The 57671-nt window shown below is 56.7% G+C and carries 48 protein-coding genes and 7 pseudogenes (2 of these 55 running past the window's edge); 21 read left to right on the top strand and 34 right to left on the bottom strand.

Annotated elements, in window-relative coordinates; all coding sequences use genetic code 11:
- The 11 genes from QMK54_RS11445 to QMK54_RS11395 all read right to left on the bottom strand — a co-directional run.
- Positions 1 to 87: the start of an acetaldehyde dehydrogenase (acetylating) gene (locus QMK54_RS11445; protein WP_320402509.1), read on the bottom strand. It extends 855 nt beyond the left edge of the window; only the first 87 of its 942 coding nucleotides appear in the window; it begins with the start codon at positions 85 to 87; the stop codon falls past the left edge of the window.
- A complete protein-coding gene (locus QMK54_RS11440) occupies positions 84 to 1898 on the bottom strand; it encodes a feruloyl-CoA synthase (RefSeq protein WP_320402908.1) in 1815 nt (604 codons plus the stop codon). Before QMK54_RS11440 ends, QMK54_RS11445 begins: the two co-directional genes overlap by 4 nt.
- Positions 1899 to 2062: 164 nt before the next feature.
- The gene (locus QMK54_RS11435) at positions 2063 to 2794 is read right to left on the bottom strand and encodes a 2-keto-4-pentenoate hydratase (protein ID WP_223503283.1); all 732 of its coding nucleotides are present in this window, start codon (positions 2792 to 2794) and stop codon (positions 2063 to 2065) included.
- An 83-nt stretch (positions 2795 to 2877) separates the two neighbouring features.
- A complete protein-coding gene (locus tag QMK54_RS11430; RefSeq protein ID WP_223503019.1) occupies positions 2878 to 3855 on the bottom strand; it encodes an NAD(P)H-dependent flavin oxidoreductase in 978 nt (325 codons plus the stop codon).
- Positions 3856 to 3895: 40 nt separating this feature from the next.
- Complete coding sequence (gene hcaB, locus QMK54_RS11425; protein ID WP_223503021.1) at positions 3896 to 4708, bottom strand: 3-(cis-5,6-dihydroxycyclohexa-1,3-dien-1-yl)propanoate dehydrogenase; 813 nt, start codon at positions 4706 to 4708, stop codon at positions 3896 to 3898.
- Between the two features lie 10 nt (positions 4709 to 4718).
- A complete protein-coding gene (locus tag QMK54_RS11420) occupies positions 4719 to 5249 on the bottom strand; it encodes a 3-phenylpropionate/cinnamic acid dioxygenase subunit beta (protein ID WP_223503023.1) in 531 nt (176 codons plus the stop codon).
- Between the two features lie 11 nt (positions 5250 to 5260).
- A complete protein-coding gene (locus QMK54_RS11415; RefSeq protein ID WP_320402508.1) occupies positions 5261 to 6532 on the bottom strand; it encodes an aromatic ring-hydroxylating dioxygenase subunit alpha in 1272 nt (423 codons plus the stop codon).
- A gap of 131 nt (positions 6533 to 6663) precedes the next feature.
- Positions 6664 to 7005: a non-heme iron oxygenase ferredoxin subunit gene (locus QMK54_RS11410; protein WP_223503027.1), complete on the bottom strand. Its 342-nt coding sequence runs from the start codon at positions 7003 to 7005 to the stop codon at positions 6664 to 6666.
- The gene (locus tag QMK54_RS11405; protein WP_223503029.1) at positions 7002 to 7856 is read right to left on the bottom strand and encodes a protocatechuate 3,4-dioxygenase; all 855 of its coding nucleotides are present in this window, start codon (positions 7854 to 7856) and stop codon (positions 7002 to 7004) included. The genes QMK54_RS11410 and QMK54_RS11405 overlap by 4 nt, the downstream gene beginning before the upstream one ends.
- Positions 7857 to 7860: 4 nt before the next feature.
- Entirely contained in the window at positions 7861 to 8157 is a 297-nt protein-coding gene (locus tag QMK54_RS11400) for an extradiol ring-cleavage dioxygenase (RefSeq protein ID WP_223503030.1), read from the bottom strand.
- Between the two features lie 6 nt (positions 8158 to 8163).
- Entirely contained in the window at positions 8164 to 8979 is an 816-nt protein-coding gene (locus QMK54_RS11395; protein ID WP_223503032.1) for an alpha/beta fold hydrolase, read from the bottom strand.
- Between the two features lie 329 nt (positions 8980 to 9308).
- Here QMK54_RS11395 and QMK54_RS11390 point away from each other — a divergent pair, with 329 nt between their 5' ends.
- Positions 9309 to 9884 (top strand): TetR/AcrR family transcriptional regulator, encoded by a 576-nt coding sequence (locus QMK54_RS11390; RefSeq protein ID WP_223503034.1) that lies wholly within the window; start codon positions 9309 to 9311, stop codon positions 9882 to 9884.
- Positions 9885 to 10145: 261 nt separating this feature from the next.
- On the opposite strand, the gene QMK54_RS11385 is transcribed toward QMK54_RS11390, so the two are convergent.
- Positions 10146 to 10922 carry a DNA-binding transcriptional regulator gene (locus tag QMK54_RS11385; RefSeq protein WP_223503036.1) on the bottom strand — a complete coding sequence of 259 codons (777 nt, stop codon included), beginning with the start codon at positions 10920 to 10922 and terminating at the stop codon, positions 10146 to 10148.
- 134 nt (positions 10923 to 11056) lie between these two features.
- Between QMK54_RS11385 and QMK54_RS11380 the strand changes: the two genes are divergently transcribed.
- From QMK54_RS11380 to QMK54_RS11340, 9 genes and pseudogenes are all read left to right on the top strand, one after another.
- Positions 11057 to 12715 (top strand): bifunctional 3-(3-hydroxy-phenyl)propionate/3-hydroxycinnamic acid hydroxylase, encoded by a 1659-nt coding sequence (locus QMK54_RS11380; RefSeq protein WP_223503038.1) that lies wholly within the window; start codon positions 11057 to 11059, stop codon positions 12713 to 12715.
- A gap of 1 nt (position 12716) precedes the next feature.
- Entirely contained in the window at positions 12717 to 13670 is a 954-nt protein-coding gene (gene mhpB / locus QMK54_RS11375) for a 3-carboxyethylcatechol 2,3-dioxygenase (protein ID WP_223503040.1), read from the top strand.
- Between the two features lie 17 nt (positions 13671 to 13687).
- Entirely contained in the window at positions 13688 to 14557 is an 870-nt protein-coding gene (locus QMK54_RS11370; protein WP_223503043.1) for an alpha/beta fold hydrolase, read from the top strand.
- A 14-nt stretch (positions 14558 to 14571) separates the two neighbouring features.
- Positions 14572 to 15366 (top strand): 2-keto-4-pentenoate hydratase, encoded by a 795-nt coding sequence (gene mhpD, locus QMK54_RS11365; RefSeq protein ID WP_320402507.1) that lies wholly within the window; start codon positions 14572 to 14574, stop codon positions 15364 to 15366.
- Between the two features lie 32 nt (positions 15367 to 15398).
- Positions 15399 to 16334, top strand: coding sequence for an acetaldehyde dehydrogenase (acetylating) (locus QMK54_RS11360; RefSeq protein WP_320402506.1), 936 nt, complete (start codon positions 15399 to 15401; stop codon positions 16332 to 16334).
- A gap of 10 nt (positions 16335 to 16344) precedes the next feature.
- The gene (dmpG, locus tag QMK54_RS11355) at positions 16345 to 17364 is read left to right on the top strand and encodes a 4-hydroxy-2-oxovalerate aldolase (protein ID WP_320402505.1); all 1020 of its coding nucleotides are present in this window, start codon (positions 16345 to 16347) and stop codon (positions 17362 to 17364) included.
- Positions 17365 to 17446: 82 nt separating this feature from the next.
- The gene (mhpT, locus tag QMK54_RS11350; protein WP_320402504.1) at positions 17447 to 18652 is read left to right on the top strand and encodes a 3-(3-hydroxy-phenyl)propionate transporter MhpT; all 1206 of its coding nucleotides are present in this window, start codon (positions 17447 to 17449) and stop codon (positions 18650 to 18652) included.
- A gap of 73 nt (positions 18653 to 18725) precedes the next feature.
- The gene (locus tag QMK54_RS11345) at positions 18726 to 19997 is read left to right on the top strand and encodes an OprD family porin (protein WP_320402503.1); all 1272 of its coding nucleotides are present in this window, start codon (positions 18726 to 18728) and stop codon (positions 19995 to 19997) included.
- Between the two features lie 333 nt (positions 19998 to 20330).
- Positions 20331 to 20889: pseudogene (locus QMK54_RS11340) on the top strand (integrase arm-type DNA-binding domain-containing protein); the annotation flags it as partial.
- A 102-nt stretch (positions 20890 to 20991) separates the two neighbouring features.
- Here the strand turns inward: QMK54_RS11340 and QMK54_RS11335 are convergent.
- On the bottom strand, positions 20992 to 21909 hold the full coding sequence (locus QMK54_RS11335) for a LysR family transcriptional regulator (RefSeq protein ID WP_320402502.1): 918 nt from the start codon (positions 21907 to 21909) through the stop codon (positions 20992 to 20994).
- A 237-nt stretch (positions 21910 to 22146) separates the two neighbouring features.
- On the opposite strand from QMK54_RS11335, the gene QMK54_RS11330 reads away from it, so the two are divergent.
- From QMK54_RS11330 to QMK54_RS11315, 4 genes and pseudogenes are all read left to right on the top strand, one after another.
- Positions 22147 to 22986, top strand: a complete 840-nt coding sequence (locus tag QMK54_RS11330) for a pirin family protein (RefSeq protein ID WP_320402501.1) — start codon at positions 22147 to 22149, stop codon at positions 22984 to 22986.
- Between the two features lie 72 nt (positions 22987 to 23058).
- Positions 23059 to 24138 (top strand): annotated as a pseudogene (locus tag QMK54_RS11325) (alkene reductase).
- A 245-nt stretch (positions 24139 to 24383) separates the two neighbouring features.
- On the top strand, positions 24384 to 25172 hold the full coding sequence (locus QMK54_RS11320; RefSeq protein WP_320402500.1) for an SDR family oxidoreductase: 789 nt from the start codon (positions 24384 to 24386) through the stop codon (positions 25170 to 25172).
- A 198-nt stretch (positions 25173 to 25370) separates the two neighbouring features.
- On the top strand, positions 25371 to 26063 hold the full coding sequence (locus tag QMK54_RS11315; protein ID WP_224789881.1) for a GntR family transcriptional regulator: 693 nt from the start codon (positions 25371 to 25373) through the stop codon (positions 26061 to 26063).
- Positions 26064 to 26124: 61 nt separating this feature from the next.
- Here QMK54_RS11315 and QMK54_RS11310 read toward each other — a convergent pair whose 3' ends face one another.
- The 5 genes and pseudogenes from QMK54_RS11310 to QMK54_RS11290 form a co-directional block, all read right to left on the bottom strand.
- On the bottom strand, positions 26125 to 27651 hold the full coding sequence (locus tag QMK54_RS11310) for a UxaA family hydrolase (RefSeq protein ID WP_122597426.1): 1527 nt from the start codon (positions 27649 to 27651) through the stop codon (positions 26125 to 26127).
- Positions 27648 to 29018 carry an MFS transporter gene (locus QMK54_RS11305; protein ID WP_320402499.1) on the bottom strand — a complete coding sequence of 457 codons (1371 nt, stop codon included), beginning with the start codon at positions 29016 to 29018 and terminating at the stop codon, positions 27648 to 27650. The genes QMK54_RS11310 and QMK54_RS11305 overlap by 4 nt, the downstream gene beginning before the upstream one ends.
- Positions 29019 to 29129: 111 nt before the next feature.
- Complete coding sequence (locus QMK54_RS11300; protein WP_007913166.1) at positions 29130 to 30056, bottom strand: 3-keto-5-aminohexanoate cleavage protein; 927 nt, start codon at positions 30054 to 30056, stop codon at positions 29130 to 29132.
- Between the two features lie 50 nt (positions 30057 to 30106).
- A complete protein-coding gene (locus QMK54_RS11295) occupies positions 30107 to 30556 on the bottom strand; it encodes a 3-hydroxyacyl-CoA dehydrogenase family protein (RefSeq protein ID WP_320402498.1) in 450 nt (149 codons plus the stop codon).
- Positions 30557 to 30628 (bottom strand): annotated as a pseudogene (locus tag QMK54_RS11290) (hypothetical protein); the annotation flags it as partial.
- A 54-nt stretch (positions 30629 to 30682) separates the two neighbouring features.
- Here QMK54_RS11290 and QMK54_RS11285 point away from each other — a divergent pair.
- A pseudogene (locus QMK54_RS11285) lies at positions 30683 to 30913 on the top strand (TraI domain-containing protein); the annotation flags it as partial.
- 166 nt (positions 30914 to 31079) lie between these two features.
- Here the strand turns inward: QMK54_RS11285 and QMK54_RS11280 are convergent.
- The 5 genes and pseudogenes from QMK54_RS11280 to QMK54_RS11260 all read right to left on the bottom strand — a co-directional run.
- Positions 31080 to 31373: pseudogene (locus QMK54_RS11280) on the bottom strand (acetyl-CoA C-acyltransferase); the annotation flags it as partial.
- Complete coding sequence (locus QMK54_RS11275; protein WP_320402497.1) at positions 31370 to 31834, bottom strand: thioesterase family protein; 465 nt, start codon at positions 31832 to 31834, stop codon at positions 31370 to 31372. The gene QMK54_RS11275 and the pseudogene QMK54_RS11280, both read right to left, overlap by 4 nt.
- Positions 31831 to 32997, bottom strand: a complete 1167-nt coding sequence (locus QMK54_RS11270) for an iron-containing alcohol dehydrogenase (RefSeq protein ID WP_320402496.1) — start codon at positions 32995 to 32997, stop codon at positions 31831 to 31833. Before QMK54_RS11270 ends, QMK54_RS11275 begins: the two co-directional genes overlap by 4 nt.
- 35 nt (positions 32998 to 33032) lie before the next feature.
- Complete coding sequence (locus QMK54_RS11265) at positions 33033 to 34808, bottom strand: acyl-CoA dehydrogenase C-terminal domain-containing protein (protein WP_320402495.1); 1776 nt, start codon at positions 34806 to 34808, stop codon at positions 33033 to 33035.
- Entirely contained in the window at positions 34805 to 36043 is a 1239-nt protein-coding gene (locus tag QMK54_RS11260) for a 3-hydroxyacyl-CoA dehydrogenase (RefSeq protein ID WP_320402494.1), read from the bottom strand. The genes QMK54_RS11265 and QMK54_RS11260 overlap by 4 nt, the downstream gene beginning before the upstream one ends.
- 80 nt (positions 36044 to 36123) lie before the next feature.
- On the opposite strand from QMK54_RS11260, the gene QMK54_RS11255 reads away from it, so the two are divergent.
- A complete protein-coding gene (locus tag QMK54_RS11255) occupies positions 36124 to 37041 on the top strand; it encodes a LysR family transcriptional regulator (protein ID WP_320402493.1) in 918 nt (305 codons plus the stop codon).
- A gap of 175 nt (positions 37042 to 37216) precedes the next feature.
- On the opposite strand, the gene QMK54_RS11250 is transcribed toward QMK54_RS11255, so the two are convergent.
- The 8 genes from QMK54_RS11250 to QMK54_RS11215 all read right to left on the bottom strand — a co-directional run bounded on the left by QMK54_RS11250 (position 37217) and on the right by QMK54_RS11215 (position 50152).
- A complete protein-coding gene (locus QMK54_RS11250) occupies positions 37217 to 38107 on the bottom strand; it encodes a D-hexose-6-phosphate mutarotase (protein WP_413787368.1) in 891 nt (296 codons plus the stop codon).
- Positions 38108 to 38496: 389 nt separating this feature from the next.
- A complete protein-coding gene (locus QMK54_RS11245) occupies positions 38497 to 39861 on the bottom strand; it encodes a DUF1329 domain-containing protein (RefSeq protein WP_320402492.1) in 1365 nt (454 codons plus the stop codon).
- 298 nt (positions 39862 to 40159) lie between these two features.
- A complete protein-coding gene (locus QMK54_RS11240) occupies positions 40160 to 41833 on the bottom strand; it encodes a sulfatase (protein WP_320402491.1) in 1674 nt (557 codons plus the stop codon).
- A 116-nt stretch (positions 41834 to 41949) separates the two neighbouring features.
- A complete protein-coding gene (locus QMK54_RS11235) occupies positions 41950 to 44166 on the bottom strand; it encodes a beta-glucosidase (RefSeq protein ID WP_320402490.1) in 2217 nt (738 codons plus the stop codon).
- Positions 44167 to 44308: 142 nt separating this feature from the next.
- Entirely contained in the window at positions 44309 to 45259 is a 951-nt protein-coding gene (locus tag QMK54_RS11230; protein ID WP_320402489.1) for a formylglycine-generating enzyme family protein, read from the bottom strand.
- 154 nt (positions 45260 to 45413) lie between these two features.
- The gene (locus tag QMK54_RS11225; RefSeq protein WP_320402488.1) at positions 45414 to 46769 is read right to left on the bottom strand and encodes a DUF1329 domain-containing protein; all 1356 of its coding nucleotides are present in this window, start codon (positions 46767 to 46769) and stop codon (positions 45414 to 45416) included.
- Positions 46770 to 46778: 9 nt separating this feature from the next.
- Positions 46779 to 48476 carry a DUF1302 domain-containing protein gene (locus QMK54_RS11220; RefSeq protein WP_320402487.1) on the bottom strand — a complete coding sequence of 566 codons (1698 nt, stop codon included), beginning with the start codon at positions 48474 to 48476 and terminating at the stop codon, positions 46779 to 46781.
- Between the two features lie 104 nt (positions 48477 to 48580).
- Positions 48581 to 50152 carry a sulfatase-like hydrolase/transferase gene (locus QMK54_RS11215; RefSeq protein ID WP_320402486.1) on the bottom strand — a complete coding sequence of 524 codons (1572 nt, stop codon included), beginning with the start codon at positions 50150 to 50152 and terminating at the stop codon, positions 48581 to 48583.
- Positions 50153 to 50452: 300 nt separating this feature from the next.
- On the opposite strand from QMK54_RS11215, the gene QMK54_RS11210 reads away from it, so the two are divergent.
- The 3 genes from QMK54_RS11210 (at position 50453) to estP (ending at position 54054) form a co-directional block, all read left to right on the top strand.
- Positions 50453 to 51073 carry a TetR/AcrR family transcriptional regulator gene (locus tag QMK54_RS11210; protein WP_320402485.1) on the top strand — a complete coding sequence of 207 codons (621 nt, stop codon included), beginning with the start codon at positions 50453 to 50455 and terminating at the stop codon, positions 51071 to 51073.
- 253 nt (positions 51074 to 51326) lie between these two features.
- Positions 51327 to 51623 carry a hypothetical protein gene (locus QMK54_RS11205; protein WP_320402484.1) on the top strand — a complete coding sequence of 99 codons (297 nt, stop codon included), beginning with the start codon at positions 51327 to 51329 and terminating at the stop codon, positions 51621 to 51623.
- 520 nt (positions 51624 to 52143) lie between these two features.
- Positions 52144 to 54054, top strand: a complete 1911-nt coding sequence (gene estP / locus QMK54_RS11200; RefSeq protein ID WP_320402483.1) for an esterase EstP — start codon at positions 52144 to 52146, stop codon at positions 54052 to 54054.
- Positions 54055 to 54379: 325 nt separating this feature from the next.
- Here estP and QMK54_RS11195 read toward each other — a convergent pair.
- A pseudogene (locus tag QMK54_RS11195) lies at positions 54380 to 54697 on the bottom strand (transposase); the annotation flags it as partial.
- Here QMK54_RS11195 and QMK54_RS11190 point away from each other — a divergent pair.
- The gene (locus QMK54_RS11190; protein ID WP_413787360.1) at positions 54633 to 55205 is read left to right on the top strand and encodes a conjugal transfer nickase/helicase domain-containing protein; all 573 of its coding nucleotides are present in this window, start codon (positions 54633 to 54635) and stop codon (positions 55203 to 55205) included. The pseudogene QMK54_RS11195 and the gene QMK54_RS11190 sit on opposite strands and share 65 nt — an antisense overlap.
- Positions 55206 to 55270: 65 nt before the next feature.
- Here QMK54_RS11190 and QMK54_RS11185 read toward each other — a convergent pair.
- Positions 55271 to 55636 (bottom strand): annotated as a pseudogene (locus tag QMK54_RS11185) (transposase); the annotation flags it as partial.
- A 165-nt stretch (positions 55637 to 55801) separates the two neighbouring features.
- Entirely contained in the window at positions 55802 to 56470 is a 669-nt protein-coding gene (locus QMK54_RS11180) for a hypothetical protein (RefSeq protein WP_218497791.1), read from the bottom strand.
- A gap of 251 nt (positions 56471 to 56721) precedes the next feature.
- Here QMK54_RS11180 and QMK54_RS11175 point away from each other — a divergent pair, with 251 nt between their 5' ends.
- A protein-coding gene (locus QMK54_RS11175) for a DEAD/DEAH box helicase (protein WP_320402481.1) crosses the window boundary here: on the top strand, positions 56722 to 57671 show its 5' portion. It continues 2809 nt past the right edge of the window; the window shows 950 of its 3759 coding nt (coding positions 1-950); the start codon lies at positions 56722 to 56724; its stop codon lies beyond the right edge, outside the window.

Here is a 57671-nt window from a genome sequence, read left to right as displayed (position 1 = left end):
CTCGGCGTTACGCAGGACCTTGATCATCAGGTCGGTGCCGATGTTGCCGGAGCCGATGATGGCGACTTTCAGTTTTCTGGAACTCATTTACTTTCTCCATAAGCTTCGTCGAGAAGGATCACGGCCGGGTCCAGCGTTTCGGCATACAGACGCTTGACCGCATCAGCACGCAGACCAAGTGCTGCACGTTGATTGATGTAACCTTTGTCAGTAATTTCCCCATCATCGAGGCTCGGCGGTGAGTCGAGGATGACCAGGCGCACCGCGTGCTGCGAGGACGCAGGAAACTGTTTGGCCAGTGCTTGCAAGCCCGTACTCAGGGCTTGGCGAACAGCAGGTTGCATAGCCAGTTGCTCAACGGTCATTCGCTTGCCAGCGGCATCGGCCAAGGCGCGCAACGACGGCGTTGGATAGATCAAAGCGCCAATAAAGTCTTGATCGTGACCGCAAATCACACAGTCAGAAGCGTAAGGCGCCAAGGCACTCACCAGCCGTGGGCGCAGCGTGCCGACGGAGACCCACGTGCCGGTGGTCAATTTGAAGTCTTCGGTGACCCGCCCATCAAATACGATGCCCCTCTGCGGGCACTCGGGATCGAGTAGTCGACCAGCATCACCAATCTGATAGAAGCCATCTTCATCGAACGCCTGACGGCTGCCTTGTGGGTCATTGAGGTACTGCTGAAACACCGAGGGTCCGCGTACGCGCATCTCCAGCTTGTCGCCGCTGGGCACGAACTTGATTTCGACGCCTGGTACCGGGAGGCCGATGTTGCCTGGTTTGTCCAAGCGGTAATGAACACTGGTGAGCACTGGAGAGGTTTCGGTCGCGCCCCATTCGCTGGTAAAGAACAGGGGATTGTCACGCACCGTTCCCGCACAGGCCATCAACCGATCCCAGGTGTTCTGTGGCAAAGCCGCAGCGGCATAGAACAACATGTCAAGGCGGCCGAAAAGTGCTTGCGCCAACTCCTCGTCGCGTTCCAGATAAGGTAATAGCGCTTCATACCCACGAGGGACGTTGAAGAACACAGTCGGCTGAACGGATTTGATATTTTCCACCGTCCGCTCGATACGCCCGGGAACTGGCAAACCATCATCGATATAAAGCGTGCCGCCATTGCGCAGCACCATGTTGAAGTTATGGTTAGCGGCGAAGGTATGACTCCATGGCAGCCAATCCACCACGACCATTTCACTGCCTTCGAGGAATCGCCAGCATTGGGCGATTGCTTGCTGGTTGGCGCACAACATGCGATGGGTATTGATGACCACCTTGGGTGTGCCAGTGGAGCCGGAGGTCAGCATGTAACGGGCCGGGACATCGCCATCGAGGCGCAGAAAGGCCTCCATGACTTGCGCACTTTCGACCCGGTAAAGCAAGGGTAGCGGTAGCGCACCAGGAATGGCCTGGGCGTTGCGTGCAACCACCACGGGACAGTCCGGTTGAATCAGTTCGATTGTGCGGCGATAAGTGTCGCCATCATTGACAAAGATCAATGCGGGTTGCAGCTGCGCTACGATAGACTTCAGCTTGCTGCAGCCGCTCTGTGTATTGCGCGAATAAGCGACCGACACGGTGGCCACCGCAATCCCGACATGCATGGCCGCCAGCGTAATCAAGGCCTGGTCGATGTCATTTTCCGATAACACCAGTACCGGACGACCGGGCGTCGTATCGAGTTCTAGCAAACCCTGGGCCAGGGCGCCGACGCGTTGGCGAACCTCGCTGTAGTTGAGAGTGAACCAGACGCCGTTGCGGCGCTCGGCCAGATAAGGACGCTGCGGGGCTTCACTCGCCCAACGCTCCAACCACTGGCCGATGCAACGGGCATAGGGTTGCAGAGGTTCCGGGGATCGCAATATAAAACTGCCCGCCTCACCTGGCTCGACAGTCACTCGAGCAGGTGCCAGCTTGGCAGGATCGTCGAAAAAGTCGTACACGGCACGCCCTCACGAGATCAACAGACATGTCTGTTGTTCATCATTATTATTTTTGTTGTTACAGGTGCAGGTTCAAAAAACCGGCGCCCTTTCCAATGACACGGGTCATTGACCAGCACTCATACGAATCGGCAGTTCACTTCACCCAGACGGGTCAGTTTCAAGCGCAGGCTGTCACCGGGTGTCACCGGCACCATGGGGCCCAGAGCACCGGACAAGAGCACGTCGCCGGCCCTCAATGGACGACCAAATTCGGCCATGGTCCGCGCCAGCCACAGGCAGGCGTCCAGCGGGTTGCCGAGGCAGGCAGCGCCCACACCGATCGAGGCCTGAGCACCATTTTTCTCCAACAGCATGCCTTCCAGCGCGAGGTCCAGATTGGCCAGGCGCACGGGAGTCTTGCCAAGCACGTAGAGCCCCGATGAAGCATTGTCAGCGACCGTATCGACCAGCGTGATTTTCCAGTTCTCGATCGCCGAATCGACAATTTCCAGCGCCGGAACCAGGTACTCCACCGCGCTCATCAGCTCGCCCAGCGTGGTGTCAGGGTTGGGCAAGTCACGCCCCAACACGAAAGCGATCTCCCCCTCGGCCTTGGGCTGGATCAGGCGGGAGCTGTCAATGGCATCGCCATCGCCGTACTCCATGTCGGCAAACAACATGCCGAAGTCTGGCTGATCGACGCCCAGCTGCGCTTGCACCGCCAGAGAGGTCAAGCCGATTTTACGCCCGCTGAGACGGCGCCCCGCGGCTAGCGCAGCCTGGGTATTGAGCTCCTGTACGGCATAAGCATCAGCCAGGGTGGAAATTTCAAAGCGTTCGGAAATGCGGCCGCATGGGGTTCGCATCATGCGCGCTTGTGCCAGAAGCGAAGCGGCGGCCTGGATGGAATCTTGCTTCACGGAATAACTCCTCAACAGGTGATGGTGGGCGCTCAATGTGCGCGTTGCAGGCTGGCCCGATAACCCAAATGCAGCTCTTCAATTAACTCGGCGACGCTGTAGCGGCGCTTGATCTGCCCTACGCCCTGCCCCGCTGACCAAACGTGTTTCCAAGCCTTGTTGGCGGAGGCAATGTCACCGGAAAAATCGATGGCGGTGCGGTTGTCGGCGGCAGGGTCGATACCGGCCTTTTCCAGCGAGGGTTTCATCCAGGTGGCCAATACGCCACTGACCGCTGTGGTTGTAGCCACGTCATCCATGGAACAGTCCACCAGCATGTCGCGGTAGGCGTTTTCGACCAGGCTCTCGTGGGCCGCAACCAAACGGGTGCCCACCAGGGCGAAATCGCAGCCCAGGACTTTTGCCGCATGGATGTCGCGCCCGTTCGAAACTGCACCGGCCAAACCGAGCGGCCCGTCCCAAAACTCACGGACTTCCGCTACGAAGGCAAAAGGGTTGTAGCTCCCCGTATGGCCGCCGGCACCGTTACAGACCAATACCAGACCATCGACACCCGCATCGACAGCCTTGCGTGCCAAGGCTGGGGTGATGACGTCGGCGATCACTACGCCGCCGTAACCATGAACAGTTTCCAGCACGCGCTTAGGGCTACCCAAGGCCGTGGAAACGATCGGCGGCTGGTAGCGTTTGACCAGCTCCAACTCAGACTCGAATCGATCGTAGGTGCTGTGCACGATCATGTTCAGCATCCAGGGTGCCCAGACCTGGCCTAGTGTTTTAGCCGCCTCACGCTCGACAACAATCTGCGCCAGCCACTTGTCCAGTTGCTCGACGGTACGTGCATTGGGCGCTGGCATGCTGCCGACTACACCAGCCTGACAACAAGCATTGAGCAGCTGCGGCCCGGAAACCAGGAACATCGGGGCAGCCAGAACCGGCAGGGGTAAACCGGCAAACAGATCCAGCAACTTCTGCTGGGGGGCACTCAAGGAACGGCTGTTGACGCTCATGGTCATTTCTCTTGTTATGGGTGCACGTGCAGGTCTGGCTTCAGACCTTTCTGTGGCTGGCTGCGCCTGGGCTGCGGACTTCCCAGCCACCGTCGCTATGGATGATGTTGGCGGTGGTCAACCCGGCGTTTTCACGCGAGGCCAACAGCACGTAGTGGCCCGTGTGATCCTCCGGTTCAGCGATACGCTGAAGCGGCACGGCCTGCGCGGCACCTTGCTCGAAACCCGGAATCTGGTTGAGCGGAACACTTCGCGTATTGAGCCCGTCCAGGCTCTTCATAGGCGTATTGGTCGCTCCGGGGGCCACGCCGTTCACGCGGATATCCGGCGCCAACTCGTAGGCCAACTGACGGATCATCCCGACCAATGCATGCTTGGCGGAGACATAGAGAATGCCGCCACCGCCGGCATAGAATGCGCTATTGGACAGGGTGAAGATCATGCTTCCGCGACTGGCGCGCAAAGCATCGGTGCTGCATCGCGCGCCAAGCATGTAGCCTTGGACATTGATGGCGAACAGACGCTGAAATGCACTTTCAAAATCTTCCGGAGCGATGCGGTCCAGACGCGTGAAGTAATCAAAGACCGCCGCGTTACCGACAAATGTATCGAGCTTGCCGAACACGTCCAGCGTGGCGGCCACTGCACGCTGATTATCCTGGTAACTGGAAACATCGCCCTGCACCGTGATGATGGCGTCGCCCAGTTCATCACGCAGCGCACTCAACTGTTCGCCGTCACGAGCCATCACGCAAACACGCGCGCCTTCGTTCACATAGCGCCGAACGATGGCGCTACCGATACCGCCAGTTCCGCCAGTGACCAGTGCTGCTTGTCCTTCGAGCCAACCCATGTGCGTATCCTCAGAGGAAAGTGTTGATGTTCTTGCACAACAACATCGCGTTAGGAATGAGGATCTTTCGCTTGAGCAGCTTCAACCCGTCGGCCTCACGGCGCAGCACGTCCTCACGACGACCGACCAGTTGGTGAGATTCGTCCAGGCCGCGGCTGCGGATGTTCATGAAGCAGGAGAACGCAATGAGCTCGCCTTCCTGCTCACCGGCAAACACCTCGATGTTGCTGATCAGGTGAACGTTGCGCGTAGGCGGGTTCTCGGCCCAGGCAGAGGGCTGTTTAAACCGCGCCACACGGCGCTGAAGATCGCGCATGCCGTCATCGAAGAACGCCATGTGTTCCAGCCTGTAGGGGCCAGATTTGTCTTCGCGCCGACGGTTTTCGATACCGGGCATCCAGTAATGGATGGTCTCGCTCAGCGACTGCAGCCACTCATCCCAGCATTCGTTGTCGAGCAGGCGAGCCTCACGCAACAAGAAGGCCTCGACGGCGCGCGTGTCTTCAAATGCAGCGGGTTGTTCGATTGGCAAAGCATTCATTTTCGATCCCCTCAACGCATCTTGCCGTTACGATCCGGTACATCCGCCCAGGTGGGCGATTGCAACAGGTCTTTCCAGCGCTGATAGAACGCACGGGAGTTGCATTCGTTGAGTTGCCCCTTGAACACATTACCGGGCAGTTCACTGTTTTCGATGCGTGTATTCATGCCAAGGCCGACGTACAAATCCTGATATCGCGTGACCATGCCGCGGCTGGTCTTGGTGCAGTACTCCCAGTTCTCGCCATCGTCCATTTCGAATACGCCGGTCGGAGAGAAGGTCATCATCGCGCCACGGCGCCATTTATCCTTGATGTCCTGCGGTGCATTTTTGTTGACGATGACCCAGGTAAACAGCTCGATCTTGTGTGGCCCACGCGGTTGCCAAATGCGCACCGTGTTCTGCCCCGGCAAGAAGGAAAAATTGGGGAACACGGTGAACGATGAGATCGAACCGATCAGCTTGGAGCGGAACTCGCCCAGGCGCTCTGCCACTTGCGGGCGCAACACGTGCAAGTACTTGTTGATGTCTTTCTCGCCAAGTGTCGCGGCATTACCAACAACATCAGTGGCGAACTCATAGCCGTGGCCATTCCAGTTCACCGAGTAGGACTCGGGAAGATCGCCAACATTGGCCACCGGCCCACCCAGCATGGCCTTGGCGGCGGAGTCGTGCGTCCAGCCACCATGGAGGATGTCACCGACGAAGTTTTCCGCCGCGACTTTCCAGTTGCATTCGATGGTGGAGCGGATGCAACCACCCAGGAACTCACTGCCGCCCTCGTCCATGTCGAGCATGACATCCAGGTACCAGGTCATCGGACCCAGGTACTCTTCAAGTGTCGGTGCATCGGCGGCAAAAGTGGCAAACACCAGGCCCTTGTAAGTCGCAACACGCGCTTCGCGCAGTCCGTGCTTGGACTTGTCGAAATTGCTTTCCTCGTAGCACTTGGACTCGTGCATACCCAGCAAGCGACCGCCATCGGCGCCAAACGACCAACCGTGGTAATTGCAGATAAAACCCCGTGCATTACCTGCTTCGGCGAAACAGATCTTGTTGCCGCGGTGCGGGCAGGCATTGAGGAACACCTTGAGCGATGCGTCCTTCTGACGTACCACCAGCACCTCGTCCTCGCCCATGCTGGTGGCCAGATAATCACCTGACTTGGGCAATTGCGATTCATGGGCTACGAACAACCAGCAACGCGCGAAAATCTTCTCGAGTTCTTGCTCGTAAATGGCCTGATCCCAGAACACCTTGCCAGACAAACGGCCTTCTTCCATGTCGCAAACGCGATCAAGGTTCGGCAGGCTGGGTGTGGACTCAATGGTTCTGAGTGGTATGTGTTTACAGTTATCCATTGCTCTAGACTCACAAGGAATACGGGTAGAAAGACGCGCCTTCATGTCGGACGTCAGGCGTCGGCCAAGGCTGCATCGCTGGCATGTTCGATGTCGGCGTAGACCTCTTTGTCGGTGACGATGATCCGGTACGTGCGAAGATGCTTTTCACAGGGAAAAGTCACTGCCTCGCCAGTCCGGATATCAAACTGCCCCCAATGCACCGGACAGGTGATCAGGTGGTCTTCCAGATCGCCTTCTGCCAGAGAAGCCGTGGCGTGTGTGCACATGTCCGAAGTGGCATAGAACGTGCCGCCCAGGTTGTACACGCAGATATCTTCGGCAGCGCCATGGCTGACTTTTTTCAACTCGCCCGACGACAGCTCATCGCGCTGGCACAGCAATACACGGCTCATGACTTTTCCTCTCCAGCAAACAGTTGCAAGAAACCCAACCCGGTAACCCAGGCCGGCACCGCCTCATAGGCGACTACTTCACCTGTCGGATTGGCGACGGCTGCCATGGCACAGGCGAAATTGCGAATCTCCATGGCGCCATTGCCGGCACGGCGCAAAATCTCTTCATCCGAATAGGCGCACAACGCTTGCAGATCGCCATTGACGCCATGGGTGAGGATCTCCTGGTCGAAGTCCTCGGCAACCCGGCCCATTTCCGCCGTTCCTACCCAGTGGCTGATGCCGCCGCTGCCGATGATGACCACCCGCTCGTCGGCATCGAACGACTCCACCGCCGCACGGATCTGGCGACCGAGGTCGGCCGCTCGTTGAAGCGAGATGTAAGGATCGACACCACAAGACAGATACACAGGGATACTCGGCAGTTCGCAACCGAGAATGCTTTGTGCCGGCTTGACCACCAGTTGATGGGGTATCGAGAAGGAATGATCGACGGTGAAGCTGCGTGCCACCGTCCAGTCGATACCCATCGTCTCGCCATGCTCGTCGATGTGACCGGCCAGCTTCTCCTGATTGAGCACTGTTCCCCGCTCCAACCCTGGCAGACGATCGATGGGGCCATCGACATCGCCGATACCAATCACGTAGCGTGGCAGGCACTGGGTACCGAACAGGATGTAGTGATCGCAGCCGACGATAATCACCGAGGTTGGCGCCAGCTGCGCCAGACGCTGGGCGCACTGTTCGAAAGCACCCCAAACCGCATTCCGCTGAGACTGCGGCGGCGCATTAGGGGCGACAAACATGACCGGGTCGTGCGGCATCCAGAAGCCGCCTACTATCTTGCCCATCGGTTCACCCCTTGAGCGCGGCGGAAAAGCCTGCGCATTGTTCGTCGGTAGCGCCCAGGCGCTGCTTGTACAGCAACATACTGCGTTCCGGCGCCAGCTCCTGCCAGAAACCCATGGTCAGCATCGGATTGACCCCTAACGCTTGCAGCGCCGCGACGTCGAAACTCACGACCATTTCAACTTCTTCACTGCTCAATGCGAAACGATCGAGAAAGCCTTTGGGGTCTTCGCGAAAACGCTCTTTAGCGGCGCGATCAACCGAGAGTTGCCACAGCGCTCGCTCCAGTAGATTTCGGCTCATGTCGGATCACTCGCTCAGGAAGTCGCGAACCAGCGCCACGAAGCGCCGCGGTTGTTCGCTCTGAACCCAGTGACCGCAACGGCCGAACAGATGCAGATCCGCATTCGGTACGCTGTTGGCGATGAGCAGCCCGCACGCCGGCGGCACCACACGATCTTCACGACCATGCACGACCAGTGTCGGCGCGACGATCTTGGCCAGCGCTGCTGCAGGGAAACCCTTGACCAGTGTTTCGCCTTCGGCGGCCGGCCTAGGGATGAGCTTGCGCAAAGCTTCCTGCGAACCAGCACGGGCACTAGCTTCGTACCGGCCCTTGACCAACTCGGGAGTGATCAATGTCTTGTCGTAGGGAAACAGCTCCATCAGTTGCTGCATGCTCTCCAGCGATGGTTCGTATTCCCAGGCACCACGCAGGCCTGGGGTCTGGACGAACTCACCGGCAGGTGTGCCGAGCAACACCAACTTGTCGACCCGCTCAGGGGCGAACACCGCCAGGCCAATGGCGACCGCACCACCAAAGGAATTGCCGACGAAAGAGGCCTTGGCAATATCCAGCGCATCCATGATGCCGACCAGGTGGTTGACCCACAATTTGATGTCGTACTTGGCCTCTTCCTGGAACTCGGTGAAACCGAAACCGGCAATGTCCGGCACGATGACCCGCCATTTGTCAGAGAAGGCCGACATGCTCCGGGACCAGTTGGTCCAGCCCGAAACGCCAGGACCGGAGCCATGGAGCAGAAACAGAGCATCGCCCTGACCTGCTTCGTGATAGTTGGTCTTGTGTCCTGCTGCCAGCAGGGTTTTTCCAATACCGTCCATAAGGCCTCCGGTTGTTTTTATTTATTAAGATACAGATGTGTATCTGTATGCTAGAGAGGAAACCGGGGCACGTCAACACGCAAAATACATACATGAATGTCAGTATTGGGCGCAGAATCAGGTGCTAGAGCGGAAAAATGATTTTTCTGTTAGGATACATATATGTATCTTTATGATGAACGGTCAGCCGGATACAAAAAGAACTGTTCAATACACCTGCGAATTGCGGCTGCCTGGAAAGCCGCCAGGCGTTAGAATGTTTTTCCTTGCCCGAGGCGCCCTACCCGCCCCCGGCACTCATCCAGTTGGTTGGACAAGGCCCTAGCACAATGTCAACACGCACCAGTCTCACTCGAGAAGATTGGATTCATGCCGCACAGCATGTCCTGGTTACCAGCGGCGTAGACGCCGTTCGGGTCGACACTTTGGCCAAGGAGTTGAAGATCACCCGTGGCAGCTTTTACTACCACTTCAAAAGCCGCGGTGAATTACTCGAAGGCATTTTGGGCAACTGGCGGTCCCGTGCGACCGAGGATGTCATCCTTCAACTGCGTACAGCGCACACTTCACCGCTCCAGCAATTGCAACGCTTGCTAGAGCTGCCCTCCCACGGCCAGACCGCTCGAGAAGCCGCCGCCATTGAATTGGGGATACGCGCCTGGGCACGCCGGGACGATAAAGCCCGGCAAGCCATCGACGAAGTCGACCGCTATCGCCTGAACTATATCGAGGGTCTGCTGATACAAGCTGACGTGACGCAGAGCGAAGCCTGCGATCGCGCTTATCTGATCTATGCCTATCAAATCAGCTTGTCATTGCTACACAGCGAAGACACTGCGCAAGACCGCAAGGATCGCAGCGCTCGCATGGCACGCATTCTGATTCCTGAATTACTACCTGCGTGACATGGACAGCGATGGCCCCACACACATTCAGGCACTAATAGGCGCTCCCCCCTGAAACCCTGGGAAGAATGACTGCAAATACCTCTCGCGCGCCGTACAGAACAGACGTTGCGGCCGGACTACCAAGTCAGCACCGGCGAACATGTGATGAGGAATTATCGACAGGCAGGCAAGGCCCCGGATAGGCGCTGGTGGCGAACGGGCTTTTCAGCAAAACCGTAAAACAGAACCCTGTGAGTTGACTGTCAGACGCAGGCGACATCAACCCAATTGAACCTGAATCTGTTTCACTACGCCCTGCATCGCGGGCAGATAACGGCGCGCAGCTTCCTCAATGGGCATCGCCTTGGCGATGTAGACCAGATTCAGGCAGCCCATCACCCGCTCCTCGTGCATGACCGGGATCGCAATGGCGGCGATCTTGCGCTCCTTGCCCCAGTGTGAATTGTTTTCGCCATACCCCTTGGCCAAAGTGTGTTCCACCAGTCGCTCGACAAAACGACGGTCGGCGGCCAGAGGTGATTGTTCATCTTCGCGGCCGATCATCAATTCGATCAGCTCTTCCCGCTCGGCGGGTGGGCAGAACGCAAAGTATGCACGTCCGGTCGCGGTCATCAGCAACGGCAGGCGCCGGCCAACCATGGATCGGTGAAACGACAGGCGGCTGAAGCGATGGGTGGTCTCGCGAATGACCATGGCATCGCCGTCCAGCGTGCACAGGTCGGTGGGCCAGATGACTTCCTGCAACAACTCGCCGAGCAAGGGGGCGGCGATGGAGGAAATCCATTGCTCATCGCGAAAACCTTCACTGAGTTCGCGAACTTTCAACGTCAATCGATAGCTGTCATCCGACTCGCTACGCCGTACATAACCTTCAGCCTGCAAGGTCTCCAACAGCCTGCGCACGGTGGTGCGGTGCAGCCCGCTCTGCTCCGCCAGTTGCGCGGTGCTGGCGCCGCCGTCGAAGCGGTTCAAGCCGTTGATCAGTGCCAGACCTCGCATCAGACCACGCACGGCTTTGTATTCGGTCTCGCTCATGGCTGGATCCTTTGTTGTTGTAAATCAATCATGTGCACTCAGTGCACACTAACAAGGGTTGTCGTTGTCGACCAGCCTTGTGATTTCCATACTGCGCCCAACAAGAAATCCAAAAGCGCTGTACGGAGATGACCATGAGTTCTGCACCCACTCCTTCCACATTGGACCTGACCACCGACGTCGCCATCGTTGGTGCCGGACCTGTCGGCTTGATGATCGCCAATTACCTGGGCCAATGTGGTGTGAACGTCACCTTGGTGGAAAAGCTCGACAGCCTGATCGACTACCCCCGCGCCATCGGTCTGGACGACGAAAGCCTGCGTACTTTCCAGGCCGTCGGTCTGGCCGACAACGTGCTCCCGCACACCACTCCCTGGCACGCCATGCGTTTCCTGACCCCAAGGGGTCGCTGCTTTGCCGATATACAGCCCAAGACCGATGAGTTCGGCTGGTCGCGCCGCAACGCCTTCATCCAGCCCTTGGCCGACCGCGTACTGTTCGAAGGCCTGCAGCGTTTTGACAACGTCAAGGTGCTGTTCGGCCGTGAGCTCGAAGGCTTCGAACACAGTGACAGCGGCGTAGTGCTGAACCTCAAGGATCACAACGGTCGCGGCGAGCGCCTTCAGGCCCGTTATCTGATTGGTTGCGACGGTGGCAACAGTCTGGTGCGACGCAGTCTGAACATCAGTTTCGAGGGTAAGACCGCGCCTAATCAGTGGATCGTTGTCGACATCGCCAACGACCCGCTGAGCACGCCCCATGTTTACCTGTGCTGCGACCCGGTGCGCCCTTACGTTTCAGCCGCCCTGCCCCACGCTGTTCGCCGTTTCGAATTCATGGTCATGCCTGGCGAGACTGAAGCCGAACTGAGCAAACCCGAGAACATGCGCAAGCTGCTGGCCAAGGTGCTGCCAAATCCGGATCGCATCGAATTGATCCGCAGCCGCGTCTATACCCACAACGCTCGCCTGGCCGGGCGGTTCCGTGAGGGCCGGGTGCTGCTGGCCGGCGATGCCGCGCACATCATGCCGGTATGGCAGGGACAGGGTTACAACAGCGGCATGCGCGACGCCTCCAACTTGGCCTGGAAACTGTCACTGGTGATCAAAGGCCTGGCCGCCGACAGCCTGCTCGACAGCTATGAACAGGAACGCCGTGACCACGCCAAGGCGATGATCGACCTTTCGGTGCTGGCCGGCCACGTGCTGGCACCGCCAAAACGCTGGCAAGGCACCTTGCGTGATGGTGTGTCGTGGCTGCTCAACTATGTGCCGCCCGTCAAACGCTACTTCGTGGAAATGCGCTTCAAGCCGATGCCGCAATACACCGAGGGCGCCTTGATCGTACCCGGCGAAAAAGGCTCACCCGTGGGCAAGATGTTCATTCAGCCCCCGGTACTGACCGAAGCTGGCGAAACCGTGTTGCTGGATGAGGTGATCGGCGAGAACTTCGCGATTATCGCCTGGGGCTGCGACCCGACCTGGGGCCTGACGCCTGCACAGATCGATCAATGGCAAGCACTGGGCACGCGTTTTATCCAGGTACTACCGGACGTCCAACTCAAAGCCGCCAGTGACGTCAGCCAAGGGGTGATCCGCATCGGTGACAGCACCGGCCGCCTCAAGGAATGGTTCGCCCGCGGCTCGGCCTCGATTGCCCTGGTGCGTCCGGATCGCTTCCTTGCCGGCCTGGCCATACCGCAAACCGTCGGCCAGGCCTGTGATGAATTGGCCCTGGCAATCAAGGCCCTGCCGCAACCCGAAGTGGCGATCCCCGCCAGCAAGGTGGCCTGACATGAGCGCTTATCTGCATTGCCTATCCCATACGCCGTTGGTGGGCTACGTCGATCCGACGCCCGACGTGCTGGCCGAGGTCGATGGCATGATCGCTGATGCCCGTGAGCGCATCGCCCGCTTCGAGCCGGAGCTGATCGTGCTCTTCGGCCCCGACCACTACAACGGCTTTTTCTACGACGTGATGCCGGCCTTCTGCATCGGCATGGCCGCCCACGCCATCGGTGATTTCGACACCGCCGCCGGCCCCTTGGATGTGCCCAAAGCGCTGGCCGAATCCTGCGCCCAGGCGGTCCTGGATGCCGGTGTCGACGCTGCCGTTTCCTATCGCATGCAGGTCGACCACGCGTTCGCCCAACCGCTGGAGCTGTTGCTGGGCGGTTTAAGGGAATGCCCGGTGATTCCGGTGTTCATCAATTCGGTCGCCGTGCCGTTGCCCGGCTTCAAGCGTGCTCGCCTGCTCGGTGAAGCGATCGGCCAGTGGGCGCAGTCGCTGAACAAGCGCGTGCTGTTCCTGGCTTCCGGGGGACTGTCCCATCAACCTCCGGTGCCGGAACTGGCCAAGGTCGATGCGCGTATGGCCGATCGACTGATGGGCAGCGGTCGCCAATTGCCGGCTGATGAGCGACAGGCGCGCCAGGAGCGCGTGATCCAGGCCGCCCGGGATTTCGTTGAAGACCAACGCAGTCTGCATCCGCTTAATCCCACGTGGGATCAGCAGTTTCTCGACACCCTGGAACAGGGTCGCCTGAGCGACCTCGATGCCCTGGGCAATGACGAACTGTCGTCACTGGCCGGCAAGTCCACTCACGAAGTGAAAACCTGGGTCGCCGCCTTCGCGGCCCTTTGCGCCTTTGGCCCTTATCAGACCGAAGGGCGCTACTACCGTCCGATTCCCGAATGGATCGCAGGCTTCGCCGCCCTTGGCGCCCAGCCGCTGAACAACAACCACTGAATCCGAGGAACACTGCCATGACTGCCACTGCGCCAGCTTTCACCGAAGCCTCTACCAGCCGTTTTGTCGACATCAGCGAAGGCGAGTTGAAGCTGCGACTGCATTACAACGACGTGGGTCAGGGAGCCGAAACCGTGGTCATGCTCCACGGTTCCGGACCCGGTGCCAGCGGTTGGGCCAATTTCCATCGCAACATCGAACCGTTGGTTACCGCCGGTTACCGCGTGATCCTGATGGATTGCCCGGGCTGGAGCAAAAGTGACCCGATTGTTTGCGACAGCTCGCGCTCAGACCTCAACGCCCGTGCCCTCAAGGGGCTGGTTGATGCACTGGATCTGGACCGTGTGCACATCATCGGCAACTCCATGGGCGGCCACAGCACCGTAGCCTTCGCCCTCGCCTACCCTGAGCGCATCGGCAAACTGATACTGATGGGCGGCGGCACCGGCGGCCCAAGCGCCTTAGTGCCGCAACCTACCGAAGGCATCAAGCTGATCGGCGCGCTGTACCGCGAACCGACCATTGAAAACCTGAAGAAGATGATGAACGTCTTCGTCTTCGACGCCAGCAGTCTGACCGAAGAGTTATTCCAGACCCGCCTGGACAACATCCTGGCGCGCCGCGATCACCTGGAAAATTTCGTCAAGAGCAGCACCCTCAATCCCAAGCAATTCCCGGACTTCAGCCACCGCCTGCACGAAATCACCGCCCAGACGCTGCTCGTCTGGGGCCGCGAAGATCGCTTCGTGCCCATGGACACCGGCCTGCGCCTGCTGGCCGGCCTGCCCCAGGCACAACTGCACGTGTTCAATCGCTGCGGCCACTGGGCCCAGTGGGAACACGCCGAGACCTTCAACCGCATGGTCCTGGACTTCCTGACCCACTGATCACCGAGGCTGACATGAACCCTATTCAAGACACCCTGGAACAGCTCGCCGCCGACCTGCGTCAGGCCGAAGCCCGCCACGAAGCCATTGCGCCCCTGCGCGAGCAGATCGGCGAAGACAACGCCGAGGCCGCTTACACCATCCAGCGGCTCAACGTCGCCCACGGCGTGGCCAGCGGCCGACGTGTAGTCGGGCGCAAGATCGGCCTGACCAATCCCAAGGTCCAGGCGCAACTGGGCGTCGATCGGCCGGACTTCGGCACCCTGTTCGCCGACATGTGCTACGGCGATAACGAAACCGTGCCGGTGGGCCGCGTGCTGCAACCGAAGATCGAAGCTGAAATTGCGCTGATTCTGGAGCGTGATCTACCGCGTGCCGACACCACGTTTGCCGACGTGATGGCGGCTACCGGCTGGGTCGTCCCGGCATTGGAAATCGTCGGCAGCCGCGTCCAGGGCTGGAACATCCGCTTCGTCGATACCGTCGCCGATAACGCCTCCAGTGGCTGCTTTGTATTGGGTGGCCCGGCGCGGCGTCTCGACGGCCTGGACCTGCGCCAGGCCAGCATGCGCATGACCCGCAATGGTGAGGAAGTGTCCAGCGGCAGTGGCGCCGAATGCCTCGGCCATCCACTCAATGCCGCCGTGTGGTTGGCGCAAACCATGGCGCACCTGGGCGATCCGCTGCGTGCGGGCGACATCATTCTCACCGGCGCACTCGGGCCGATGGTGCCGGTCGCTGCCGGTGATCGTTTCGAGGCCGAGATCGAAGGTATTGGTCGGGTCGGTGTGGCCTTCACAGCTGAGTAATCGGCGACTTGCGTGCAATAGAGGTAATAAAAATGAACAAGCTGAAAGTCGCCATCATCGGTTCCGGCAACATCGGCACCGATCTGATGATCAAGATCCTGCGTAATGCCACGCACCTGGAAATGGCGGTCATGGTCGGCATCGACCCGGCTTCCGATGGCCTGGCCCGCGCCCAACGCATGGGCGTGGCCACCACCCATGAAGGTGTCGCAGGCCTGACCCGCATGGACGTCTTCAAGGACATCGACTTCGTCTTCGATGCCACCTCGGCCGGCGCCCATGTGAAGAATGATGCGTTCCTGCGCTCGATCAAACCCGGCATCCGCCTGATCGACCTGACCCCGGCGGCCATCGGCCCGTACTGCGTGCCGGTGGTCAATCTGGAACAGAATCTGGATCAACTCAACGTCAACATGGTCACTTGCGGTGGCCAGGCAACCATCCCCATGGTTGCGGCGGTATCGCGTGTGGCCAAGGTGCACTACGCCGAAATCGTCGCCTCGATCGCCAGCAAATCTGCCGGTCCCGGCACCCGCGCCAACATCGACGAATTCACCGAAACCACCTCCAAGGCCATCGAAGTGATCGGCGGCGCGGCCAAGGGTAAGGCCATCATCGTGATGAACCCGGCCGAACCGCCGTTGATGATGCGCGACACGGTGTTTGTGCTGTCCGAAGCCGCCGATCAGGCGCTGGCCGAAGCCTCTATCGTCGAGATGGCTGCTGCTGTACAGGCCTATGTGCCGGGCTATCGCCTGAAGCAAAAAGTGCAGTTCGACGTCATCCCCGAGGATGCGCCGCTGAACATTCCTGGCCTCGGCAAATTCTCCGGCCTGAAGACTTCGGTGTTCCTCGAAGTCGAAGGTGCCGCCCATTACCTGCCGGCCTACGCCGGCAATCTCGACATCATGACCTCCGCAGCCTTGGCCACCGCCGAGCGCATGGCGCAGTCGATGCTGAACGCCTGAGGAGACCGACATGACTTTTAATCCCGGCAAAAAACTCTACATCTCCGACGTGACCCTGCGCGATGGCAGCCATGCCGTTCGCCATCAGTACTCGATCCAGAATGTGCAGGACATCGCCCGTGCCCTGGACAAGGCCAAGGTCGATTCGATCGAAGTCGCTCATGGCGATGGCCTGCAAGGCTCGAGCTTCAATTACGGCTTCGCGGCGCACACCGATCTGGAGTGGATCGAGGCCGCGGCCGATGTGATCAGCCACGCCAAGATCACCACGTTGCTGTTGCCCGGCATCGGTACGGTGCATGACCTCAAAGCCGCCTACAACGCCGGAGCGCGGGTGGTGCGCATCGCCACCCATTGCACCGAAGCCGACGTGTCGAAGCAGCACATCGAATACGCCCGCGAGCTGGGCATGGACACCGTCGGTTTCCTGATGATGAGCCATATGATCCCGGCCGAGCAGTTGGCGGCCCAGGCCAAGTTGATGGAAAGCTACGGCGCGACCTGCGTGTACATGGCCGACTCTGGAGGGGCGATGAACATGCAGGACATCCGCGACCGTTTCCGTGCGTTCACGGCTGTACTCAAACCGGAAACCGAAACCGGCATGCACGCCCATCACAACCTGTCACTCGGTGTGGCCAACTCGATCACTGCCGTCGAGGAAGGTTGCGACCGCATCGACGCCAGCCTCGCCGGCATGGGGGCGGGGGCCGGCAACGCGCCGTTGGAAGTGTTCATCGCCGCCGCCGAGCGCCTGGGCTGGAACCACGGCACCGACCTTTACACGCTGATGGACGCGGCCGATGACATCGTTCGCCCACTGCAGGACCGTCCGGTGCGGGTTGATCGCGAGACCTTGGCGCTGGGTTATGCCGGGGTCTATTCGAGCTTCTTGCGCCACGCCGAAATTGCCGCCGCGAAGTATGACCTCAAGACCCTCGACATCCTCGTCGAACTGGGTAAGCGGCGGATGGTTGGCGGTCAGGAAGACATGATCGTCGACGTCGCGCTGGATCTGCTCAAACGCTGACCGAGCACCACACCGGCTGACCGCCCACGCAGCGGTCGGTCGGCCCTGTTTTGCCCATACAACAATAAAACGGGTACTGCCCATGACTGCGCTAAAACTGACAACACCGTTGCACATGACGCGGACCATCGGTCTGTGTTTCCTCGTGGCCCTGATGGAGGGCCTTGATCTGCAGGCCTCCGGGATCGCTGCCCAAGGCATGGCGGCCGCTTTCGAGCTGGATAAATTACACATGGGCTGGGTCTTCAGTGCCGGAATTTTCGGCCTGCTGCCCGGTGCTTTCCTGGGCGGCCTGCTGGCTGACCGCATCGGCCGCAAACGTGTACTGATGGCGTCGGTGGCCCTGTTCGGGCTGTTCTCGCTGGTCACGGCCATGGCCTGGGATTTCAACAGCTTGCTGGTTGCCCGTTGCCTCACGGGCGTGGGTTTGGGCGCCGCCTTGCCCAACCTGATCGCACTGACCAGTGAAGTGGCTGGTCCGCGTCTGCGTGGCATGGCCGTGAGCCTGATGTATTGCGGCGTGCCGCTGGGTGCTGCGGTGGCGGCCAGCATTGGCATCGCTCAATTGGCCGGTGGCTGGCAGGTGGTGTTCTACGTCGGAGGCCTGGTACCGCTGTTGATCGTGCCTCTGCTGGGGCTTTATCTACCTGAATCGGCGCAGTTTCGAAGCGTCCAGGACGCCGCGCCCATCGGCGTGGTCCGGGGCCTGTTCCGCGAGGGCGCGGCCCTGCCGACCGCAATGATCTGGGTGAGTTATTTCTTTACGCTCATGGTTGTGTACATCTTGATCAACTGGCTGCCCAGCTTGTTGGTCGGCCAGGGTTTCAGCGGCCGCCAGGCCAGTTGGGTGATGTTTGCTCTACAGCTTGGCGCTGCGGTCGGTACGTTGATGTTGGGCTGGGTGATGGACCGCCTGCCTGCTTGGGCACTGTCAGCATTGATCTATCTGGGCATCCTCGCCTCGCTGACTGCCCTGGGACTGGCCAGCCGTCTGGAGAGCATGCTGGTGGCAGGCTTCGTCGCCGGCTTTTTCGCAACCGGTGGGCAGTGCGTGCTGTACGCCTTGGCACCGCATTTCTATCGCCCATCGGTACGCGCCACAGGCGTGGGCAGTGCCGTGGCCATCGGCAGACTCGGCGCAATGAGCGGCCCGCTGGTGGCCGGCAAGATGCTCGCCTTGGGCACCGGCACGGCCGGGGTGATGCTGGCTTCGGCGCCGGGAATCGTCATCGCCGCAGTGGCGATGTTTTACCTGTCAGTGCGCCGCAACGGCGCTCAGCCTGACTGACAACTCCCGCGTAACACCCCGTGCCGGAAACGGTACGGGTTCACCCCCAACAACAATAAAAGTGAACACCGGCATGCTCAAGACTTCTCTTCGGGCGCTCAGCGCCTGCACCTGCGTTTTATCCTTCGGCCAGGCGTGTGCCAGCGATTTTGTCGATGACAGCCACGCCGATCTGACGATGCGCAACTTTTACTTCGATCGTAACTACGTGAACGCAACCCCTCAGGCCGCCGCCCGCGAGTGGGCCCAGGGTTTCATTCTCAACGTGCGCTCCGGTTATACGGAAGGGCCGGTGGGGTTCGGTCTGGACGCCTCGGGGTTGCTGGGTGTGCGCCTGGATTCTTCGCCTGATCGCACGGGCACTGGCTTGCTGCCGTACAACCCCACCACCCGGGAGCCGGCCAGTGAATATTCGGAGCTGGGCCTGACCGCCAAGGTCAGGGCATCGAAAAGCGAGTTGCAACTGGGCACCATCAGTACGCTCCTGCCAATCGCCTTCGCCAGCCCTACTCGCTTGCTGCCACAGACCTTCCGTGGCGCGTACCTCAAGTCCCAGGAAATCGACAACCTGACCTTGCACGTTGGCTGGCTGGATCGCATCAACCTGCGCGACTCCACCGACTACCAGAAAATGTCGGTCGGTTCACCTAACGGACGCTTCAATGGCGCTGCCGAGTCGGACCGTTTTTCTTTCGTCGGCGGCGACTATGCCTGGTCGCCGCAACTGACGCTGAAGTATTACCACGCAGAACTCGCGGACCTGTACCGCAAGGACTTCTACGGCTTTGTCGATACTCGTCCGATGGGCCCCGGCAGCCTGAAAAGCGACTTTCGTCTGTTCGTCACCGGGGAAGATGGCGCAGCCAAGGCCGGCCCGGTAGACAACCGTAATGCGGCACTAATGCTGACGTACGCCGTGGGAGCTCACAAATTCGGTGCCGGCTACATGCAACTAACCGGCAAGACTGCCATGCCCTACCTGTTCGGCACCGAGCCGCTGGTCATCACCGAAGGCACTCTGAGCTCCGAGTTTCTCAACCCCAAGGAGCGCAGTTGGCAGGTACGGTATGACTACAATTTCGTGGCCATGGGCTTGCCGGGGCTCAATGGCATGCTGCGCTACGTGAGCGGCGACAATATTGAATTGGCCAAGCTGGGCGGCTCAAACCTGACAGAAAGCGAAAAGGATATCGAACTGTCCTACGTGCTGCAGGGCACTCCGTTGAAGGGCCTGGCCCTGCGCGTGCGCAACGCTTGGTACCGCAACGACTTTACCGCCCAGGCCAGCCACAGGGACGACAATGAGCTACGGGTGAATGTCGATTACACATGGAAGCTATGGTGAGTTTCATACAAAGCAGTGGAAGTCCGCCTGACAAAAGATTCTGCCCAGAGCCAGTCGTTTTGTAGGGGTAAAAACAACCAAACAAAAAAAGGGTTGCGAGATAAAATCTCGCAACCCCTTGAATTATATGGTCGGGACGGAGTGATTCGAACACTCGACCCCTAGCACCCCATCTCCTTTTTCATACTTCTTGAAAGCTTCCAAAATTTTACTCTGGATTTTTCCAAGCTAGTATTTACTTGAGCTCCAGCGGTGTTCTGCTCTACGAGAGTCCAATAACGTCCATCAAGACCCGACGTTTTTGTGGGGGTAAAAGTAGGGGGAGTCCGTTTCATGGCCAAAATCACCATCAAAGAACTTGAGGCACTAACTGCCAACGATGCCGGCCGAATCCTCCGGGAAGATGGCGATCTAGCCGGTTGAATATCAGTCCGTAAGGACGGTGTGTCGGTCAGCTTTTTCTATCGCAATCGGTGGGGCGGGCAAAACAAAGAGTACGCCTGCGGGTCTTGGCCGCGCAAATTACTGACGGACATCCGCAAGGTACGCAACCAAGCCCGAGCGCTCACCGATGAGCAGATCAATCCCAACGAGCATAAGAAAACCGCCAAGGCATAGACATACGCCGCTGCTAACGTAGAGGCCGAACAAGTAAAAACGACGAAGGTGCAAACGCTGACCGTCCAGGACCTGATCAAGGCCTGGCTGTTGGATGGCGTCGCGCGTAAAGATGGCAACTCAGTTGGGCCAGAAAGCGCCAACTTGGCGGGCCTTGTTGGTCGAGGGCAATCCGACGGAACTGGTCGACATCACCCCACTGACCCCTGTCGACTACGAAGCCGAAAGAAACCGCATCCTTTCACCGGCGGAGCTGTTGGAACTGCACAAAAAAAGGTATTGAGGACGGGCGCAGGCACTTCCTGACTTTTCACTGCATCCCTGCCCCCCTTCTTTCGAAGACAACTGCTTGAACGATACTTGGGCAATGTGTTGATCAGGAACGAGCCGTCACGGGGAATTCTTGACCCTCTAGCTTCTCCATAACCAACTCAATGAATGCAGACACAGCTAGCGGCAAATGTTGCCGACTGGGGTAAAGCACGTGCAGGCCGTATCCGGTTCTATGGTACTGCGGAAGCACAGACACAAGACGACCTGTCTGAAGATCAGACTTTGTCATGGCGGGCGGCAGCAAGGCAATTCCTAGCCCGGCCAACGTCGCCTTGCGCAAAGCTTGGGCGGTGTTTCCATTGAAACGGCTAGTGACCCGCACTTCTTCCGCTGCACCATTTGGCCCATGGAGAGTCCAGGTGGTGACGCCACTAGGATGACCAAAAGTTACACAATCATGATTGACCAAATCTCCAAGCGAATCAGGTACGCCTCTTTTTCTAAGGTAATTCGGGCTGGCCACCAGACCTTCGTTACCAGCTCCAAGGAGTTGGCGACCGACATATCCTGAGTCTTGTAACGCTCCGCCTCGAAACGCAATGTCGATACGATCAGCGATCAAATCGGCGCGTGCATCACTCAGCACAAAGTCGACGTGTACCCGTGGATGCGCCTCGAGAAAGTCGGCTACCCAATCCATAGGAAAAAAGTCGAAAAAGTCAGCCATTGCCGCGATGCGCACGGTGCCACTCGGCTCTTGGTTTCCTGTCATCATCTGCTCACTTGCGTCAATCAGTCCATCCACGGCTCCACAGCATCGCTCGTGAAAAGCCTCGCCAGACTGGGTGAGTGTGAGCTTGCGCGTGGAGCGCTGCAGCAGCCTTGTACCGAGTTGAGCCTCAAGCTGTTGAACCCGCCGGCTTAAGGTGTTTGAGGGCATTCCAAGCTGCCGTGCTGCCTCAGCGAAACTGCCGCTGCGCACCACTTTTACAAACAATGCGACGTCATTCAGATCGATCATCTTGCTGCCACCCACTCCAAAAATGGATCAGTTCAATCCAATTATGCCATCTAATAAAGCAATCAATAGACGCATATCCTTCAGTCATTGCTGCAGCTGACCTTCACTTGCCGGAATCTCCTACGGGCTGACCGTCAAGGCTTTTCGGCATCACGAGTTAATCCACATCCAGTCCAGCCAGCCGGAACTCCGCTCGACGACATCGTCTGTCGGCAAGGGAGAACAAAGAGAAAGCATATGACCGCCACCGTAGTAGTTCGACCACGCGCCATTGTCCATCGTACTGAAGGAACCACACATGGCCCCATAACGAGGCTTATGAGTCCAGGTGATCTAGGAGAGCTGTTGAAACCGTTTATTTTCCTGGACATTTTCAGCCTGAACGCCAGTGGTAGTAAGTCGAGTTTCGGCATGCATCCGCACTCAGGAATCGCAACGGTTACCTTCATGACAAAAGGGGATGTCTCTTATGAGGACACCACTGGGGCGACCGGTTTACTGCTCGCGGGTGGTGTTGAGTGGATGCAGGCCGGCAATGGGGTGTGGCACGACGCTACGCTAGCAAGCGAGTCCGCAATACAGGGATTCCAGCTCTGGGTGGCATTGCCACCATCTCTTGAAAACGCACCCGCGATGAGTGTCTACCTTGCGCCGTCGCAAGTTCCTCAAGTGGGCCCCGCGCGTTTGCTATTGGGACGTTACGGGGCAGCCCAAAGCCTGATTGAAGTGCCGAGTGAAATGAACTATCTCGCCGTGAGTTTAAAAGACGGTGAGCACTGGCATTACACCCCTCCATCCGGCCACAACATTGCTTGGCTCGCTGTGAGTTCTGGAAGTCTGGACGCAGGTGGGTTGATCAATGCCGGCGAATTAGCCGTGTTCGAAGAGTCAGAGCACCGCATCAACTTCATCGCGAAAGGCGATTGCTCTTTCGTGATGGGCTCGGCGGTAAAGCATCCGTACGACCTAGTAACGGGTCACTACTCGGTTCACACGAGCAAGGCAGCTCTGGCGCAGGGAGAAACGGAAATACAGCGGATTGGCACACGGCTGCGGCAACAAGGACGGCTCAACTAGCGCCGCTCAAGCCGGCGTGAAAATCATCTCGACGATAACTATCCAACACCCCAAATCATACTGAGGCACGTCATGACAGCGAGCAATCTCAACCTTCTTTTGTCCCCCGCTCAAATCGCCAACCTACCCTTGAAAAATCATATGGTGATGGCGCCTCTGACGCGAAGCCGGGCTGGCCAAGGTGATGTTCCAACTTCCACAGTAGTCGAGTATTACCGTCAACGTGCAAGCGCCGGCCTCATCATTACTGAGGGTTCCCAGGTCTCGACTCAAGGCAAAGGCTACATGAGAACACCGGGCATCTTCACCAGCGAGCAAATCGCCGGCTGGAAACACGTGACCGACGCCGTGCATGCAGAGGGCGGACGGATATTTCTCCAGCTCTGGCACGTTGGGCGCCTGTCACACTCCCTAGTACAGCTCGATAATCAGCTGCCGGTAGCCCCCTAAGCGATCAAGGCTGATGGCGAGATCTACACGCCTGAAGGACTGAAGCCTTACGAGTCGCCACGGGCTCTGAGTCTGGATGAAATTCCTGGTGTGATTGCGGATTTTCGCCAAGGTGCTGAAAACGCGAAGCGTGCAGGTTTTGACGGTGTGGAAATACATGGCGCGAACGGCTACTTGATCGATCAGTTCCTGCGCGATGGCACCAACACCCGAACCGATTCATACGGCGGCTCTGCAGAAAATCGCGCTCGGTTTCTTAAGGAGGTTGTGGAGTCGGTCATCCAAGTATTCGGGGCTAGCCGCGTGGGCGTTCGCCTGTCACCGATTTTTAATTACTTCTCCATGAGCGACAGCGATCCCCAAGCGACATTCAACTATGCAGCAAAAATGCTCAGTCGCTACGGGCTAGCCTACATTCACGTAGTAGAAGTCGGTGCGGGTTCATTCGACTTCAGAGAACTGAAGCGTCGTTTCGGAGGCACCTACATCGCCAATGGGGGCTATGACGCGGAACGCGCAGAAACGTCCCTCAGAGAAGGAAATGCTGATCTGGTGTCCTTTGGCACTGCGTTCCTAGCCAACCCGGATCTGGTAGAGCGATTCGAACAGGGTGTCGCATTGAATGACGCAGACCCGACCACCTTCTATCAGGGTGAGGAGCGAGGTTATACGGATTACCCGACCATGGCCCAGATTCGATAACGATGAAGTGCTGCGGGAAGCGCAGTCGCTGCCAGCTGCCTCTCGCAGATTAATCGGGCCGGCAGGTAGCAATGCTGAGCCGGAGTAGGAGTCTGCGCCCTCTCCGGTAATCACCTGCAAATCTGCGGCAAGCCTGTCTTGACAAACAAACTGTGATCACATATCACTTAACGAGGTTTTCTTGTCTACGCACTCCGTAGCCACGAAAGAACTCATGAACAAAAATAAGACAGGACGCATTAGCTATGAACGTGATGAAGCGGCTGACACCCTATACCGGATTGAGAGTTTTGATTTCCGGTGGGGCAGCAGGCATTGGCGAATCGATCGCGGCTGCATATCTCGAAATTGGGGCAAGAGTCCATGTATGCGATGTAAGTGAGCAGGCGATCGCACAATTTCGTGAGCGCTATCCAGAGGCTTTGGCCACATTAGCTGACGTCTCCGACTCTGCTCAAATTAAGCGAGTCTTCGAGATACAACAGGATTGGGTGGATGGGCTGGATGTACTTATCAACAATGCAGGCATAGCAGGGCCGACCGGCGGAATCGACAAAATTAGCGATGCAGAATGGGAACAGACAATAGACATCAATCTCAATGCGCAGTATCGCTTCGCTCATCATGCTGTCCCCCTCCTAACGAAGTCAGAACACGCACACATCATTCATATTTCATCGGTCGCGGGGCGCTTAGGCTATGCCTGGCGGACTCCTTACGCCGCGACCAAGTGGGCCATCGTTGGTCTTATGAAGTCATTGGCAGCCGAGTTGGGCGAAAAAGACATTCGAGTCAACGCACTGCTGCCAGGCATCGTCGAGGGCCCGCGCCAGGATCGCGTCATCAGTGATCGCGCCAAACAGTTAGGCATTTCAGAGCAGGAGATGCGCCAACAAACATTGAAGAAAATCTCATTGCGCCGGATGACCCCACCCGAAGATGTGGCAGCAATGGCCTTATTTCTATGCTCTCCTGCTGCTAACAATGTGACAGGACAAGCGATCAGCATCGACGGCAATGTCGAGTATCTTTGATTAGTCAGACCTACACGTCTCGCCACCGACCTTGGTAGCGAGACGCTTATTGTGCGTGTGCTAGAGAACTCGTTTCTCCCGAATTCCGTCATTTTCTATACCGGCACATCCGTGATCACAGTTGTCTCATTTTCCTATGCCGGCTGATCGAACCTGCCTATAATTCTCGCCATGAACCTATCCACACTCGTAACGCCCATGATCCGCCAGACTCTCAGTGCGGACGTTTATGCCCAGCTGCGTGATCTGCTGATAAGCGGACGCGTTATGCCTGGGGAAAAGCTGTCCCTCAGATCTATCGCGGACGCTCTAGGTGTTAGCGTCATGCCAGTGCGAGAGGCGGTTCACAGGTTGGTCGCTGAGCAAGCGCTTGAAATGGCGGCTAATCGATATATTCGCGTTCCTGTACTGACGGTCAGCCAATTCCGGGAAATCACCAGTATACGACTGAATCTGGAGGGGCAAGCTGCAGCTCGTGCTGCGGAGCTTGTTGATTCGCAGGCGCTGGCTGAAATTGAAAAGATACACGAGGCGTTTTGCGCAGAGTTTGCAAAAGGCGCTCCCGATGAGTCACGGCTGATTACGCTGAACAAAGAACTGCATTTCGCAATTTATAATCAGGCGGACATGCCCATCCTGCTCCAGATAGTTGAGTCCCTATGGCTGAGAATAGGCCCTATCATCAACTATGACCTACGATCTGGCACTGAGCGTGTGGTTCAGCGAGTGCAAGCCAGTCATCACGCAGCGATGGTTGATGCTTTAAAGAAGGGTGACTCCGTTGCCGCCTGTGAATCACTGCAAGATGACATCAAAAGTGCTGCCGAGTTTATCCTGAATACAGGGGCGCTGATCGTTGCCGATGCGCACAAGCCTGTCGAAGTTGATTAACCTCATCAACAAGGTTTAAAAAAAGGCGCCCTGATATCAGGACGCCTGTTTTGTTCGCTCATTACATCTGAGCGCCGATCATCCAAGGAACTGTTTCTTCATTGCCGACGCCCAACGCCTCGCTTTTAGATTTTTCCCCAGAAGCCACGCGTATGAGCATGTCGAAAATCTCTTTACCCTTCGATTCAAGGGTGGCATCGCCATCCATGACATCCCCGCAGTTGATGTCCATATCATCCTTCATGCGAGTGTACATTTTGGTATTCGTTGCAAGCTTGATCGAAGGAGCAGGTTTGGCGCCAAAGCACGAGCCGCGTCCGGTGGTGAACGCAACGAGGTTTGCGCCGCTGGCGATTTGGCCAGTGGCTCCCATCGGGTCATAGCCAGGCGCATCCATGAACACCAAGCCTCGGACTGTAATGGGCTCGGCGTAACGATAAACGCCCATGAGTGCTGAGGAGCCACTTTTGGCAACTGCGCCTAGAGACTTTTCGAGAATGGTCGTCAGGCCGCCGGCCTTGTTACCAGGCGTGGGGTTGTTATCAATACTGCCTTTTTCGCGGTCTGCGTAGCTTTCCCACCATTTGATAAGGTCGACAATACCTTGGCCGACCTCACGGGTTGCAGCGCGACGAGTCAGCAGGTGTTCAGCGCCGTAGATCTCCGGCGTTTCGCTAAGGATGGCCGTTCCACCTTGCGCTACGAGCATATCGACAGCCACGCCGAGGGCGGGGTTGGCCGTGATGCCCGAGTATCCGTCTGAACCGCCGCACTGGAGCGCCACGGTCAGGTGCCGCGCCGAGACCGGCTCGCGTCGGCACTCGTTGGCAACCGGCAGCATCGATTCCACGGCGGCAATGGCGGCATCCGCTGCGTTGCGGGTTCCGCCAACGTCTTGGATGACCACGGGAGCGATAAGCTTGCCGGTCTCGATGCCCTGGGCCATGAACAGCGCGCCCATCTGATTGGCTTCACAGCCAAGGCCGATGACAACCACGCCAGCGAAGTTGGCGTGCTTGATGAACCCGCCTAGCGTGCGCCGCAGTTGGTTCACCCCCTCGCCATTGTGCTCTATGCAGCAACCGAAACTGTGAGTGATCGGCACCACACCGTCCACGTTTGGGTAAGCATCCAGCACACCGTTTCGCGAGAAGTGTTCAACCACCATTTTGGTAACAGTGGAGGAGCAGTTCACAGTGCTCACTACACCAATGTAGTTTCGAGTGGCTACTCGCCCGTCAGCGCGGACGAAACCTTGGAATGTCACAGGAGAGGCTGCAGGCGACGCGACTTTGGCATCCTCGCCGAACGCGTAGTCTCGCTCGAACGTCGCCATCTCCAGATTGTGCGTATGCACGTAATCGCCTGGCTCAATGGGTTTAGTAGCAAAGCCAATAATCTGGCCATAACGCACAACAGGATCACCAGGGTTTACGTGTGCAAGGGCGAACTTGTGCGCTGCGGGCACATCGGCGAGCACCACGATATTACCGAACTCCGTAACCACGGTTCCTTGAAGTACCGAAGCGCGTGCGATTGCAACATTATCGTCGGGATGTAGTTTAAGTGCCAGGGATGTACTCTTCATTTTGTCCTCGCATTATCAGTAATACACGGCGCAGCCTGGGGCAATACAATGTTGTCCCGCGTTTTTGTAGTAATCGTTTCTTGTGCCTGACGTAGCTTCCGACTCAGGAATGCCGCGAGCGTTAAAAGAGCCGCTACAATAATGAGCCCATTCTTCGTGCTCCCAGTAGTTTGTTCAACGAAGCCCAGAAGTGAAGGGCCGAAGAAACCACCAGTAATACCAAAGGTATTCACTAACGCCAGACCCGCCGCCATACCTGCTCCCGCCAGTCTTGAACTGGCAAAGAGGAATATCACAGGCTGAACAACGAAAAACATCGATGCCGTAAGAGTGAATCCTATTAGAGCTATCAATGGAGTGGTAAAGGCCGCGAGGGTCAATCCAGCCGACATCAGAAGCAGCCCACCGAACATTATTTTGCGTGAAATTTTCGGAGTAGTTGCATACTTTGGAAGAAACGCTGCCCCGAGTGCTGCTGCGATCCATGGGATTGAGTTTAACAATCCTATTTGTAACGATGACAAGCCTCCATACGTTCCAATGATGCCCGGCAAGAAAAAAATCACCGAATACACGCTAACTTGGTGGAGGAAGTACACCGCGATCGCAAGCCAAATCTGAGGGATTTTAAGAACGCCCTTAAAAGAATGACCTACATTGCCGGAGGCGATTTCTTCATCATGTTCTTTCTTCAGAACTTGCTCTACTTCAGTGACTTGTTCCTTTGATAGCCAACTTGCCGTAGATGGGCCGTCCGGAAGCTTGCGCCAAATCACGACGGAGAATAGAACAGCTGGAATTCCCTCCAAGAAGAACAGCCACTGCCAGCCGTGCCAACCCCAGATTCCATCCATCTCTAACAGCATCCCGCCAACCGGCCCGCTGATGATGTTCGCGAGACAGACCCCGATTAGAAAATAGCCACTGGCTCGTGCCCTTTGCTCACGACCAAACCAATAGGTTAAATAGAGCATTACACCTGGGAACAATCCGGCTTCAGCTGCGCCCAGTAGCGCGCGGGCAATGTAAAACGTAGTCTCATCGGTAATGAAGGCCATACCGGCAGACAACAACCCCCAGGTGATCATGATCCTGGTGATCCAGAGTCGGGCACCTACCCGGTGCATGATCAGGTTACTGGGTACCTCCATCAGTGCATAGGTAAGGAAGAAGAGCCCCGCGCCAAAACCGTAGGCGGCAGCAGAAATACCCAAGTCTACTGCCATGTGTGTTTTGGCAAGTGAAATGTTAGTTCTGTCTAGAAAGCTTATAACGTAAGCAAAGATTAACATCGGCATTAGTTTGCGAAACATTAAAGCGTTCAGCGACTGTCCCTTTTGTGTTTTTGTATGGGTCGTAGCTAACATGGTTCATTTTCTCCTCATGAGGATAAGTTGCTAAGGCGCGGGTGTTGTGCCGCGACCTTTAATTATCAAAATATCCTCTAGATAGACTTTATGGGGGGTGAGTGCCCGCGCTTAGAAATTGACGTTATCGCCACCTTTGAGCTTCAGGATTTCCCTCGCGTCAGCAGGTGTCGCCACTTCAAGTGAAAGCCCTTCGAGAATTTTGCGCATACGCGAGACTTGATCTGCGTTGCTTTTTGCCAATTGGCCCGGCCCGTCCCAAAGCGAGTCTTCAAGACCCACACGCACGTGTCCTCCAAGCGTGGCTGATTGAGCACCAATGCTCATCTGCTGCTTTCCTGCTGGAAGAACCGACCACTGATAGTCATCTCCGAAGAGACGATCAGCTGTGCGCCGCATATGCAGGACGTCCTCGGGGTGCCCGCCGATACCGCCCAAAATGCCGAAAACCGATTGGATCAAAAACGGGGGTTTGATGAGGCCACGATCAATGAAATGTGCTGCGGTGTAGAGATGCCCAATGTCATAGCATTCGATTTCAAAACGGGTACCGTTCTCACTGCATGACTCGAGGATGTGGGCTATGTCGGTAAATGTGTTTTTGAAAATGCGGTCATGGCTGCCGGCGAGATATGGTTCCTCCCAAGCGTGTTTGAACTCCTTAAACCGATTGAGCATTGGGTAAAGACCCATGTTCATCGTGCCCATGTTCAGCGAGGCCACTTCCGGTTTGAACTGATGTGCTGGACGAAGTCGATCTTCAAGCGACATTGTCGGTGCACCACCTGTAGTCAGGTTGATCACCACATCGCTAGCCTCTTTGATAGCCGGCAGAAACTGCTTAAACAGTTCCGGATCCTGAGAGGGGCTGCCATCAATTGGGTTACGAGCATGTAGGTGAACAATTGAGGCGCCAGCCTCAGCGGCACCAATCGCCGCTTCGGCAATTTGACCTGGTGTTACCGGCAGGTAACGAGACATGGAAGGTGTATGAATTGCGCCGGTGACCGCGCAAGTGATGATGACTTTACGAGCCATGATGACCTCCTGGTTACTTTTATTTTGGTGTTCAGGATGAAGTGATGCCGTCAGGAATTTGGTGCTTGACGCTTGTGCGCAGCGAGAGCCATAAGGCGGCGGTCACGCCAAGCGGATCGCAATGCAATGCCTTCAAGTTCAAGTTTTTGGCGGCGCTCGTCATGTACTTTGGCGACTGCTGATTCCGACCAGTCAAAAGCATTTTCGGAATTGATCGTTTCGCGATTTTGCTGACCGTAGCGTTTGGCATAGTCAGATACGCCGGCAGGGGCGTTGAGATCGATGGTTTCGAAGGGGCCCATAAATGACCAGCGGAGGGCGAGTCCATCTTTGAGTACCCGATCAATATCCTCAGAGCTAGCAAAGCCTTCCTCATGCAATTTGAAGCATTCGTTGAGGACTGCGGCTTGGACTCGGTTCAACAAGAAGCCGTGGATCTCTCGGGATAGAACGACAGGGCTCTGCCCTGCTGCGGTGTAGATCTCATGCGCTCGAATCATCACTTCAGATTCTGTCCACGGCGCAGGGCAAAGCTCCACAAGAGGAACTAAGTAAGGTGGGTTGGTAGGGTGTGCAACTACGCAGCGCCCCCGACCTGGTAGATCTTTAGTGAACTCGGAGGCCGGTACCCAACTCTATGGGGCAACCTGCTGTCGTTGCTGGCCAACCACTATGAATACGCCGCGACGCTGGGGGAACTGGTGCTGCAAGCTGACCGGGTATCTACCGCGCAGAACATCGGAGCCAATCCCACCAAGGCACTACAGGCGCCCACTCGGTCGCTTCAGCATCACCTGCTGACTGGCTTACGCCATCTTGTGAAGAACGAGTTCAAACTCAACCAGCCCGGGGCTGCTGCCCACTCGATAACTGTCCCATCATGCTGCGTGCTTCCCTGCTGGCCAATGTAGAGATTTTGCCGCTAGCCAGACAGGGGAGCTACTTTTTCAACAGAATCGGTCGATTGCAGTCCTTCGCGACAGGCAAAAAACGGCCCAGAGTGTGTAAAACCACCTTCGTGATGGCAATGGCCATCAGACCTGATGCGCACTCGCGGTCGATCGTCTTACCGCTCACCGACATCGGCAAACCGGAGGCCAGAGCCGACAAGCGCGCCGGATTGATCGCCGCGGTGCCACTTTGCATCGCCGTACCCAGCACCAGATCCTCGATCTGCGCCGGCTCGATACCGGCACGCTCAACGGCGGTACGAATGGCGATGGCCGTCATGCTGGGGGTCTTGAGATCGTTGAACGCCCCCCGCATCGCCTTGGCGATCGGCGTACGGGCTGTGGATACGATCACGGCATCTTTCATGATTCAAGTTCCTTGTTCGAGGAAGGTAGGCAATCACACATCAACTCACTCAACACCCGGCGCAGGCGTTCAGGTATCGGGACCGGGCGTTGCTCACGTCGCTTGACAAAAACATGCACGAACCGCCCGACCGCACAGGCCAGTGGCTGCCCTTCACGGAATACCGCGAGCTGATAGTGCACAGAGCTGTTACCCAGTTTGCTCACCGCTAGCGCCACCTCGATACACTCCGGGAAAGCGACCGAAGCGTGGTAGTCGCAACTGGAACTGACCACGAGGCCGATAATCGGACCGTTATGGATATCCAGCCCGCCGTGCTCGACCAGCACGCGGTTCACGGCACTGTCGAAGAAACCGTAATAGACAACATTGTTCACATGTCCATAGATGTCATTGTCGTGCCAACGGGTGGTGATTGTGTTGAAGTGCCTGTAGCTATCGCGCTGCCTGAAGTCTGTCATCTGTAGGCAGCCTGATAGATCGCCAAGGCATCGGCTTCGCTGACTTCGCGAGGGTTGTTCATCAAAAGGCGTTGCTGTTGCATGGCATCCCTGGCCAGTTGCACCAGGCTCCCCTCATGAACGCCAGCTTCATGCAACGTGACTGGCAAGCCGCAGCGAGCCCCCAATTGCGCCAGTTCAGAAACAAATTGTTCGGCAAGACTTTGGCAATCGCCCGCCTGCAGCCTGCCTCCCAGTAATGGCACCGCCAATTCGGCATAATCCGCCACCGCTACGGGCAGGTTGAATCGCAATACATGAGGCAGTACCAGCGAATTCGCCAGCCCGTGGGGAATGTGGAAGTGCCCACCCAGCGGATACGCCAGGGCATGCACCGCCGCCACCGGCGCGTTCGCGAATGCCTGGCCGGCAAGACACGCACCCAGCAACATGGCCTGGCGCGCGACCAGGTTACTGCCGTTGTACACGGCCTGGTCGAGGTTGGCGGCCAAAAGCCGTAACGCCTCTCGCGCCAAGAGGCTGGACAGCGGATTGCGCTTGAGCTTGCTGGTGTAAGCCTCGATCGCATGCACCATGGCATCAATACCCGTCGCCGCCGTCACGGCTGGCGGCAGGCCTAACGTACAGACGGCGTCGAGCACGGCGAGATCCGGTAGCAACAACGGCGAGACGACGCCCATCTTGGTGGTGTCGCCGGTCGTGACGATCGCGATGGGCGTCACCTCCGAGCCGGTCCCGGCGGTCGTCGGCACCTGAATCAGCGACAGGCGCTGGCCCTTGGCTTTGTCGACACCATACAACTCGGTGATCGGCTGAGTGCACTGGGGATGCGCCAACAACGCGACAAGCTTGGCGACATCCATCGAGCTGCCACCGCCAAAACCGACGATCAGGTCAGCACCGAGTTGCCGTGCCCGACTCACGGCGTCCAGCACACACTTCTGGCCGGGGTCTGCGGTCACGTCACTGAATATCGCCACGGCAATTTCGGCAACGGTGAAACCCGGCAATACATCATCGAGCATTCCCAGGCGAGCAATACCCGGGTCAGTGACGATCAATACACGGCGCGCACCGCGCTCCCCGCACAGCTTGGCGAGGCGCTGCGCGGCGCCGGTTTCGCAGAGAATCTGCGCCGTAGTGGCAAAGCTGAAAGGCTGCATGTCAGCGACTCCTGATTTTTGTAATACGTCTGCAATCAGCAACTGAAGTCGCTCGCCGGCATCGCCATCAGGCAGTTTGCACCGCCCAGCAGTGACTCCCGGTGTGCGCTTGCTCGGGGTAATACGCGCCGCCAGTAGAAGTCAGCGGTCTGCAGCTTGGCTTGATAGAAGGCGCTTTCACCGGTCCCTTTCACCAGGGTTTCATTTGCTCGAACCGCTGCCTGCAGCCAGAGCCCGGCCAGGAGGACGTAAGCCGAATACGCCAGGAAATCCGCCGAGGCCCCACCGATTTCCTGCGGATCCCGCTGGCAGGCCTCGATGAGGGTCTTGGCCAACTCCCGCCATTCTTCCAGGCGCTGACGGACTGCAGCCGCCATGTCCTGCAACCGGGTTTGATGGGCAGCCGCATCGACGTGCTGAGCGAGCTCATCGATCAGCGCGTGCAATTCGGCACCGCCATCACCCATCAGCTTGCGCCGGACCAGGTCCAGCGCCTGGATGCCATTGGTGCCTTCATAGAGCTGGGTGATGCGACTGTCACGCATCAACTGCTCCATACCCCATTCGCGAATGTAGCCATGGCCGCCATACAGTTGCACGCCGAGGCTGGCAACTTCCTGGCCGACATCGGTGAAGAAGCCTTTGACGATCGGGATCAGTAGCGCAGCGCGGCGAATGGCTGCGCGACGATCCTCGGGCTCTGGCGCACTGTGTTCCAGATCCAGTTGTCGTGCGGTGTATGCACCCAGCATCCGGCAACCTTCGGTGAGGGACTTCTGGGTCAGCAGCATGCGCCGCACATCCGGATGCACAATGATGGGGTCGGCGACTTTTTCCGGCGCCACGGCACCGGCCAGCGAGCGTGACTGCAGGCGTTCACGGGCGTACGCCAGGCCGCCCTGGAAAGCGGCTTCAGCGATCCCCAATCCCTGCAACCCGACCTGGAATCGCGCATCGTTCATCATGGTGAACATGCAGGACAGGCCCTGGTTTGGCTCACCGACCAGCCAGCCCTGGGCACCGTCGAAATTCATGACGCAGGTCGATGCGCCCTTGATGCCCATCTTGTGTTCCAGCGCGCCACAGCTGAGCTCGTTGCGTCGGCCATCGCTGAGGATTTTGGGCACCAGGAACAGGCTGATGCCTTTCACGCCGGCCGGGGCATCGGGCAAGCGTGCCAGCACCAGATGAATGATGTTGTCGGTCAGGTCGTGCTCGCCGCCGCTGATGAAAATCTTGCTGCCGGTGATGAGACAGCTGCCGTCGGCGTGAGGCTGCGCGCGGGTGCGCAGCAACGCCAGGTCGGTGCCGGCCTGAGGCTCGGTAAGGCACATGGTGCCGGTCCATTCGCCACTGACCATCTTGCCCAGCCAGGTTTGCCTGAGCGCTTCGCTGCCATGGCGGTGCACCGCCAGGACCGCGCCTTCGGTCAGCCCTGAATAGATTCGAAACGACAATGACGCCGCCATCAACATCTCGTGGACACAGGCCGACGCCATTTGCGGCAAGCCTTGCCCCCCGTAGGCCATCGGCCCGGTCATGCTCGCCCAACCGTTGTCGACGTATTGACGATAGGCCTGGCGAAAGCCATCCGGCGTGCTGACTTCAGTGCCGAGCAATTGGCAGCCTTGCTCGTCGCTGTTGCGGTTGAGCGGGGCTATCACCTCTGCGGTGAAGCGCCCCGCCTCTTCCAGGATGCCGTCAAGGGTGTCGCGGTCCAGGTCCAGACCCAGGTGTTGGCAGTGCCCGGTGACATCGAACATTTCATGCAATACGAAGCGCATATCGCGCAGCGGTGCCTGGTAGTTCATACGCGACCCTCCCCGACATCGGCAAAGCGTTTGCCGTTGGCCATCAATCGGGGGATCAGACGGGCGGGATGCCAATGCTCGCCGAAAAGACCTTGCAGACGTTCCAGTCGAGTCAGCAGGGAATTCATGCCCTGCTCATCCGCCCAGCTCATCGGTCCGCCGGTTTCAATCGGAAAGCCATAACCGTTGAGCCAAACCTGGTCGATGTCATGGCTGCTGGCCGCAATGCCTTCTTCGAGGATTTTCGCGCCCTCATTGACCAGTGCCAAAAGGCAGCGATCGAGGATTTCCCGTGCGTCGATCTCGCGGCGGCGGTAGCCCAGCCCCTGAGAAACCTTGAGCACCCATTCGTCCACCAGTGGGTCATGCTCGGCCTGTCGACTGCCGGGAGCGTAGCGGTAGTATCCCGCACCGGTTTTCTGTCCCAGGCGGCCGAGTTCGCACAAGGCGTTGTCGACTTGCACCAAGGGCGCGTCCATGCCCTGCCCGGCCAGGTGACGCGCGCGCCACTCCAGATCGATGCCGACCACGTCATACATGCGGAACGGGCCCATGGCGAAACCAAATTGCTGCAGCGCCTCGTCCACCTGCTGAGGTAATGCGCCCTCCAGGAGTAATTTTCGCGCCTCGGCCACATAGCTGCGCAGCATGCGATTGCCGATGAAACCGGGGCAGTTGCCCGCCACCACCGCTACTTTGCCGGTTCGCCGGGCGAGGCTGCGTGCCACTTCGAGCACTTGGCTGTCGGTGTCCTTGCCGCGAACGATCTCCAACAGCTTCATGATGTGGGCAGGGCTGAAGTAATGCAGACCCAATACCTGCTGTGAACGCCCGGTGACTGCCGCAATCGCGTCGATATCCAGCGCCGAGGTGTTGCTGGCCAGAATCGCCGCGGGCTTGAGGTGCGCGTCCAGTGCGCGGAAGATTTCCTGCTTGAGCTCCAGGCTTTCGTACACCGCTTCGATCACCAGGTCCGCCTCGGCCAGTGCCGCGTAACTTTGCACAGGGCGTACTCGCTGGAAGTTGGCGTCAGCTTCGACCTGAGTGATGCGCTGCTTGCCAACCTGCTGCGACCAGGTTTGTTCAATCATCGCCAAGCCCGCGTCGAGTGCCAGGGTATTGCTCTCCAGCCACAGCACCGGCAACCCGGCGCTGGCCAGACTGATGACGATGCCCCGGCCCATGGTGCCCGCGCCGATCACGGCGACCTGCTGAATATTGGAAGGGGTGTTCACACGCGGTGCTCCTGCATTGGGGAAAATGAACAGCCGTCACCCTAAGCAGGCTTCAAGTATTTTTGAAATTTCATTTTCATATGCCATATATTCCGAGCATGAATACTTCAAACTTTGATCTGAACCTGCTGCGCGTGTTCGACATGTTGCTGCGTGAGCAGAATGTCTCGCGCGCAGCGCAACGCCTAGCGTTGACCCAACCCACGGTGAGCAACGCCTTGGCGCGCTTGCGCGATATGCTGGGCGACCCCCTGCTTGTGCGCGTCGGTCGGCGCATGTGCCCGACGCCTCGAGCGCTCGCGCTGGAAGGACCTATTCGCGCCGCCTTGCATCAAATCGAGCAAACACTGTCCACCGGTGACGCGTTCGACCCACAGCGCAGCCATCGCCAATTGAGGATTGCCCTGACCGACTTTGTTGAACAACTGTGCATGCCGTCCTTACTGGCGGGCCTGCAGACGCAGGCGCCTCACCTGCGCATCGATGTTGCCCATCTGACTGCCAGCCTGCCCGCCGAGGCGCTGGATAGAGGTGAACTGGACATGGTGCTGGGCCGTTTTGACCACGTGCCAGCAAGGTTCACCCGCCAGCTCTGGCGCAGCGAAACACTGCGAGTCGCGGTGCGTCAGGACCATCCGTGTCTGAGTGATGGCCTGGACCTGCGGCGTTTCCTGCAATTGCGCCACGTGTGGGTCCATGGTGGCCAGACCCGAGGCATGGTCGACCAATGGCTGGCGGAGCAGAACCTCGTGCGACAGATCGTCTACACCACGCCCAATTATCTGCAAGCCGCGCACCTGGTGGCTGCGACCGAACTCTGTGTCGTGTTGCCGACGCAACTGGCACTGCAGTTCGCCCGGCTGCTGCCCCTGAAGCTGTATGAACTGCCGTTCGCGCTGCCGCCCTTTGATCTGGAGCTGGTACGCCTGATGCATCGTCAGCACGACCCGGCGCTGACTTGGCTTGAGGCGCAGATCCTGGCGATTCAACCGGGCTGAGCCACCCAATGCGATGGCTGGCATTCCGCTCTGGTATTGGCTACGGCCCGAAGCGCTCCCTACAGTGGATCGCCCAAACAATAACAAGGACTGCTCGGCAGCCATGTAAATCAAACAGGGAAGTGCCAAGCTCCTTTTCCAACAATCGAATTTTCCGGTTAAAGGAAGGGCTTTTTCAGTCCACTCTCGCTCTTAGTTCAAGCCGCGCCTCTTGGCCTGGTGCCAGCACTAGACTGTCCTCCAAGCATCTCGCAGCCTCGACGCACAGGAATTCCCTTCCTTCGACTCTGCTTACATCACTGAGTGGCATGCTACCCGGATGCCAAACTACAGTGTTCATATTACTCGCCCCATCAATACACAAGCGACGTTGCCAAACCGGGTCGCCGAGGTGCATCACTGCGCCTTGTCGGTAAGCTCGATGATGCTCATTCACTATTCTGACGGTTCCCTGCTGGGTAAACGCTTCCTGTGTGAACAGGTCATGTACCTGAGCACCATCGAGGCCATCCAGGGTGACTTCCAGAACATCCGCTACACGCCAGTACGCATGCAAGGCATGGCTCAGAAGACAGGGCTCCGAGTCACGGTGGCTAGTGATGAGTTGCAGATGGAGTTCATCACCCAATACTGCCTTCAGTTCCACTCGCCAATCGTGCAGTTCCAGACACCAATGCAGCTGGACCCCCTGACTGTCTGCTTGTTTTTTGATTAATTGCCAGTCGGTGAGCCGGGCCCAACCATGATGGGGCAAACCACGCTCTACAGGGTGGCGACCAAACCAAGGCCAACAGACTGGTACGCCCCCCCGAATTGCCCCAACTTTAGGCCAGCGTGTGGCACACCATAGCAGCGACCGTTCTCCACGCGGACGGAAATGCAAAAGCTGCCCACCCGTTCGGCTGAACACTGCTTCGCAACGCGGATGCTGAATCAGAAGAAGCTCGCGCCCCTGGTGCTCTGTCCAGCGAAAAAGTTGATGGTTGTTTGATCGCAGTAGTCGGATCAAAGCGTTTTCCCAATCGCACTCAAGCGATGGACCTGTAGGATGAGCGAGACTCACGATAAACTTCCCGCCACATTCACAATGGATACAACCCGCTCATTAAGCACGACTTTTCCCCGTAATTTCTTGCCAAAGCAGCCGCCAAACCTGCATTACTGGATATGACGTGTTGGCGCTGATCGACAATACGCCCATACATTTAAGTAGCTCGATAACACTGCTGAATCACGCCTTTTAAACGACAACCGCACGCTTGCCATGCTTCTTTGAGACAAAAAGACGCTGATTGAACAAAACCACATAGACTTGCACATCATTTTTCTTAATCAGTAACGGCGCGCAGCTCCACGTCAGTTTCGATAGTTTCGGATGATTGAGCGCATCGCCAGACAGATCAGGATCTACCTTTTGAAGCCCCAAAATGGGCACCGTAGGCTACACGCTTGGAATCAGCGAATACCGCTGCTTCGCAGTGCACTGGGCGTGAACTGCTTGCGGTTGAAATCAAGATCAAACTGGTAGGCGTTCTTCTGTTCATTGTAGAGAGCGTTTACCGCATAACGTCCGGACTGCACGTCGTAATGGGTCTCAGCATTAAACAATGGCATCTGCTGGTCATAGAAGAAGCTGGTATGCCCCTCGGAAACGCGCCACAGATTGCCACGACTGTCATACGCATCCGCTTCAGCGGCCTGCCAGCTGTCCTCATCGATGTACAGATCGCGCCGCGAGTAGACATGTCGCTGCCCCGGCTTGAGCGTGGCGGTTACATGCCAGACGCGGTGCAACTCGTAACGGGTGTGTTCGGGGTTCAAGTGACCCGGCTTAATGATGTCGTCATAGCGCAGCTTGGGTGAGCCCAACTGATAGGCATTGTAGGGAATGTACAATTCCTTTTTACCCACCAGCTTCCAGTCGAAGCGATCAGGGGCGCCGTTGAACATGTCGAAATCATCCGTGGTCCGCATACCTTCGGCATCCGGGCTGTCGTAGGCAACCTGAGGGGCACGCCGTACGCGACGTTGATCAGCGTAATACTGCCAGGCCATTCGCGGTTCCTCGACCTGGTTGATCGTCTCATGCACCAATCCTATATTGCCGGCCAAACGCACCGGGGACAGGACCTCCTGACGAAAGAAGTAGAGAATGTTTGCCATCTCACCCGGACTGTAATCGGACAACCCTTGCGGATAGGCCAGTTGCTGCTCGATCAGGCTCGGCGTAAAGCTACCGTCGACCTGCGGCGAGGCTTGCACCACCAGACGCTGGAAGGACTGCCCACGGTAGCGACCAATATGGTTCCAGACAACCTCCAGACCGTTCTGCGGAATAACGAAGGGCAATCCGCTGCTGCGATAATTCTGCAAGGCATCGCCATTGTTCTCCAAGTGGGTATCGACTGCATTCAGGCGGGTGCTGTCCAGGTACTTCTGCGGCAGGCTGACCGAACGGCGGCTTGGGTAAACCGGGATGCGATAGCTGTTTGGGTAGCGCTTGAACAAAGCCAACTGCCCAGGAGTCAGCCTGTCTTTATACTGCTCGACGTTCTGCGCTGTGATGATGAACAGTGGCTTGTCGGCGGCATAGGGATCCGGAAGAAAACCATTGGCGTCGCGCTGACTGACATCCTTGGGTAAACCGCCGGTCCAGGGCGGAATAGTGCCATCGGCATTACCGGTACGCTCGGCGCCGATGGGCGTAAGGTCCTTGTCGAGCCGGCTGATCTGATCGGCCGGCACCGCTGCCAGCGTCTGGGTGACGAGCAGGCTCAAGCCCAGGCCAATGGCCTGAGTCAGTTGGGTACAACTGATCATCAGGGGCTCCTTATCAGGTGTTTAGACGCTGGCACCACGGTTTGAGATTTGATTCACAGCATTGAGATACAGTTCGAACTTCCGAAGCCATTGCTGAATGTGCACCTGGCGCATCGGAATACTGATGAGATCAGAGTTCAAAGCACTAAACCTACACAGCAACCAAGGGACTAAACGGCACCTAGTTAGTCCCCTTCATTATCTCTGATGGCAAACCACATTATTGAGTACCAATTACTACTTCAAAACCGAATTCAACCATATAAAAAACAGCTGAATTCGGTAGACCCCTCACTTGCTATCGCTGCGAACGTGTGTCATCTGCATCTGGAAAATAAATCCGCCCCTCTTGCTCCGCCTTTAGCTTGGCCGGGGTATCTGCAAGTTGGTCGTTGAATCGGTCCAAGCGGTTAGGTTCAACCAGCCACTGATCGGGAAACGGTGCCGCACCCGGGCCTTCACGATGACGCCGCACCGCACCTCTTGAGTATCTCTCAGTGAACGGCACTACGTGCTTGCCATCGGCATTGGCCATTTGTTCGAACAATGCCTTGCGCAGAGCAGTCTTGGTTTCCAGATAACGTGGTTCATCGATCAGATTGTGCATCTCACGCGGATCACTTTCCAAATCGTAGAGTTCCTCGATATCCCATACACCCTGGTACTGGATGTACTTCATTTGATCGCGCTGGATCGCAAAAGTGGTTGGTGTCATCGGATAAGTCCATTCCCAGTAGTACTCGTAGACAAAGTCCGGGACTTTCCAATCCCCAACCGGTAGCCGGCCACTAGCTACCTTCAGTACACTTTGTCCTTCAAACTGAGGAGGCGCCTCAACACCCGCGACATCCAGGAGTGTCGGGGCAATATCCAGGTTACGCACCCTGACGGGATTGGTAACTCCCGCAGGAATCAGCCCAGGCGCATACACCACCAGTGGTACCTTTATCGAACCCTCATAAGCATTACGTTTGTCAATCAAACCATGGTCACCGATCAAATAACCGTTATCACTATAGAACACCACCATAGTGTTCTTTTCGAGGTTATTCTTCCTTAAGTACTCCATAATCCGACCCACACTATCATCCACGGGGGATAACGTGGCATAGTAATCTTTCAAGTAATCCGTCATCTTCACATTCGAGTGATAGAAAAAATCCAGACCGTGCCAACTGTTACGCTGATTCTGCACCCACATCGGTTTGCCGATCTTATTTTCCGGTGTATCGGCTGCGCTATCCGGCAGTTTAAAAGTGGCATTTTTATATTGCCCCTTATAACGCTCCGGCGGCTTCGGAAAGTTATGCACTGCTTTATGGCTGAGATAGAGAAAGAACGGCTTTGAAGTATCGCGCTCTCTCTCCAACCAATTCATCGCATAGTCGGTAAGTTCGTCCGTGATATAGCCCTTCTGAGGAACCACCTTGCCATCGATATTGAGCGTGTGCACGACCCCACTCTTCATCGCTGCAGGCGACAGGAAGTCAGTCGGGAAATAGTTCCCCTGCCCCTTGAAACTCACCCACTTGTCAAAACCTGGGCGCGGCTCGTCGGTTTCCGCCCCCATGTGCCACTTACCGATTAAGGCCGTCTGATATCCCGCCTGCTGCAAGTAACGCGGAAAGAAGGTCAGACCTTCCTCTGATGAATTATTGTTGTCGATCACTCCATGAGTCCGCGCCGTTTGCCCTGTCAAAATCGTCGCGCGGCTCGGAGAGCAAAGCGCCGAAGTGACCACAGCATTGGGAAAATAAGCCCCTCCCTTGGCTAATTGATCGATGTTGGGAGTCTGCAATTCTGACTGCAAGAAACCCATACCATCAAAACGCAAATCGTCGACCAGAATAAAGACCATATTGCGCGGTGGAGATTTTTTATCTGTTTCCCTTGCCAAGGTCATTGGACTGACACTAAGCATCGTAGCGAAAGCAGCGATAGCTACCCCCAGCAAATGTTTCCGCGGTTTCATGTTGTTTCCTTCTTCCGCCGTAACAACGTATTAGCAATCGAATGGGTTGCGATGCTGACCCAGATAACTACTTGTGTTCGTGCCTCCAGCCGACTCACCGTGAGCCGGCGGAGGGATCAATCGACGAAACGCTGTTCGACCAGGTCTGTCGTTGCCGTCAAAAGTAGCGCCTGCGCAGATTCGCCCAGCGCCACACGATATTCACCCGCATTAACGTGCCACTGATTAGACGCTGTATCGAAACGTGCTAGCAAACGTGGATCTGCCTTGACCGACACCTGACGAGCCTCACCTGGCTCTAGCTCCAATCGCTCGAAACCTAATAGACGAACTCGTTTGTCACCTGCCGCGTCGGTGAGGTAGAGCTGTGGAACATCGATACCCTTACGCTTGCCGGTATTCGTCACGGTGAAACTCGCCGTGATCGTCTCTCCCCCACTGACTTTAAGATCATCGAAAGCGAAACTGGTGTAGCTCAGACCATGACCAAAAGCGAACAGGGGTTTCTCATCCTTCTTTGCAAACCATCGATAGCCCACTTCGGCCCCTTCGGAATAGTTGACCGTCAGCGGGGTGCCGAACGGCGTACCGAAGCCTGGAAGTTCAGGTCGTGGTGTTTGTCCGATATCTGCTGGAAACGTCATCGGGAGATGGCCGGATGGATTGACCTGGCCGGTTAGAACTTCGGCGATCGCCTGCCCTCCCGCCTGCCCTGGGTACCAAGCCTCGACAATTGCCTTAACTTTGGTGTGCCATGGCATGGCCACCGGATTGCCGGTCTGCAGAACAACTATGGTATTGGGATTGGCGCTGGCAACGGCGTCAATCAACGCATCCTGACCAAAAGGCAGGGACAAATCAGGACTATCGAACCCTTCAGCCTCGTGGCGCGTTGCGAACAAGACGACTACATCCGACTGCTTGGCGAGTATGGCGGCTTCCACGGGAAAAGCGCCTGAATCATAGGTAATGCTAGCCTTCGGCATAAGCTTCTGCAGCTCCGATTTAGGAGCCGAGGGGAGGAAACTCTGTTTCCGTTGGTTCGCCATCAACCCTTGTCCACCCACAGGTATGACCGTGGCAAAGCCGCCCCGCGGGATTACTTGACTCGAACCAGCGCCGGACAGAACGCCGGTGTCCGCCAAGCCACCGATTACCGCGATACGCATCGGCTTTTCGCTTTGAAGAGGCAATACTGCTTCGTTCTTCAGCAAAACGATCCCCTGTCTCGCCACCTCAAGTGCAATCTGGTTATGCTGATCCAGATCGATAGGAGTTTCTTTGACCGGCTTGTCGACCCCCACTGCGTAAATCGAGCGAAGGATCCTTTGCACCATATCCGAGAGACGCTTATCCGGTAGCTTGCCTTCGGCATGGGCGGCTTGAAGCGGTTCGTTGAACCACTCCTGACCCCAGGCAAGCTTGTCCAACTGGGCCCCGGATTCCTGATCAAGCCCCTTAAGTGCATAGGACCAGTCCTGAACGGCCCCCCAGTCGGACATGACCCAGCCCTTATACGCCCAGCTCTTTTTCAACACGTCATTCAACAGATGTTCATTACCACAGGAATACTCGCCGTTTACCTTGTTGTAGGCACACATGATCGATCCGGGCTGGGCCAGTTCTATCGCCATTTGGAAAGCCAAAAGATCAGACTCTCGATGTTCAGCCGCATCGATCACGGCATTGAGCCAATGCCTGTTGGTTTCGTTGCCATTCAGTGAGAGATGCTTGACCATAGAGATCACTCCTTCACTCTGGGTACCATTGATCGCACCGGCGGCAATACGCGCACTGAGCAGAGGATCCTCCGAGATGTATTCGAAGTTTCGTCCATTGCGCGGATCGCGTGCCAAATTCATGCCTCCACCGAGCAGTACATTAAAACCTTTGGAACGAGCCTCTCTCCCCAGCATCGCCCCTGCCACTTTAGCGAGCTCCGGATTGAAGGTCGCCCCTAAAGCGAGTCCCGCCGGCAATGCCGTCGCTGAGTCACCTGTTCTGAAGTTGTGGGGGTTGGTCACTCCCAAGCTGGCATCAGTCATGGATAACGCAGGGACACCCAAGCGCGGCACACCTGGTACATAGCCCGCACCGACCGGCACCTCATCTGAAACCCGCTTATCCCTCCCTCCGAACACAAGATGGACAGGCATAAGGCTATAGAGGAGCGAATATCGCTCTGCATTGGTCATTTTCTGCTCGGTTTTACGGGCTCGATCATCCGCTGACGAATCTTGTTGGGCTGAAGCGGCAAGCCCAGCCTGGGTGAACGACAGCAATAGGCTTGCACTGACTGCAAGGCCGGTCTTCTTATTATTTTTCTTCAACATGAACGCTCCCATACTTGATGTATCGATGCGATGAACGCTTTCGATAAGCGAACACCCGACCGTCACCCCCATCCAGGGATGTTCGACCATTTATGAAATGGCCACGCAGCGACCATCCCTTTTTCTCTTCTATTGCTTCAGGCTATGACGGCGCACGCCAGACACAGCGAAAACCAACATGACAAGTTGAAGTGTCATCGGCTTGCGGAATACGCGCGGCGGGGCGATATCGCTGGCAATAGTTCGGTGCGCAAAGATGCGATCCGCCTTTGACCACCTTGCGACCTATGCGTAGGTTGGGAGTATCGGGGTCGTAGCTGTCCTCTTCCCGACCACCACGCGGATTGCTTGGTACGCAACAATGCGCAGTCGGCGGCAATCCTGCCGAGGGCGATGCAAACCAGTCGGCTGTCCACTCCCATACGTTACCGATCATGTCGAACAGACCGTAGCCGTTGGCCGGGAAGGTCCCTACCGGCGAGGTCCTTTCCCAACCATCTAACAGTTGGTTCTCAACGGGGAAGCGGCCTTGCCAATAGTTTGCAAGCATCCGTCCATCCGGGGCGAGACAGTCACCCCAGGCGAAGTCAAATCCATCGTTGCCACCGCGAGCCGCATATTCCCATTCGGCTTCGGTCGGCAACGCTTTACCAGCCCAGGCAGCGTAAGCTTCAGCATCCACATAGACGATATGTACGACCGGATGGTCTTCCAGTCCTTCAATCGAGCTTCCCGGACCCAGTGGTTCTCGCCACCAGGCGCCGAAACGGAAGATCCACCATTGCGCCGGGCTCACCAGGTTCACGGAAGGCTTCGGCGGCACAAAAACCAGCGAACCAGCTTTAGCCATCTCCAGTGGCATACCGGGATAATCCTCAGGATCCGGCGCGCGCTCGGCGAAGGTCTTGTATCCAGTGGCCTCCACGAAGATGGAGAACTGTCGATTGGTGACCGGTGTAGCATCGATCCAGAATTCATCGACATGCACTTTGCGGACAGGTCGCTCTTCAGGATAGAAGCGATCAGAACCCATTCTGAAAATGCCACCGGACAGATAAACCATGCCTTCCGGGGGACTGGTGTGCATTACCATGTACTGCCTCTCCTATCTTCATTACGCAATGTCAGGTCCCATTTTTTCAGCGGTTCTTTGCGCTGAGCGAACTCAATGAACTCGTCCGTTTAGATACAGACCTGATGAGCACGTGTCGATGGCTTCGCCAGAGCCTGGCGCATGCCCTGGTCGCTCAGCGAACACCATCTTGGCGCAGCTTCCCAGGCGAGAAATCCGCCGGAGACAAAGATGCATTGAAGTCAAACGGCACCTCCTCGTTAGCCAAGCCGCCGATGTTGTAACGCCCGGAAATCAGGTCATACGTCGCCCCGCCCGTCACCCACACCAAAGGCTGGTCGTAGTAATTGATGGTGTTAGCTTCAGCGACCCGCCAAATTTCGCCGCGATTGTCGTAGTGGTCGGCTACTACGATCTGGTATGTGTCTTCGTCAAGGAACAGATCGCGTTGTTTGTAAATGTGCCGCTGGCCTTCCTTCAGCACACCACGCACATGCCATACCCGGTGTAACTCGTAGCGCAAGAGCTCTGGATTTACATGACCAGGTTTAATGATGTCGCTGTACTTACTCGTCTTGGAAGCAAGGCGGAAACTGTTGTACGGAACATACATTTCCTTTTTGCCAATCAGTTGCCAGTCATAGCGATCAGGCGCCCCGCTGAACATGTCGTTATTATCGATAGTCGTCAGTCCGTCATTCGACGGGTTGTCATACGCAATCTGCGGTGCGCGCCGAACTCGGCGCTGACCTACTGCATAGTTCCATGCCAAGCGTGGCGTATTCACTTGGTTGACGGTGTCATGCACCAGTGTTATTTCACCAGCCTGACGTGCCGGCGCAAGAGTCGACTGCAACGTGTACACCAGAATGTTGCCGTTACTCTTGCTGTTGTCGGTGACATCCTGATTGAACAGAATAATGTCCGACAGTTTCTTCATAACATAGTCGCCGTTGATCTGTGGTTGTGCGCTGGCGAAGTGGCGCTTAATACCCACACCCCGGTAGCGCATCAGATGATTCCAGAGCACCTCCAACCCCGAATGCGGGATAGGAAACGGTACGACATTCTTGGCATCGGCAACACCATTGCCGTCCTCCACAAGTCTGGCGTTGAGTGCATTGAGTTTGACCGCTTCGTACACACTCTCTGGATAGGAAGCCGAACGACGCGTCGGATACACCAACAATTTCCAGGTTTTCGGATAGCGTTTTAGCATTGCCATCTGACCGGGACTGAGCTTGTCGGCGTACCTGTCGGCATTGGCTGCGCTGATCGTAAGCAACGGCTTGTCGGCGACAAAAGGATCCTTGTAGCCCACCACAGAATCGTACGCGTCGACACGCTTGGCCAGACCACCGTCCCATGCAGGGATAGTTCCTTCAGTATTGCCCGCCCTCTCTCCCCCTATCGGGGTGAGATCCTTGCCGAGTCGAGCAGCCTGAACGGCATCTACATGGGCATATGCCATCGAAGATGCCAGCAAAGCGGAAATCAACACGCCGGTAGACAGAAATTCCAATCTGAACATGATAGGCCCTCAAAAACTATATTTAACATTGAAGGAAAGGTAATCACGATCACCAGTAGCACCGCCGGTGTAGTCGACATACCGAACACCGAAAGAGAGCGCGTCCAGGTAACTCGCGTCGACCGCTACCGAAGTACTCCACGCTCGCTCGCTGAGACCGTTGGTTAAGGTGGGCGCAACACCATTGAATGCTCGAGCATGGCTCAACGACGGAATGACGTTGATCCCCCTGAACACGTCGTTGTAAGTCATTGAGGCACTGGCGGTCGCTCCATAAGCGCTGCTTGTAACATCCCCGTAGGCCAAATCGGTTTCGATTCCCATCACCCGGTTAGCCACCAGTTCGGCGATGTAAGTCGTCGAGTTGGAACCCAGCACTCCACGTCCGGTTCGGATAGTCCCAAGCGAAGCCTGATACATATCCTTCTTTCGGTAGTTCTCGACCCTGGTCCCGAAGGGGGGACCTGCCGGATCAAGCAGCGCCGCCGCTAAAATAGTGCCGGTTGTCAGGCTGATGGGTGCATCGGGCTGATAGCTCACCTCGCCAAAAAGCGATTGCCCACTGAAAATGTTTTCGCCCCCAATGGTGGTATTGAAACTGAGGCCATACAGCTCGCGATTTTCCAGATACTCGGCATAGTAGGTCCCAGTACTAGGAACAGGCTGGCCGCCTAACCTGCGGGAAACGGTCGCGCCAAGCCGCGGTAATTGATCGCTGAAACGCAGGTAATACAGTCCAAACTCAGTGTCATTAAGCTCTGGTGCAAACCATCGCAAGGCGACACCAAACTGCGCAGCCGAGTCCGCTTTAATATCCGGCGCTCGCGGGACGAACAAAAAGGGAGAAGCGCCGGGAACAGAGGGGTTATCGAATGCGCCAACCGCTAGATAATCACAGCCTTCGTCGAAAACATCTGTTGTCGAAAAATAGGAGCCACAGGGGTCAAGCTTGGTTTTATCGTTAGCCCAAGCTGGCTGATAGTAACTTTCAAATGTGAGACTTTCGCTTAACTGATAAGAGGTATAGATCTTGAAGGTCGGCATCAACGACTCTTTTACCTCCGACCCTGGAGCGCGCAGCGCATTGAGGTCGAGGGGATTGCTCGCATTAATACCGTTGCGATAATACAGCCCCTCGCCCCAGTTAATGACTTGACGCCCAACTCGAGCATTGAGACTACGTTCACCGAACATCCAGCTACCGTACACAAACGCATCTAATAACTCTACGTTGGATCCGGCTTCATCTAATCCACCCGCTGTTATTTGCCGATGCCGACGATTGTCGTCCATCAATTCGAAATCGTAGAAAGCACGTCCACGCAAAAAGAGTCCGTACTGATCCTGCCACTTCAATCCTAGCTCTGAGACGACCTTTGCCACTTCAGAAAATAACTCTCCCTTCTTGAAGTTTAAGTCGCCATCATCGGAATTGATTCGCTTAGCGTTCGTTCCAGTGCCGCCGTTAGCGGCAGCAATCAACTTCTTGTCCTGTCCCTCGGCGCGGTAGTTGACGCCATAAGAAATGGTTGTATCGAGAGATCCCCCCCAGTCCCCAGAACTGAATTGATAAGCGTGTACAACTGAGAGCGGCAGCGCGACAAGTATCGCCACAACAGCTGTGGCCCAATTTGGGCAATTACCGCTTCGCCGATTTGGAATCGCTCGTATGGAGCCAGAGGACGGCCTGCATCCAATTGCATTCATCTTCACCACCTTTTTTCTTGTTGTTGTAATTCCGGCGATTCACGCACGAACCTGACCCATTGGCCTCTTGATTGCTCTGCTAGTCCTCGAAGGGACCAAATCAATTACTTGGACGCTTTTAGAATCCGATCGAAACCTGGCTCTGCCTTGGCGACCGATTGCTCGAAATCCTGGGCACTACGCAACAGACGTTCGACGATGGCTGGCTCATTGGCCGCCTGATCATATTTTTCACCTGGGTCGCGACCCAAGTGGTAAAGGGTCGGTTGGGGAAGCTTTCCATTTCGTCCACCGAAATGTGAACTCGCCTCATAGATATTGAGTTTCCAATCACCGTCTCGCCAGGCCATCAGCTTGCCGCCCAAGTAATAAGGCATCGTGTGGCGCGGACTATCCTTCCCGCCTGTGAGAGTTACAGAGAGATCAATACCATCGAGTTCAGCGACGGGTAACTTGGCGCCGGCCATCGCCACGAATGTGGGGAGCAGATCGTAGGTAGAACCAATGCCATGCACTACAGAAGGCTTGATGGTACCCGGCTGCCAGAACAAAGCCGGTACCCGTACGCCCCCTTCATAAGTGGACTTCTTGCCCTCACGCAGAACACCTGCCGAGCCAGACAGTGCCTCGAACCATAACCAAGGGCCGTTGTCGCTCACGAACACGACCAGCGTATCCTTGTCGTTTCCACCACTTCGCAATGCCTCGAGTACTCGACCGACACTGTGATCAAGTTCCGCGATGGCATCCCCAATACGTCCGCCCTTGCTCTTGCCCTCGAACTCGGGCCCGGCGAAGTGCGGTAAATGCGGCTTTTCGTATCCGACCCAGACGAAAAAGGGCTGATCGTGTTTCTTGCCCACGTAATCGACGACTTGATCTGTCAATCGACGGTTGTAGGTTTTCTGGTCGATAGGACGCTCCAGTTCCTGGTCTTCGTAGCGAGCGTCAGTACCCGTCCCTACCCGCTTGCTGCTGATGAGCGGGGTATTCCACAACTCACTCTTAGGCTGGCTGAAACTCGCAGTTGCCTGGGCAAGGTATTCGCCAAAGATTTTCTTGAGCGGCTCACCGCTCATTGCTCGCTTCCGTAGTTGTTCATTAGTCACGCCGCCAACGAAATAAGCATCGTTGGACATAGGCGTTCCCCACCATTCATCGAATCCAACCCTGGTCGGATAGGCCGCTGCGGCATCTCCCAGATGCCACTTTCCAAACAAGGCAGTGCTATAGCCATTACCCTTCAGCACTTGGGCGATCGTGGCCTCCTTGTCCAGGAAGCTGTTCGGGTCATTCTCGACCACCACCGAATTGCTCACACCATAAAGCCCTGTTCTGGTTTCGACCCGCCCCGTGAGCATGGCACCACGGCTCGGCGAGCAGATCGGCGAACTCACATAGAAGTCGGTCCAGCGCTGGCCCTCTTGCGCCATGCGATCGATATTCGGAGTTTCGAACACTGGGTTGCCGTAGCTGGAGAGATCACCCCAGCCCATGTCGTCGGCAATCAATAGGACAATGTTTTGTCGCGCGGAGCTTGGCGCAGCCGGGGAAGCCTGGGCTTGCATCACCGCACTCAGGGCGCAGAAACCCAATGTTGCGACCACGCAACACCTTTTGCGAAATGGCAGAAGCTCACCTGAGACAGGACGCGAGGGAAATGTGATGTCTTTCATCGCTGGAACCTTTTAATTATGGCGCTAAGCCGCTCAACTGATGCATCACCTGATTGCTCCCTGCAGCAGCGTTCAAGCTCTGAAGCAATCGGAACAGATCACGCCTTTTTTGTTGTTATGGTCACTTTCCAGGTCTGCCCTGGCCGTCTACCACGTGCTCCGCTAAGGAACCATGGCTGTCTTGCAAGAAAAATTTATCCGACTGGATAAATATGTCGATTGTCGTGTACATTGTCAACATCTGGAATGGCGAGTAAAAACGCTTAGCCAAGGTGAACGACCATCAGAAGGAAAGTCGCAATGCACGTGCCTCGGGTTACAAAACAGGACCGAAGCGAGCAGACTCGCGCACACATCCTGGAAATAGCGCTCGAAGAGTTCTCCTCCCATGGCTTTGAAGCGGTCAGCCTCAGGGACATTGCTGACCAGGCGGGAGTAAATCACGCGATGATTCGCTACTACTTCGGCAGCAAGGATGCGCTCTGGAAGGAAAGCGCTACTTACCTGTTCCAACGTCTTCGTGAAGAGTTGCCTCCGCTCGATCTATCCTCCGGGGATAAAAATCTCGACGACCTCAAGGAATACGTGCGCAACTATGTTCGATACTGCGCACGCCATCCCGAGCACGCGCGGCTGATGGTCCAGGAATCCATCACTGGATCCGAGCGTTTGAAGTGGGTCGCGCAAACCTTCATCCGACCAGCCCATGAAAGCACGCTGCAAATGATTACCGATGCCCAGCAAGGGAACGGTATTGGCAATATCGATCCCTTGATGCTTCTGTACATGATCGTCTCGGTTGTGCAGATGCCTTATCTGCTGACGGCAGAATTGAAGTACACCCACGGTCGCGATGCACTGGCACCAGAAGCCATCGAAGCCCACGCCGATGCTGTGATATGGCTCTTTTTTCGGACCTGAACAGACCCCAAAGTGCCGCTCTGTTTGTAACCATGCCGTGACGCTTCCAAGGCAATTTTTTACAAGCCGAAAGGTAAGCTGTGATTACGGTCAGTGCGACGCTAGCGCTCGTTTTTAGTGTCGACAGAGCAAGCGCGCCAATCTACAGGCTGCTGGAGGCCACCGAATGTTAGCAGTAGAGTTTTTCAATAGTGGTAGTAGCTACCACTTCAACTGTGTTTCAACTATCAAACAACCATAAGAGGGAAGGATCATGAATATTTCCAAAATTACCGGGGCGATGTTGCTTGTTATGGGACTTTCGCTTCAGTCGATGGCGTTCGCCGAAAACACGCCAACGTACAGCACAACGACAACGCCAATAAGCGAATTGCTGGATAATCCCAAGACACGTGTGGTGATGGACCGCTATTTCCCTTCCCTGGCAGATCATCCGCAAGCGAGTATGTTTCGTGGAATGACTTTAAAAGATATTCAGCCGTTTTCCGACGGACGTATCCAGGATAAGCAGCTCGAAGCGGTTGATCATGACTTGGCTAAATTGAAGTAATGGATGAGTTTATCCTCATTGCGCCGTCAACTTTGATGCGTGTGTAAACATCCCACTTTCGATGATGTCCCGATTATGTGGTGCGCCACATAATCGGTGGACGGCACTGACCCAGATGACAACATTGATGCAATGTGCGACGGTAACGGAGCGCCGCGCCTTTATACAAATCAAACTCACCGCGCTCAGCTTCGGACTGGTACGACCCTCGACCACAAGCAGTCACCATCCATCTCTCACCTTCACCGCCACCCTTTAAAACGGACTCACGCAGACTACAAAATCGGGAGACTCCGAACTATGTTTCCCTTGTGATGTGGGCAGTCACGAGCAGACAAGCAGGTTTGAACCTGGATAACAGAGATTTTCGCTACATAACCGACCAAATGCAGGATTTCAACTTATTGAATTTTCTGTTTAAAGAAAGCTGCATGGCTCATAGCCATAGCCATAGCCAATACGCAACAGATTTTTGTACTGTCGTTTCGCTTTCTACAACAATAATAAAACGGACTTGCTTATGATCAAAAAGACGTTGTTCGTACCGCTCACCAGCGGTCTTTTGTCTCTGGCTTGTGCTCAAGCGATCGCAGATCCTTCTCCCTATTCCAATTTTGTCGTGTTCGGTGACAGCCTCAGCAGTTCCGGGCAGATCGTCGATCCCGGCGGTTCCGCAGGAGCGACTTATCGCGCTACCAACCGCACGGGCCCGGTCTACCTGGATGGTAGTGGGGAAGAGTACTCCGCCGTCGCCCCGCAAATATTGGGAGCCAAACTGGGGTTCTCGGACGATCAGCTCGCTGGCTCGACTTCGGCCACCCGCGGCAGCGAAGGTCTGCCTGATGGTAACAACTGGGCGGTCGGCGGTTATCGCACCGACCAGATTCTCGATTCGATTACCACTACCTCGACCGCCGGCGACCGTAGCCGCCCCGGTTATCTGGCGTCCAACAACTTTCGCGCCGACCCGCACGCCCTCTACTATCTGACGGGGGGCGCCAACGACTTCTATCAGGGCGGTGCCACCAGTCTCGATCAAGCCGACGCAGCGGCCGACCGCCTGGTCGACAGCGTGCAAGCTCTGCAACAGGTAGGTGCACGCTACATCATTGTCTGGCTGCTACCGGATCTCAGCCTGACTCCGTTGATCAACGGCAGTCCGCTGCAGGCGTTCACCTCGCAGCTCAGCAACCGATTCAACACCGAGCTGGTTCGGCAGTTGCGGACGGTCGATGCCGAAGTCATCCCGCTCAACATTCCGGCGCTCTTGAAGGAGGGCTTTTCCAATCCGGCACAATTCGGCCTGGCGACCGACCAGAACCTCATGGCCACCTGTTTCAGCGGCAAAGGCTGCATGGAAAACGCCCGCTATGGCATTCACAGCGCCACGCCGGACCCGACCAAGCTGATCTACAACGACTCCGTGCATCCCACCGAAGCCGGGCAGCGCCTGATTGCCGATTACGCGTATTCCCTGCTGGCTGCGCCGTGGGAGCTGACCCTGCTGCCGGAAATGGCCCAGGGCACCGTGCGCGCGCACCAGGATGAATTGCGCAATCAGTGGCTGGCCGATTGGGAAAACTGGCAAGGTGTCGGCCAATGGCGAGCCATTGTTTCCGGCGGCGGACAGCATCAGGACTTTGACGGTCAGGACAGCGTGGCAAGCGCCGATGGCAACGGAGCCAACGTGAACATCGGTGGCAGCTATCGTCTTGACGATGCCTGGCGTGTTGGTCTGGTGGCGGGTTTCTATAACCAGAAACTCGAAGCCGGCAACAATGACTCCGACTACAAGCTCAACACTTACCTGGGCACGGCATTCGCCCAGTATCAGCAAAACCGGGTGTGGGCCGATGCGGCGTTGACGGCCGGGCATCTGGATTACGACAGCCTCAAGCGTAAATTCCAGCTGGGCGTCAACGAACGCGGCGAAAAAGGCGATACCAGCGGCTACGTCGAAGCCTTCAGCGCACGCGTGGGTTACGACATTGCGCAACAAGCCAGCAGCCCCTGGCACCTGTCGCCGTTTGTCAGCGCCGACTTCTCCAAGGTACAAGTCGATGGCTACTCGGAGGACGGAAACAATTCCACGGCGCTGACCTTTGCCGATCAGGAGCGTATTTCCCGGCGCCTGGGCGCTGGCCTGCAGGGCAAATACCAGATCACCCCGCAAACCCAGGTGTTCGGCGAAGCGGCAATCGAGCGCGAGTACAACGACGACACCCAGGATGTAGACATCAACCTCAACAGCCTGCCGAACAACCAGTTCACGCTGGAAGGCTACACCCCGCAAAGTCACTTGCAACGTGTCAACCTGGGGGTGAGCCACAACCTCACCAAGGACCTGGCACTGCGCGCCAGCTACAACATCCGCAAGGACGACGACTTCACCCAACAAGGTATCAATGTCGGAGTCAGCCTCGACTTCTAAACCGCAAAATCGAGGAGGAGGCGGATTTACATCCGCCGTCCTCTCACATATATGGACGCCCCCCGTTTGCCGAGCTTTCAATTCGTGACAACACAGACGGGGTTGAGATTGCAGCCATACATCCGGACTTTGAATGAGGCTCTGCCTCTGTCCCTGATGGAATTCGCTGATCGGGCTCTTATCACCACCACGCGCTCGAAGCGCCTGTGAGAGGGCAGAGTTACCCGATCCCGGTCCGACCTGTCTTGCCATCACGTCATGATTGCCTGGGCAACCTTGGAAGTACTCCTTTCTAACGCATCATCGCTTGACTCCACCGGTCTGGTTACGCGCCTGCGACAGCAGGGGTGTAACCAGACCGGAATCTGCGGTCGTGGGCCAGCAGCGCCCAAGCAATCCGGGCATTCTTGTTGGCCTGCGCAATGACTGCCACATTCGTGTTACGACGCGTCAATAAACCCTTCAGCCAATCCGATGAGGGGTCGGCTTTACCTTCGGCGTAACGAACCACCGCTCGCGCACCGTGAACCAGCAATGTGCGCAAATAGCTATCGCCTCACTTGCTGATACCTAACAGCATGGACTTGCCTCCGCTCGAATGCTGTCGCGGCGGTGAAGCTATCGAGTCGGCCTTGGATCGGCCACAAGCAACTTCGGCCAAGGAAACGCCAGAGCCCTTACCTCCGAACCATGACTTCGACTATCTCGATGACTTGATGGATATGTTGCAAGAGACGGTTGAGCACGAGGATGAATCGAGCGCTCAAGGACTGAAATCCTCAACTGCGTCACCCCGCGAGGCACCAGGGCTGGCCTTTGTCGACTGGCTACGCGAGGGGATCCAAAGCCATCGCCTGCTCGTCAACGACTGTAAGGCAAAGATTCACACAGTCGACGGCACGTTCTACCTGGTCACACCCGGCATTTTCCAGCGCTACGCTTCGGAGCACCCTGAGCTATCTGCAGGTGACGACAAGACCGATGCTTGGCGGCGCACTCAACGTCACTTTGAGCACTTAGGCGTACATCTCAAACGACCAAACGGGCAGAACATATGGACTTGCACAGTGCAGGCCCCCCGCCGGAGGGCTTCCCTCAATGGCTACATGTTGCAAAATGCTGAAACTCTTCTGAGCCCCTGTCCCTACTGACAATCCTTTCCTCAATCTTACTTCTTAGCATCGCAAGGGCAGCCCCATGCGCGCGTGGAGTGCCAGCGAAATAGTTCGCTGTCCCGAAAACGACCGTGTCGTTTTTTGGAAAACGGCGAGTGGTTAGGGACTTCATCTTCCAGGCTTAACCGGCAGAACCAGCGATACGCCAGGCTCAAATGGGCCTCTTCGCACGACCGACGCTCTGAGCGAATGCCGTAGCAATAGCCCACGATCAGCATGCGGATCATCAGCTCAGGATCAATCGACGGACGCCCAATCGGGCTGTAAAAATCGGCGAGGTAATGGCGCAAGTCGCTCAGATCGAGACACCGATCAATGCTGCGCAGAAGGTGATTGGCGGGGATGTGCTCTTCAAGGTTGAACGAGTAAAACAGCCGTTCCTGCCCACTCGATAACTGTCCCATCATGCTGCGTGCTTCCCTGCTGGCCAATGTAGAGATTTTGCCGCTAGCCAGACAGGGGAGCTACTTTTTCAACAGAATCGGTCGATTGCAGTCCTTCGCGACAGGCAAAAAACGGCCCAGAGTGTGTAAAAACGCCTCCGCGAACCCTTGCTATGATTTCTGAGGATTTCATCGCAGGGATCGCCCATGAAGCGCTTTAGGCGGATCCGCCCGCAACGTCTTACGGTCAGCGGCGTTTTGCAGATGACAATCCTTACACACGGCTTGTAGCGTCGCGCTCTGATGCGCCTGTAGCGTGTAGGCGAGAGCGGAGTTGTCTACAGGTAATGTGAAAGGTTGGTCGCTCCACCAATCGAAACCACGAAATGCGTTGCGAAACTCAGACGTCGTCATAAACTGCATCGCCTGACGGGCTATCGATTGGAATTCGGGATTCACATGATCCACTTCGGTAGAGGGAAGAACGCCACAACGCTCACAGATCGGAAATGCAAGCCTTCGAGCGGATAAAAAGGGCGCTGATGCCAGGCGCAGTGCAGATTGAATCCAGTCGTTTTGATCCCTTGGATCTAAGCACTGAGACCAAGACACCTTATGCCATCTACTTGGATCAAACAGACCATAAAAGTCATAGCCGCCACCAGGTCGATACAGCATGCGGAATTGGCTCGGCCGCAGATCGTGGACAGAGCAGTAGTAGTGTTTTTCGGCGATAAGGTCTGAGATCAAGTCGTCTTGAAAGACCTCCTCAAGCTCCCGCTCTTTCAGTCGTAACCGGATACAGGCTCGTAACTGAGCCTTGGTCATCCCTGCAAAAAAAGCTGCGCCTCGTGGCATGCTCTTGTCTCCTTACCATGATGGCCCACTGTACTTTGACGCACTTGTGACGGCTTAGTAAAGACCGTTTCCGGTTAGCTGCTTGCGGTCTCGATATGTCGGGCGGTAGCGGAAACGCAAGTGTGTTGGCGCGGTCGAGCCAGAGCCAGTATTGTGACGCCCATCTCATTGTCATTTTTTGGATTGCTCTCGATACCGATTTCACGGGGTTTCGAGCAGCGAAGTCCAGTGTTCGTTTTTAGGGGAATCTAATGGAAGCTCTGGGGCAGCAACTTCGGCCGGTCGCCACGCGGATCAGTCAGTACTTCCGCGACTTTTTAGACTCGGATTTCAAGCGTCAACAAGCTCCGCGCCGCCGAATCGTGCTGACCACCGACACCGGATTCAGATCGGGGATGCGTACCTCGCCCTACCCCTCCTTGGATCGCGACCTATGGAATCTATTGGGGCGTCCATCTAGCGAGGACCTGTCACTGACGATCGACCCACGGCGTTATACGCGTCCGATCAGTGATGTGCTTCGCAAAGTGATCCACGAGCAAGTAAACGCCATCCCTGCTTCATCCCTACAAACTGTACATACTTCGGTGGAGGAACTAGCCGCAGAGTCCTACGCAAAAGCGATAGAAGACCCGGAGTTGTGGGTGGAGTCAGTCCAAAACCACTTGGGCAGCAAAGTCGCCGAGCACATCATCAAGCCCCTGATTGCTCACCTGGATGGTCCACTGCGCAATCAGGCGTACTGGGTAATGGACTCATTATTCGCCGCGGAGAAGGACCTCGTTGATCGTGTCTGCGGTGACCTATCCCGAGTCCTCCCAGAGCTGCTGGCCAAGCTGCTCGCCACCCAGGACTCAGCCCCGCTCAAGGAGGCGATCCCACAGTTCCTGACTCTTGAAGGAACTCGTCAGGCGCTGATGGTGTTCTTTGAAGGGTTTGTGGCGGCTGACGCCTACCACGAATTCCGCGATCTTGAGACCTATGTTGCCACCAGCGACGGGATGCAGCTCTACCTATACATCGGTGCAGTGAAGTACGGTGGAAACCAATACCCACTCTTCTTTCTTCCCATTGAGGTACAGAGGGAGGAAAAGGGGGCCGGCTTTAAGTTAAAGCTGCTTAACCAGCTTTATACCAACCGCAAGGCTATCGACTTTATTCTGCAGGAGCTGGCTGCTGGGCTTGAACGCGCATGGGTTTC

The organism is Pseudomonas sp. P5_109 (assembly GCF_034009455.1).
Classification (GTDB): domain Bacteria; phylum Pseudomonadota; class Gammaproteobacteria; order Pseudomonadales; family Pseudomonadaceae; genus Aquipseudomonas.
This window is presented reverse-complemented; position numbering and strand designations above follow the sequence as displayed.

Excerpts from the sequence above, each read along its gene's own strand:
- QMK54_RS11435 (WP_223503283.1), bottom strand. The coding sequence starts at position 2,794 with ATGATGCGAACCCCATGCGGCCGCATTTCCGAACGCTTTGAAATTTCC.
- QMK54_RS11430 (WP_223503019.1), bottom strand. The coding sequence starts at position 3,855 with ATGAGCGTCAACAGCCGTTCCTTGAGTGCCCCCCAGCAGAAGTTGCTG.
- hcaB (WP_223503021.1), bottom strand. The coding sequence starts at position 4,708 with ATGGGTTGGCTCGAAGGACAAGCAGCACTGGTCACTGGCGGAACTGGC.
- QMK54_RS11420 (WP_223503023.1), bottom strand. The coding sequence starts at position 5,249 with ATGAATGCTTTGCCAATCGAACAACCCGCTGCATTTGAAGACACGCGC.
- QMK54_RS11415 (WP_320402508.1), bottom strand. The coding sequence starts at position 6,532 with ATGGAAGAAGGCCGTTTGTCTGGCAAGGTGTTCTGGGATCAGGCCATT.
- QMK54_RS11410 (WP_223503027.1), bottom strand. The coding sequence starts at position 7,005 with ATGAGCCGTGTATTGCTGTGCCAGCGCGATGAGCTGTCGTCGGGCGAG.
- QMK54_RS11405 (WP_223503029.1), bottom strand. The coding sequence starts at position 7,856 with ATGGGCAAGATAGTAGGCGGCTTCTGGATGCCGCACGACCCGGTCATG.
- QMK54_RS11400 (WP_223503030.1), bottom strand. The coding sequence starts at position 8,157 with ATGAGCCGAAATCTACTGGAGCGAGCGCTGTGGCAACTCTCGGTTGAT.
- QMK54_RS11395 (WP_223503032.1), bottom strand. The coding sequence starts at position 8,979 with ATGGACGGTATTGGAAAAACCCTGCTGGCAGCAGGACACAAGACCAAC.
- QMK54_RS11390 (WP_223503034.1), top strand. The coding sequence starts at position 9,309 with ATGTCAACACGCACCAGTCTCACTCGAGAAGATTGGATTCATGCCGCA.
- QMK54_RS11385 (WP_223503036.1), bottom strand. The coding sequence starts at position 10,922 with ATGAGCGAGACCGAATACAAAGCCGTGCGTGGTCTGATGCGAGGTCTG.
- QMK54_RS11380 (WP_223503038.1), top strand. The coding sequence starts at position 11,057 with ATGAGTTCTGCACCCACTCCTTCCACATTGGACCTGACCACCGACGTC.
- mhpB (WP_223503040.1), top strand. The coding sequence starts at position 12,717 with ATGAGCGCTTATCTGCATTGCCTATCCCATACGCCGTTGGTGGGCTAC.
- QMK54_RS11370 (WP_223503043.1), top strand. The coding sequence starts at position 13,688 with ATGACTGCCACTGCGCCAGCTTTCACCGAAGCCTCTACCAGCCGTTTT.
- mhpD (WP_320402507.1), top strand. The coding sequence starts at position 14,572 with ATGAACCCTATTCAAGACACCCTGGAACAGCTCGCCGCCGACCTGCGT.
- QMK54_RS11360 (WP_320402506.1), top strand. The coding sequence starts at position 15,399 with ATGAACAAGCTGAAAGTCGCCATCATCGGTTCCGGCAACATCGGCACC.
- dmpG (WP_320402505.1), top strand. The coding sequence starts at position 16,345 with ATGACTTTTAATCCCGGCAAAAAACTCTACATCTCCGACGTGACCCTG.
- mhpT (WP_320402504.1), top strand. The coding sequence starts at position 17,447 with ATGACTGCGCTAAAACTGACAACACCGTTGCACATGACGCGGACCATC.
- QMK54_RS11345 (WP_320402503.1), top strand. The coding sequence starts at position 18,726 with ATGCTCAAGACTTCTCTTCGGGCGCTCAGCGCCTGCACCTGCGTTTTA.
- QMK54_RS11335 (WP_320402502.1), bottom strand. The coding sequence starts at position 21,909 with ATGATCGATCTGAATGACGTCGCATTGTTTGTAAAAGTGGTGCGCAGC.
- QMK54_RS11330 (WP_320402501.1), top strand. The coding sequence starts at position 22,147 with ATGACCGCCACCGTAGTAGTTCGACCACGCGCCATTGTCCATCGTACT.
- QMK54_RS11320 (WP_320402500.1), top strand. The coding sequence starts at position 24,384 with ATGAACGTGATGAAGCGGCTGACACCCTATACCGGATTGAGAGTTTTG.
- QMK54_RS11315 (WP_224789881.1), top strand. The coding sequence starts at position 25,371 with ATGATCCGCCAGACTCTCAGTGCGGACGTTTATGCCCAGCTGCGTGAT.
- QMK54_RS11310 (WP_122597426.1), bottom strand. The coding sequence starts at position 27,651 with ATGAAGAGTACATCCCTGGCACTTAAACTACATCCCGACGATAATGTT.
- QMK54_RS11305 (WP_320402499.1), bottom strand. The coding sequence starts at position 29,018 with ATGTTAGCTACGACCCATACAAAAACACAAAAGGGACAGTCGCTGAAC.
- QMK54_RS11300 (WP_007913166.1), bottom strand. The coding sequence starts at position 30,056 with ATGGCTCGTAAAGTCATCATCACTTGCGCGGTCACCGGCGCAATTCAT.
- QMK54_RS11295 (WP_320402498.1), bottom strand. The coding sequence starts at position 30,556 with ATGATTCGAGCGCATGAGATCTACACCGCAGCAGGGCAGAGCCCTGTC.
- QMK54_RS11275 (WP_320402497.1), bottom strand. The coding sequence starts at position 31,834 with ATGACAGACTTCAGGCAGCGCGATAGCTACAGGCACTTCAACACAATC.
- QMK54_RS11270 (WP_320402496.1), bottom strand. The coding sequence starts at position 32,997 with ATGCAGCCTTTCAGCTTTGCCACTACGGCGCAGATTCTCTGCGAAACC.
- QMK54_RS11265 (WP_320402495.1), bottom strand. The coding sequence starts at position 34,808 with ATGAACTACCAGGCACCGCTGCGCGATATGCGCTTCGTATTGCATGAA.
- QMK54_RS11255 (WP_320402493.1), top strand. The coding sequence starts at position 36,124 with ATGCCATATATTCCGAGCATGAATACTTCAAACTTTGATCTGAACCTG.
- QMK54_RS11245 (WP_320402492.1), bottom strand. The coding sequence starts at position 39,861 with ATGATCAGTTGTACCCAACTGACTCAGGCCATTGGCCTGGGCTTGAGC.
- QMK54_RS11240 (WP_320402491.1), bottom strand. The coding sequence starts at position 41,833 with ATGAAACCGCGGAAACATTTGCTGGGGGTAGCTATCGCTGCTTTCGCT.
- QMK54_RS11235 (WP_320402490.1), bottom strand. The coding sequence starts at position 44,166 with ATGTTGAAGAAAAATAATAAGAAGACCGGCCTTGCAGTCAGTGCAAGC.
- QMK54_RS11230 (WP_320402489.1), bottom strand. The coding sequence starts at position 45,259 with ATGGTAATGCACACCAGTCCCCCGGAAGGCATGGTTTATCTGTCCGGT.
- QMK54_RS11225 (WP_320402488.1), bottom strand. The coding sequence starts at position 46,769 with ATGTTCAGATTGGAATTTCTGTCTACCGGCGTGTTGATTTCCGCTTTG.
- QMK54_RS11220 (WP_320402487.1), bottom strand. The coding sequence starts at position 48,476 with ATGAATGCAATTGGATGCAGGCCGTCCTCTGGCTCCATACGAGCGATT.
- QMK54_RS11215 (WP_320402486.1), bottom strand. The coding sequence starts at position 50,152 with ATGAAAGACATCACATTTCCCTCGCGTCCTGTCTCAGGTGAGCTTCTG.
- QMK54_RS11210 (WP_320402485.1), top strand. The coding sequence starts at position 50,453 with ATGCACGTGCCTCGGGTTACAAAACAGGACCGAAGCGAGCAGACTCGC.
- QMK54_RS11205 (WP_320402484.1), top strand. The coding sequence starts at position 51,327 with ATGAATATTTCCAAAATTACCGGGGCGATGTTGCTTGTTATGGGACTT.
- estP (WP_320402483.1), top strand. The coding sequence starts at position 52,144 with ATGATCAAAAAGACGTTGTTCGTACCGCTCACCAGCGGTCTTTTGTCT.
- QMK54_RS11190 (WP_413787360.1), top strand. The coding sequence starts at position 54,633 with ATGGACTTGCCTCCGCTCGAATGCTGTCGCGGCGGTGAAGCTATCGAG.
- QMK54_RS11180 (WP_218497791.1), bottom strand. The coding sequence starts at position 56,470 with ATGCCACGAGGCGCAGCTTTTTTTGCAGGGATGACCAAGGCTCAGTTA.